Source organism: Brevundimonas sp. KH_060, assembly GCF_057838275.1.
This window is the reverse complement of sequence record NZ_CM174463.1, coordinates 2,127,425-2,185,095: the sequence shown is the minus strand read 5'-3', so window position 1 is coordinate 2,185,095 and position 57,671 is coordinate 2,127,425. Positions and strand designations below refer to the sequence as shown.

The 57,671-nt window shown below is 67.6% G+C and carries 46 protein-coding genes (2 of these 46 running past the window's edge); 22 read left to right on the top strand and 24 right to left on the bottom strand.

Annotated features, from left to right (window positions below):
- Together AC3IPP_RS10695 and AC3IPP_RS10690 are read left to right on the top strand one after the other, a co-directional pair.
- On the top strand, positions 1-381 hold the 3' portion of the coding sequence (locus tag AC3IPP_RS10695) for a hypothetical protein (protein WP_489148988.1). The gene continues 390 nt to the left of window position 1, outside the view; only the last 381 of its 771 coding nucleotides appear in the window; its start codon lies beyond the left edge, outside the window; it ends in the stop codon at positions 379-381.
- A gap of 20 nt (positions 382-401) precedes the next feature.
- Positions 402-3,038: a hypothetical protein gene (locus AC3IPP_RS10690; RefSeq protein ID WP_489148987.1), complete on the top strand. Its 2,637-nt coding sequence runs from the start codon at positions 402-404 to the stop codon at positions 3,036-3,038.
- A 19-nt stretch (positions 3,039-3,057) separates the two neighbouring features.
- Here the strand turns inward: AC3IPP_RS10690 and AC3IPP_RS10685 are convergent, their stop codons facing one another.
- The 4 genes from AC3IPP_RS10685 to AC3IPP_RS10670 all read right to left on the bottom strand — a co-directional run bounded on the left by AC3IPP_RS10685 (position 3,058) and on the right by AC3IPP_RS10670 (position 7,501).
- Positions 3,058-4,566 carry a type IV secretory system conjugative DNA transfer family protein gene (locus tag AC3IPP_RS10685; protein ID WP_489148986.1) on the bottom strand — a complete coding sequence of 503 codons (1,509 nt, stop codon included), beginning with the start codon at positions 4,564-4,566 and terminating at the stop codon, positions 3,058-3,060.
- Positions 4,563-5,993 carry a hypothetical protein gene (locus tag AC3IPP_RS10680; protein ID WP_489148985.1) on the bottom strand — a complete coding sequence of 477 codons (1,431 nt, stop codon included), beginning with the start codon at positions 5,991-5,993 and terminating at the stop codon, positions 4,563-4,565. Before AC3IPP_RS10680 ends, AC3IPP_RS10685 begins: the two co-directional genes overlap by 4 nt.
- Before the next feature lie 253 nt (positions 5,994-6,246).
- Positions 6,247-7,161 carry a hypothetical protein gene (locus tag AC3IPP_RS10675; RefSeq protein ID WP_489148984.1) on the bottom strand — a complete coding sequence of 305 codons (915 nt, stop codon included), beginning with the start codon at positions 7,159-7,161 and terminating at the stop codon, positions 6,247-6,249.
- Positions 7,162-7,189: 28 nt separating this feature from the next.
- Positions 7,190-7,501, bottom strand: coding sequence for a YccF domain-containing protein (locus tag AC3IPP_RS10670; RefSeq protein ID WP_087140033.1), 312 nt, complete (start codon positions 7,499-7,501; stop codon positions 7,190-7,192).
- A gap of 274 nt (positions 7,502-7,775) precedes the next feature.
- Here AC3IPP_RS10670 and AC3IPP_RS10665 point away from each other — a divergent pair, with 274 nt between their 5' ends.
- Positions 7,776-10,415 carry a tetratricopeptide repeat protein gene (locus AC3IPP_RS10665; RefSeq protein WP_179205040.1) on the top strand — a complete coding sequence of 880 codons (2,640 nt, stop codon included), beginning with the start codon at positions 7,776-7,778 and terminating at the stop codon, positions 10,413-10,415.
- 340 nt (positions 10,416-10,755) lie between these two features.
- Here the strand turns inward: AC3IPP_RS10665 and AC3IPP_RS10660 are convergent, their stop codons facing one another.
- Positions 10,756-11,850: an MFS transporter gene (locus AC3IPP_RS10660; RefSeq protein WP_489177398.1), complete on the bottom strand. Its 1,095-nt coding sequence runs from the start codon at positions 11,848-11,850 to the stop codon at positions 10,756-10,758.
- A gap of 167 nt (positions 11,851-12,017) precedes the next feature.
- On the opposite strand from AC3IPP_RS10660, the gene AC3IPP_RS10655 reads away from it, so the two are divergent.
- From AC3IPP_RS10655 to AC3IPP_RS10630, 6 genes are all read left to right on the top strand, one after another.
- Positions 12,018-12,965: a LysR family transcriptional regulator gene (locus AC3IPP_RS10655; protein ID WP_489148982.1), complete on the top strand. Its 948-nt coding sequence runs from the start codon at positions 12,018-12,020 to the stop codon at positions 12,963-12,965.
- A 536-nt stretch (positions 12,966-13,501) separates the two neighbouring features.
- Positions 13,502-15,805 (top strand): TonB-dependent receptor plug domain-containing protein, encoded by a 2,304-nt coding sequence (locus AC3IPP_RS10650; RefSeq protein ID WP_489148981.1) that lies wholly within the window; start codon positions 13,502-13,504, stop codon positions 15,803-15,805.
- A gap of 17 nt (positions 15,806-15,822) precedes the next feature.
- Positions 15,823-17,910 (top strand): alpha/beta hydrolase family protein, encoded by a 2,088-nt coding sequence (locus tag AC3IPP_RS10645; RefSeq protein WP_489177397.1) that lies wholly within the window; start codon positions 15,823-15,825, stop codon positions 17,908-17,910.
- A 102-nt stretch (positions 17,911-18,012) separates the two neighbouring features.
- Positions 18,013-18,600 (top strand): RNA polymerase sigma factor, encoded by a 588-nt coding sequence (locus AC3IPP_RS10640; RefSeq protein ID WP_489148979.1) that lies wholly within the window; start codon positions 18,013-18,015, stop codon positions 18,598-18,600.
- Positions 18,564-19,583, top strand: a complete 1,020-nt coding sequence (locus AC3IPP_RS10635; RefSeq protein WP_489148978.1) for a FecR family protein — start codon at positions 18,564-18,566, stop codon at positions 19,581-19,583. Before AC3IPP_RS10640 ends, AC3IPP_RS10635 begins: the two co-directional genes overlap by 37 nt.
- Positions 19,580-20,719, top strand: coding sequence for a metallophosphoesterase (locus AC3IPP_RS10630; RefSeq protein ID WP_489148977.1), 1,140 nt, complete (start codon positions 19,580-19,582; stop codon positions 20,717-20,719). The genes AC3IPP_RS10635 and AC3IPP_RS10630 overlap by 4 nt, the downstream gene beginning before the upstream one ends.
- Before the next feature lie 121 nt (positions 20,720-20,840).
- Here the strand turns inward: AC3IPP_RS10630 and AC3IPP_RS10625 are convergent, their stop codons facing one another.
- Positions 20,841-21,218, bottom strand: coding sequence for a MerC domain-containing protein (locus tag AC3IPP_RS10625; protein WP_489148976.1), 378 nt, complete (start codon positions 21,216-21,218; stop codon positions 20,841-20,843).
- A 68-nt stretch (positions 21,219-21,286) separates the two neighbouring features.
- A complete protein-coding gene (locus tag AC3IPP_RS10620) occupies positions 21,287-23,356 on the bottom strand; it encodes a TonB-dependent receptor domain-containing protein (RefSeq protein ID WP_489148975.1) in 2,070 nt (689 codons plus the stop codon).
- Positions 23,357-23,435: 79 nt separating this feature from the next.
- Between AC3IPP_RS10620 and AC3IPP_RS10615 the strand changes: the two genes are divergently transcribed.
- From AC3IPP_RS10615 to AC3IPP_RS10575, 9 genes are all read left to right on the top strand, one after another.
- Positions 23,436-23,717: a helix-turn-helix domain-containing protein gene (locus AC3IPP_RS10615; RefSeq protein WP_489148974.1), complete on the top strand. Its 282-nt coding sequence runs from the start codon at positions 23,436-23,438 to the stop codon at positions 23,715-23,717.
- Positions 23,714-24,466: a hypothetical protein gene (locus AC3IPP_RS10610; RefSeq protein ID WP_489148973.1), complete on the top strand. Its 753-nt coding sequence runs from the start codon at positions 23,714-23,716 to the stop codon at positions 24,464-24,466. The genes AC3IPP_RS10615 and AC3IPP_RS10610 overlap by 4 nt, the downstream gene beginning before the upstream one ends.
- 85 nt (positions 24,467-24,551) lie before the next feature.
- Positions 24,552-25,076: an RNA polymerase sigma factor gene (locus AC3IPP_RS10605; RefSeq protein ID WP_087140007.1), complete on the top strand. Its 525-nt coding sequence runs from the start codon at positions 24,552-24,554 to the stop codon at positions 25,074-25,076.
- A 68-nt stretch (positions 25,077-25,144) separates the two neighbouring features.
- Entirely contained in the window at positions 25,145-26,083 is a 939-nt protein-coding gene (locus tag AC3IPP_RS10600) for a FecR family protein (RefSeq protein ID WP_489148972.1), read from the top strand.
- Between the two features lie 100 nt (positions 26,084-26,183).
- The gene (locus tag AC3IPP_RS10595; protein ID WP_489148971.1) at positions 26,184-29,759 is read left to right on the top strand and encodes a TonB-dependent receptor domain-containing protein; all 3,576 of its coding nucleotides are present in this window, start codon (positions 26,184-26,186) and stop codon (positions 29,757-29,759) included.
- Positions 29,760-29,772: 13 nt separating this feature from the next.
- Positions 29,773-30,360 (top strand): biliverdin-producing heme oxygenase, encoded by a 588-nt coding sequence (locus tag AC3IPP_RS10590; protein WP_489148970.1) that lies wholly within the window; start codon positions 29,773-29,775, stop codon positions 30,358-30,360.
- The gene (locus tag AC3IPP_RS10585; RefSeq protein WP_489148969.1) at positions 30,338-31,066 is read left to right on the top strand and encodes an energy transducer TonB family protein; all 729 of its coding nucleotides are present in this window, start codon (positions 30,338-30,340) and stop codon (positions 31,064-31,066) included. The genes AC3IPP_RS10590 and AC3IPP_RS10585 overlap by 23 nt, the downstream gene beginning before the upstream one ends.
- A gap of 427 nt (positions 31,067-31,493) precedes the next feature.
- Complete coding sequence (locus AC3IPP_RS10580) at positions 31,494-34,430, top strand: TonB-dependent receptor domain-containing protein (protein WP_489148968.1); 2,937 nt, start codon at positions 31,494-31,496, stop codon at positions 34,428-34,430.
- A 190-nt stretch (positions 34,431-34,620) separates the two neighbouring features.
- Entirely contained in the window at positions 34,621-35,865 is a 1,245-nt protein-coding gene (locus tag AC3IPP_RS10575) for a metal-dependent hydrolase family protein (RefSeq protein ID WP_087139996.1), read from the top strand.
- Between the two features lie 74 nt (positions 35,866-35,939).
- Here the strand turns inward: AC3IPP_RS10575 and AC3IPP_RS10570 are convergent, their stop codons facing one another.
- From AC3IPP_RS10570 to AC3IPP_RS10540, 7 genes are all read right to left on the bottom strand, one after another.
- Positions 35,940-37,268, bottom strand: a complete 1,329-nt coding sequence (locus tag AC3IPP_RS10570) for an ammonium transporter (RefSeq protein ID WP_489148967.1) — start codon at positions 37,266-37,268, stop codon at positions 35,940-35,942.
- A 41-nt stretch (positions 37,269-37,309) separates the two neighbouring features.
- Complete coding sequence (gene gltB, locus AC3IPP_RS10565) at positions 37,310-41,836, bottom strand: glutamate synthase large subunit (RefSeq protein ID WP_489148966.1); 4,527 nt, start codon at positions 41,834-41,836, stop codon at positions 37,310-37,312.
- On the bottom strand, positions 41,833-43,266 hold the full coding sequence (locus AC3IPP_RS10560) for an NAD(P)-dependent oxidoreductase (protein WP_489148965.1): 1,434 nt from the start codon (positions 43,264-43,266) through the stop codon (positions 41,833-41,835). Before AC3IPP_RS10560 ends, gltB begins: the two co-directional genes overlap by 4 nt.
- A 180-nt stretch (positions 43,267-43,446) precedes the next feature.
- The gene (locus tag AC3IPP_RS10555) at positions 43,447-44,271 is read right to left on the bottom strand and encodes an ankyrin repeat domain-containing protein (RefSeq protein WP_489148964.1); all 825 of its coding nucleotides are present in this window, start codon (positions 44,269-44,271) and stop codon (positions 43,447-43,449) included.
- Between the two features lie 81 nt (positions 44,272-44,352).
- Positions 44,353-45,258, bottom strand: a complete 906-nt coding sequence (locus AC3IPP_RS10550; RefSeq protein WP_489148963.1) for a Tle-like phospholipase domain-containing protein — start codon at positions 45,256-45,258, stop codon at positions 44,353-44,355.
- Positions 45,259-45,339: 81 nt separating this feature from the next.
- Positions 45,340-45,927 (bottom strand): hypothetical protein, encoded by a 588-nt coding sequence (locus tag AC3IPP_RS10545; protein ID WP_489148962.1) that lies wholly within the window; start codon positions 45,925-45,927, stop codon positions 45,340-45,342.
- 41 nt (positions 45,928-45,968) lie between these two features.
- A complete protein-coding gene (locus AC3IPP_RS10540) occupies positions 45,969-47,420 on the bottom strand; it encodes a hypothetical protein (protein ID WP_489148961.1) in 1,452 nt (483 codons plus the stop codon).
- Positions 47,421-47,626: 206 nt separating this feature from the next.
- Between AC3IPP_RS10540 and AC3IPP_RS10535 the strand changes: the two genes are divergently transcribed.
- Entirely contained in the window at positions 47,627-48,736 is a 1,110-nt protein-coding gene (locus AC3IPP_RS10535; RefSeq protein WP_489148960.1) for a LysM peptidoglycan-binding domain-containing protein, read from the top strand.
- Positions 48,737-48,740: 4 nt separating this feature from the next.
- The gene (locus AC3IPP_RS10530) at positions 48,741-49,259 is read left to right on the top strand and encodes a hypothetical protein (protein WP_489148959.1); all 519 of its coding nucleotides are present in this window, start codon (positions 48,741-48,743) and stop codon (positions 49,257-49,259) included.
- Between the two features lie 80 nt (positions 49,260-49,339).
- Here the strand turns inward: AC3IPP_RS10530 and AC3IPP_RS10525 are convergent, their stop codons facing one another.
- From AC3IPP_RS10525 to AC3IPP_RS10495, 7 genes are all read right to left on the bottom strand, one after another.
- Complete coding sequence (locus tag AC3IPP_RS10525) at positions 49,340-50,158, bottom strand: DUF1521 domain-containing protein (protein ID WP_489148958.1); 819 nt, start codon at positions 50,156-50,158, stop codon at positions 49,340-49,342.
- 98 nt (positions 50,159-50,256) lie between these two features.
- Positions 50,257-51,054: a type III secretion system export apparatus subunit SctT gene (sctT, locus tag AC3IPP_RS10520; RefSeq protein ID WP_489148957.1), complete on the bottom strand. Its 798-nt coding sequence runs from the start codon at positions 51,052-51,054 to the stop codon at positions 50,257-50,259.
- Positions 51,055-51,327, bottom strand: a complete 273-nt coding sequence (sctS, locus tag AC3IPP_RS10515; RefSeq protein ID WP_003164547.1) for a type III secretion system export apparatus subunit SctS — start codon at positions 51,325-51,327, stop codon at positions 51,055-51,057.
- Positions 51,328-51,338: 11 nt separating this feature from the next.
- Complete coding sequence (gene sctR / locus AC3IPP_RS10510) at positions 51,339-51,998, bottom strand: type III secretion system export apparatus subunit SctR (RefSeq protein WP_087139973.1); 660 nt, start codon at positions 51,996-51,998, stop codon at positions 51,339-51,341.
- A 1-nt stretch (position 51,999) separates the two neighbouring features.
- Entirely contained in the window at positions 52,000-52,971 is a 972-nt protein-coding gene (locus AC3IPP_RS10505; RefSeq protein WP_489148956.1) for a FliM/FliN family flagellar motor switch protein, read from the bottom strand.
- 2 nt (positions 52,972-52,973) lie between these two features.
- Positions 52,974-53,633, bottom strand: coding sequence for a response regulator transcription factor (locus AC3IPP_RS10500; protein WP_489148955.1), 660 nt, complete (start codon positions 53,631-53,633; stop codon positions 52,974-52,976).
- Positions 53,630-54,730, bottom strand: a complete 1,101-nt coding sequence (locus AC3IPP_RS10495; RefSeq protein WP_489148954.1) for a sensor histidine kinase — start codon at positions 54,728-54,730, stop codon at positions 53,630-53,632. The genes AC3IPP_RS10500 and AC3IPP_RS10495 overlap by 4 nt, the downstream gene beginning before the upstream one ends.
- A 110-nt stretch (positions 54,731-54,840) precedes the next feature.
- On the opposite strand from AC3IPP_RS10495, the gene AC3IPP_RS10490 reads away from it, so the two are divergent.
- Positions 54,841-55,083 carry a hypothetical protein gene (locus AC3IPP_RS10490; protein ID WP_087139965.1) on the top strand — a complete coding sequence of 81 codons (243 nt, stop codon included), beginning with the start codon at positions 54,841-54,843 and terminating at the stop codon, positions 55,081-55,083.
- A gap of 18 nt (positions 55,084-55,101) precedes the next feature.
- Positions 55,102-55,764, top strand: a complete 663-nt coding sequence (locus AC3IPP_RS10485) for a hypothetical protein (protein ID WP_087139963.1) — start codon at positions 55,102-55,104, stop codon at positions 55,762-55,764.
- Positions 55,765-55,773: 9 nt separating this feature from the next.
- Here the strand turns inward: AC3IPP_RS10485 and AC3IPP_RS10480 are convergent, their stop codons facing one another.
- The 3 genes in view from AC3IPP_RS10480 to AC3IPP_RS10470 are tightly spaced (each overlapping or abutting the next) and all read right to left on the bottom strand, a layout consistent with a single transcriptional unit that may run on beyond the window.
- The gene (locus AC3IPP_RS10480; protein WP_489148953.1) at positions 55,774-56,418 is read right to left on the bottom strand and encodes a hypothetical protein; all 645 of its coding nucleotides are present in this window, start codon (positions 56,416-56,418) and stop codon (positions 55,774-55,776) included.
- Entirely contained in the window at positions 56,418-56,915 is a 498-nt protein-coding gene (locus AC3IPP_RS10475; protein WP_489148952.1) for a hypothetical protein, read from the bottom strand. The genes AC3IPP_RS10480 and AC3IPP_RS10475 overlap by 1 nt, the downstream gene beginning before the upstream one ends.
- Positions 56,912-57,671 carry the 3' portion of a FliI/YscN family ATPase gene (locus AC3IPP_RS10470; RefSeq protein ID WP_489148951.1) on the bottom strand. It continues 560 nt past the right edge of the window, so the window shows 760 of its 1,320 coding nt (coding positions 561-1,320); the start codon falls outside the window, past its right edge; the stop codon is at positions 56,912-56,914. The genes AC3IPP_RS10475 and AC3IPP_RS10470 overlap by 4 nt, the downstream gene beginning before the upstream one ends.

The window sequence follows — 57,671 nt, the reverse complement described above, 5'->3', positions numbered from 1 at the left end:
GGCGGCATCTGCACGCTGACGTCCGAGGGCCGCGCCGCAGGCGGCGGGGCCGCGCAGACACAGGGTCGGGTCGGGTTTCCGCCGATCGAGAAGGGCTACTACGCCATCGGCGTCAGTTGCGCCGAAGCCGTCGCCGACTCGACTGGCGTGCTCATGTACCTGGACGAAGGACGCGTGGCCTCGTTCGACGGCGGTCGACGCATCCAAGGCGTGGAGGCGCTGGGCGGCGACCGCTATCGATTCCGGGGTGCGGATCTGGTCATTACCGTCGCTAGCCGCACGAGCTTCACCAACGAGTACGGCGATCGTCACACGCACTGCCCGACCGGGCAGATGCCCCGCAGCGACCGTGAGGACTGGGGCGATCTCTCGCACCGATAGCACATCTCTTCCTGCAGACCGTGAGTGCGCTGATCCAGGCATGTGCGACTGGACGCCGGCAGGAGGCCTCCGCCCTCGCCGCGTCCCCAGGTTCCACGCCCGCCGTTCCTATTTTACCTTGGTTTTGCATTGCAGGGGATTCTATGTCCGAGGTCCGCTTCTCTCTTCTCCAGTTCGGCGTCGCCCTGACCGGCGCATTGCTGTTCCTGGTTGTGGCCGCGATCCTGATCCGAGGACTTCATCCAGCCTTGGAACGCGGGCTGACCTGGTTCAGACCTTGGTTTCTCTGGCTGGATCGCGGCCTAGCGCTCGGCGTCGCCCGATGGATAGGGCTGGACGAAAAGGGACGGGCGCGTCGTTGGGGACGCCTTCTGGCCGTGCTCTTGGGGACAGGCGCGATCGGCGCCCTGCTTCCTCCGTTGTTCGGCGCGCCGGTGCTGGTTCTGGGCCTGGTCGCCGTGCTCGCTGTGTTCCGGCGTTGGGCCTGGGACGAGGAAGATCGGGCCGCCAACCTGAATCCGGGTCGACGTCGTACGCCGGGAAGCGAAGACTACAACAACGAACTCCTGGTCGCCCTGTCGGCGGTCTTCATGCTGGGCAGCCTGCTGGTCTGGAGACTCACTGGTCTGCACTTCTTCAGTGCGACTTCGGGGATCGGCCTCCTGGAGTATGTGGCCTACGTCGCCTCGGAGGCGCTGGAGGCCCTGCCGATTGTCGGCAATATCGAGGTGATGGGCTACGACAACCCGTCCGGTGTCCAGGCCGTGTTGCCGACCGGAGGCGGGGTCGCCGCCTTTGCTCTGCGCATGGGGCTGGACCTTCTGGTCATCGGCGGACTGCTCCAGGCCCTCTCGGTCGCGCGTCGGATCGCGACGGGGCAGGATCTGCGGCGATACGAAGAGACTCTGCGCGACGCGGAAACGGAGGAGCAGGCGGGCGCGGCGCTGCAGGGGCTGGCCGACCTGGCTCGTCGTAACAACGTCGCCGCCCTGGCCCTGCTCGAGACGATCGCGCTTCCGCCGGATGGCGGGACCCGCCACGAGGTCTTCAAACGGCGCGGCGCTGCGGACGTGCTCCTGAACCTCTACGAAGAGGGTTCTGTCGTCGGCGTTTCGGGGCTGAACGCTGCGATCCTGACTTATGATGTCCTGATCACCCCCGAGTTGATGAATGGAGCGCCCCTGCAGTGGGCCAAGTCGGTGGCCGCCAGGGCGCACGCCGCGTATCTGCTGGGCATGCTCCTCGGGGGCGAACAGGGGCGGAGCCGTCTGGTCGAAGCACGCGATGGTTTCAAACTGGCCGCTCAAAGCCTGTCCATTCTCGATGCGCCTCGGCTCGCGGATCGCGCGGAGCTCGGCTTCTGGGCCGTCGAGGGGGAAGGACTTCATCAGGTCGAGGGGATTCCGCCTGAACTTCCGACCTCGTTGATCACGGGAATCCACGGGTTCATCGACCGGATGGGGGCTGACGCGGAAGCAGAGGTCATCGATGAAGCCCACAGACTGATCGCGCGGATCGGAACCTGGATGCTGTCGCACGGCATGACGCCGCCCGCCGGGCCCACGGAGACGCTCAGCACGCCTCTGGCGCAACTGGATCAAGCCGCGGCGACGATCTTGCAGTTCGGCCGCGAACCCTCGGATGACGCCTTGGACCGTCTGGATCGGACCATCCGGGATCTCGAGACGCTTCACGCCCGGACGCAGGCCGCGGCCGTTCGATCTGACGCCGCCCTGCGTCTCGCTCAGGCTTGGATCGCCCGCGCTCGCGCGGTCGCTTCCGCCCGACCAGAGGCGTTTTCGCAGATCGACAGGTGGTGCGAAACGCTTCGACCGACGATGATCACGGCCCCGCGGGTGCGGGCGGTCGTGCGGGAAATCCAGGCCAGCCGCTTCGTGCTGGAGGCCTCGACCACACCCTTCGGGCCGAAGCGAGAGGCTCTCGCGGAACTGGCGATCGAGACCTATCGACAGTTGGTGAACGACCCGGACCTGGACGGAGATCCTCTTTCGGTCGAAGCGCGAGCCAACATGGCGATCGCCCTTCTCAATTTCGCGGAAGGCGCCCGACCCGACCTCGCACGCATCCGGCTGGAAGAGGCGGCTCAGCTCGCTGACAGCTTGCGCGAGACGGCGGATCCGACGGCGCGGGCTTCGGCGGCTCTCACGGGGTCGAACGTTCGGAGAGATCTCGCGCCGCTCAGGCCCGAGGACCAGCGGCGCGACATGCTGGACCTGGCGATCCGCGATGCCAAGGCGGCGGTCGATGGCTATGCCGAGTTGGGCAACGAGGAAGGACGACTGCTCGCCATGCGGGCGCTGGGCCTGTCCCATATGGAGCAGGCCGTGCTGGAAGGCTCCGGTCCTGAGGCAGGTCGGCATGCCCGAGCGGCGTTTTCGGCGTTGGAATTCGCGGTGGCTCGTCTCGATCGGGAGCGCAACCTGGGCCTCTGGTTCAAGGCGGCGCACACCTTCGCAGACTTGGCGGCCTATCTTGGCGCGCAGGACCGCGATCGGGACAAACTGACCATGGCGGCGGCCCTGCTGGCCGAGCTGCGTCAGCTTTGCATCGGCCCGCTGGAGGCCCAGGCCCCCTATGTCGACAAATCGGCGGCGGCCATCGAGCGGGCCTTGCGGGACGGGGACGGACGGCCCTGAGAGCAGGGCCCCCAGGCGATCATGCGGACGTCGATCGGGCCCTGAGCTTCGCCAGAAGCTCCGCCGGCGTGTCGGGTTCGATCACCGGCGGCGCTCGCTCAAACACGCGTAGGACCGGCTTTGATCTCTGAACCGGGCGAGACGGATCGTGGAAGGGATTGACGTCGTACAGGCCCGCAAACATCGGATCGGCACGATAGTTCGGCAGTCGGGCGATCACCGGCATGTCCCCGGACAACTGCAGTAGGATCTCGTCGTCGTCGAGGTCCAGCAACTGCTCGGGCGAGCCGAAGCCGACCAGGCGGGCCATCGCCTCGGCCGCCAGCATGGTGTTCGCTCCGAAGCACTGCACGGCGCGGCAATTGTTGACCATGGTCTGCCAGTCCCGTGCATAGAGGTTCTGCAACTGGCTGGGGTCCTGCCAGAAGCTCCAGGTCTGCAGGCCATAGCCGCGCATCAGGGTGATGGCTCGTCGCAGGTCGTCGAAAGCGCCGAGTTGAGCCGCCTCGTCGAGGATGAACAGGGTCGATTTGGGCGGCCGACCGCTGCGACCCGAGATGAGGGTCATCAGGGTGTGCACCCACAGGCGCAACAACCGGCCGTGGCTCTCGAGCATGTGCGGCGGCAGCACGAGATAGATCGACAGCGGCTCGCCCCGCTGAACCGCGCCGAGGTCGAAGCTTGTGGTTCGCAACGAGGGGGCGATCATGCCCGAGCGCGCGATGTCGACGAGATTTTGGGAGAAGGAGAGAATGCCGCCCAAGGTCGAAACGGCGCCGATCCGCAGCATTCGTCCGATGTTGCGCGCCTCGGCGTTGCGCGAGGCCTCCAGCGCCGCCAACACGGTGCCGGCCAGGCTGCTAGAGGCGTCTTGGCGCTCGGTTGCGGCGCTGTAGAGGCCGATCTCTCCAACGGCCTGGTTGACCAGGGTCCGCACGGTTTCCAGGCAACGACTGGCTGGCGGCAGGTCGCTCATGACATGCAACACCACGCCCAGCACGAAGGTCGCCCCGCGTTCGCGCCAGTAGCCGCCGTCGCTGGCGTCGGTCTCGACATCGGGATTGGCCAAAGCCGAGACCATGGCCATCGCGTCATCGACGAAGGTCGGGCTTTCCGGGTCCAGGATGTCGAGCGGATTGAGCGAGGCTGCGGGCAAGCCTGTCACGCCCATGGGGTCGAGGATGGCGACCTCCTGTCCCAGTTCGCGCCGGCGTCGTTCGGTCATCAGGGCGTTCTCGCCCTTCGGATCGACGACGATGACCGGCCCGTCGAAGCGCAGCAACGCAGGTACGATGCAGCCGGTGCCCTTGCCGGCGCCGGTCGGCGCGATGGTCATCAGATGCCCCTCGCGTTCCATCAGAATAGGGGCGACGACGGCGGTCGCTGGATCGGCGGCGGCAACGGCTCCGAACTTGAAACCCACCGGCCGACGTCGATGCTCGCGTTCCAACGACCAGCCGACGATCAGGCCAGGCTCGTCGACGCTGTCGGGCAAGGCCAGGGCGCTGTCCACAGGGATCAAGGTCATGAGGTCGTTTCCTTCGGCTCCAGAACGACGAAGAGGCCGTCCATGCGTTCGGACCGCACGGGGACATCGTCGGTCAGCATCCTGTCGTCGATCATCTCGATCAGACCGTCCGGGGTGAGGGCCAGGCCAGTCGCGAAGAAGCCTTGGTGGTGGCAGACGACGAGCAGAAACAGCCAGCGGCCCTCGGCGTCGAAACCGGCCGGTTCGATGACGCGGGCATGGCCCGCGCAGAGGTCGCGCAGGGCGTGGGCGTCCGTCGCCCGATCCGCCAGCTCTTCGAAGGACTCCGCCGGCTGGAACCGCTCCCCCTCATGGCGAACGCAGTTCATGAAGAGTCGGATGTAGTCCAGCCGCGCACCCTCGTCCTGAAGGTGCGGGCCGACGGCGTCGTTCAGGTCGTGGATCCAGATCGACGTGCCATCGACGGCCAGAACCTTGTCCTCGGTCAGCACGAATGAGGCGATCCCAATCGCTCCGCCGCTGATCCGGCCTTGGGTTTCGATCAACATGATCCCGCCGTGGCAGCGTAGCGGCAGGGTGCGAACCCGATCGCAGAAGCCGGCTAGGGGGAAGGGGGCGCGCGCCGAACCCACCCGGTGGTGCGCGCCGATCAGGGTCAAGACTTCGGCCGCCGCCTCAGGCTCCAGGTCAGTCCAGTCGCCGGGCACGCCGGGCGCCCGGCTCCATGGCTTGCTCGGGGAGCGCACGGCCTCCACAAGCCGCGCGATCTCGATCGCGGTCAGCGGCCAACCCCTGTCGTGCGTCTGCAGCCACGCGAGAGCCAGCTTGCCGGACCACACCGCGCTGGCCATGCCGGGGAGATCGTCGAGTTCGCGGCCGAGCACGATACGGTAGGCGTCTTGGGCGGCCGCATGGAACACTGGATCTGCGGTCACGCTGTCGATCAACATCGGAGGAAAAGGCTTCTCCCCTTCGATCGGCCGTTCGAGCGCCCGAAGTAGGGGCAAGAGTTCGGTCAGGCGGGCGCCCAGCCGGGCGTTGGGGGCGATGTTCAGAAGCATCCGCACGCGACGCAGCTGCTGGGCGTCCAGAAGCAGCCGGTTCTTCAACGCGCCGTTGACCGCCGGGAGCGCCTGCATCAGGTCCGCCGCATGACCCAGGAGATAGCTGGCGACCTCGGCGTTAGGCCACATGCGCTCCGTCAGAGTGAAGAAACGACCGTCCAGGTCCGTTGGAGCCAGGACTTGGGACGAGTTGCGCAAGGGCGCGCGAGCGACGGCTTCAGCCATGGCTCGGCACACCCGCGCGTCGTCGGCCAGTTTTTTGCGTGCGGCGGCGCCGGCGTCGATCGAATCCAGGAAGTCCGCTGCGAACCGGAGGGCGTCACCGGCGAGTACGCCGACGGTGACGCCCTCGCGGTAGACGGGATTGAGTTCCGGCGCGAAAGGCGCGGCTTGGGCGGACATGTCTCCATCTCCCATTCGGGATGACAGCGAAGACACCTCGCCGGTCCGGTCGCTGTCAACTATCCATCGACGCAGGCAGCGTCTGTGTCCGGGGATCATCGACGGACGCGCTCGTCTGCGCGGCGGCGGGAACTCCGAACGCCGGGTGCTTCAGAGGCGTATTCGTCAGGGCCCCGCCAAAGGCTGATCAGAGGCGCTACAGACGAGGTTCGCAAGGGAGGCGAACGGATGAGCATGGCGGTTACTCCAAAGGTCAGGTTCGTCGAAGGGGGTTGCGGACTAGACCCAGACCCGAGGCGATCAGGCCCGCGCCCGCGATGAGCAGCAGCCAAGGCCCGATCTCGACCGAGATGAGGGTTTCCGCCTGGGAGGCGGCGGCCTCGCCGAGCGGGTTCACGGCCGTGAAAAGGCCCAGGATCGCGGATCGCAGCAGGAAGGTCAGGCCGCCCGCGAGCAGGGCGGCGGCCCCTGCGGCCAGCTCCCACGGACGCAGCGGCGCCCCAGTCCAAGCCTGCCAGATCAGCCACAAGGCAGCGAGGACGGCGGCGAAGCGAAGAATGAGGGCGGTGTCCACGGCCTTCAGGAAGCTGATCGCGCTCAGACCTTTGCGAATCTCGGCGCGCTGTTCTTCCAGCGATGCGATGCGATCGCCGACATTGCCGTAGCCGTAGACGCTGTCCGGAGTGCTGCCTCCGCTCTGCGCGGCCTCCATCTTGAAGCGAGCGAGGTCGCGCTCCAGGTCGGCCAGGCGACGTCTTCCGTGCTCGACCTGCTCCAGGTTCAGCCCGGCGGCGGTCGCGACCTTGTCCAGCTCCAGTTGGGAAGCGGTCAGCGCCGGCGACGACAGGGCCGGCAGGAAGAAGGCGATCAGAACCAGGATCGCCAAGGGCTGCGCCAGGGCGTCCTTGAACAGGCCGATGATTTTCTCGCCCCCAGACGACCGGGCCAGGGCCTCGACCGGGACCGCACCGGCGCCGGTGAAGGCGTCGATGGCTGGATAGACGTCGCGCGCGGTCCCGCCTTCGACGTCGAAATCGACGGCGGTCCCGACCGAGGCGGGTCGTTCGCCGCGCCAATCGGCGGCCTCGTAGCGGTAACGCTTGCCGTCGTCGCCTGTGATGGCTCCGCCCAGTTCGCCGGCGGGGACACCCAGAATCTTGCCCTTCATGGTCGTCCTCCTGTTCGTGGACGCGGCGTCAGGCCGGCTGCGGCGCCGCCGTGAACTCCACCAGGACGTCGTCGACCAGACGGATGTTCTTCTGGGCGCGCCCAATCACCCACCAGCCCATCAGCGCCATGGCTATGCCCGCCGGGATGCCGAGGATGGTCAGACAGACGAGGACACCTGAGATGATCAGCCCCCATCCGCCACGGACCGCCGTTTTCGACGTCTGGATCAGCGACGCCTTCACGGACGCCAGCACGTCCAGGTCCGTGGATCCGGCGCGCTTGAACGCGCCCAGCGCGGCGGATCGTTCGATCCGGTTCGGGAAAAGCGGGTTCTCCATGCCTGTCGGCCTCCGTGACGGAGCGCGCCTGTCGCGCTTCCAGGAGGCCAGCCTGGCCGGTCGGTCCCGCGGAATCCTGACGCCGAGCTAAAGAAGTTCTTAAGTCGTCAGCCGGCGGTCGCTGAGAGTTTCCATCCCGGACCGCGCTCCCTTAGGCTTCGAGATCGCAGACTGCATTCGAGGTGGCTTCATGGCAGAGGGCGGTTCCGGACCGCGCCGGAGACGGCGCAGATGGCGGTTCGCGAACGCGGTGTTCGATGAGGCGGCCTGGACCTTGTCCGTTAACGGCCAGCCGGTGGAGTTGGAGGGCAAGCCGCTTCAAGTTCTGCATGAGCTGTTGCTGAACGCCGGCGAGGCAGTCACCAAGGCGGAGCTGCTCGACGCTGTCTGGCCTGGCATCCACGTGGTGGAGGCTTCTCTGACCACGGCCGTGTCTAAGCTGCGCGGAGCCTTGAGCGAGCAGGGGGCGGACATCGTCCAGACCCTGCCGCGCGTCGGCTACCGCTTGGGGGCCCCGGTCGAGATCGAGCAGTTGTCGACGCCGCTGGCCCCGCGCTTCGCCTTCGCTCCGGGGGACCCGGTTCCTGGTCGCCCTCAGTGGATCCTCCAAGAAGCCCTGGACGACAGCGGCGCCGGCGACGTCTGGCGAGCGCATCATCAGAAGGTCGAAGAGACGCGCATCTTCAAGTTCGCTGACGCGCCCGACCGATTGCGCAGTCTGCGTCGTGAGGTCGCCTTGTTCCGGCTGATGCGTAACGTGCTGGGCGATCGGCGGCCCTGTGTCGACGTTTTGGAATGGAACTTCACGGCGGCGCCCTATTTCATCGAGGCGGCGGACGCCGGGCAGGATATGCACGCTTGGGCCGGAGCCCTGAAGGGGGGACTCGGCGCGTTGTCGCTGGAGAAGCGGATCGCGGTGGTCGCCGATCTGGCGCGCGCCGTGGCGGCCGCGCATAGCGCCGGGGTGCTGCATAAGGATCTGAAGCCCGCCAACGTCTTGATCGAGACGCGGCCGGGCGGCGCCCCCATTGTCCGCCTTGCTGACTTCGGCAGCGGCTGGTTGGTCGATCAGGCGGCGCTGGACCTGCACGGCATTTCGGGCGGCGGCTTTCCGCCAGGAGAGGATGACGCCTCGACCCGCTCCGACACTGCCGCCTATCGCGCGCCCGAGGTGGCGCAGGGCGCCGCGCCGGGCATGGCCGCGGACATCTACGCCTTGGGGCTGATCCTTTATCAGATGACCGTCGGCGATCTGGACCGACCGCTCGCCGCCGGCTGGGAAGGGGAGGTGGATGATCCGCTCCTGCGCGAGGATATCGCCCTGGCGGCCGCCGGCGACCAGACCCGACGGCTGGAGTCCGCTGCGCTGCTGGCTGAACGGCTCGGCACGCTTGAACAGCGGCGAACGGCGCGAGCCGAGGCGGAGGCGGAGACGGAGCGACGCGAGGCGGAACGCCGTCGTGAGGAAGCGCGCGCTGCCCGGCGCCCGTGGATTCGGCTGGCTGTCGGCTTAGGCGCCGTCGGCCTTGTCGCAACCTCGACGGCGGCGCTGGTGGCGGTCAACCAGAGGAACGAGGCCAGGGCCCAGACGGCGGCCGCCGAGGCCAGCTACGCCTTCCTGGTGGACGACCTGCTCGGACAGACCAACCCGCTGTCCGGCTCAGCCGCGGAGGAGACGCTGGCGGCCGCTGCGCTGCGCGCGCGCTCGACCGTCGACGCCCGCTTCGCTCGGCAGCCCGAAGTCGCGGCCGGCCTGCACCTGTCGTTGGCCACCGCCTTCGTCCAGCGCGGCCAGTACGATGAGGCGCGCCGATCTTTCCGCCTGGCCGCCGCGGCGTATGAGCGGGCTGGGTTGCAGGATTCGCCGGCGGCGGCGCGCGCCCGACTGCTGCATGCCCGGGCCGAGGCCTTGTCGGCTCAACCGGGCGGTCTGGCCGCGGCCAAGACACTCGCCGCCGCCGAGCGTCGTCGTCTGGGTTCCGCCGCCGACAAGGGCATGCTGGGGTTCCATCTCGCCCAGGCCGAGGCGGTGATCGGCTTCTTCGAGGACCTAGACGCCTCTAGCACCGCTTTCGCTCGGGCCTTGGCCATCGCTGAGACCCGTCCTGCTGGGTTGTCCGAGCGCGACATTCTGCTGGTTCGTCAGCAGCAGGCCATGGTGCTGATGCGCTTGGGTCGGCCGGGCGAAGCTCTGCCGATGGTGCAAGAGGTGGTGGCGGGCTGGACCCGAATTTCGGGGGTCGGTCACGCCAATACGCTGATCGCGCGACAAAACCTGGCGCAGGCCAGGCTGATGACCGGCGACCTCGAAACTGCGCTCGTCGAAGCCGACGCCCTGTTGCCGACGATGACCGAACGGTTCGGCCCGAACAGCCGCTACACCCTCGGTCTTCAGTCGACCCGCTACGAGGGGCTGACTGCATTGGGCCGGTATGCGGAGGCGGCTGGAGCGGCGGAAGCCGTGTGGAAGGGGGCCGAGACCAGCCAAGGGCCGAATGCGCACCAGACGCTCGTCGGTCTTAACGACTTGGGCGCCGTCCTGTGTCGAGCCAACGAGCGACGCCAGGGCCTGCGTCACCTCGACCAGGCCTATCGGGCCTCTCGCGAGGGGTTCGGTGACGACTATCCCCTGACCCATGTGATCCGCTTTTACCTCGGCGAGTGCCTGGTCTTGGACGGACGGTACGCCGAGGCGAAACAGCTTCTGATCCAAGTCGACCGTGCGCGGGTGGCCGGCCTTGTGGGTGACGCGGACTGGGGTGTGATGCTGGATCTGGCTTTGGCTGAAATCGCTCGAGCGGAAGGCGAGCAGGTCGAACTGCACCGCCTGCGGCCGCGTCTGGAGACTTTGAAGGGAGCCCGAACTCCGCCCTTCGAACGTCGTCGTTATGCAGCGGTCATGGGCGCCGGTTGACCCTGGGCCGCGGCATCTTCGCGGAACCGCGTCGCCAGGACGCCAAAAGAGGAAAGGGGGAGGCGATGACGGGATTTGAGGCGCTGTTCCTGGCGCTTCAGGGCGAATGGCTCCATGGGTCTCTGAGGCTGAACAACACGAAGCCGTGCGCGATGCCGCCCTGGCGGGGGCTGGGACTGGTTCAACGGGGCGGCTTCCTGGTCAGTGAAGACATCCGCCAGGGCCGTCTGACGCCGGTCCTGGCGGACTGCCGTCGCGAAGAACCGCCGGTCAGCGCCGTCTATCCAACACGCCGACATCTCTCATCCAAGGTGCTGCTGGCGATGGGCGGTCGCGCAGGTCACTCCGCAGCGATAGCGAGGGCCCTTCGCTTGCGGGACATCATCAGGACCAGCACCAAGCCCAGGCTGGATGCGGCGGCGCCTGCCAATGAGACCGCAGGATAGCCGAACCCGCCGGCGATCACCGCTCCGCCGAGGGCCGCGCCGATGGCGTTGCCGAGGTTGAAAGCGCCGATGTTGACCGCCGAGGCGAGGTTCGGCGCGTCGGCGGCTGCTGTCATGACGCGCACCTGAAGCGGCGGCACGAGGGCGAAGCTGGCTATCCCCCAAAGAAAGATCAGGACGGCGGTCGGGCCGGCGAACGGCATCGCCGCAGTAAAAGCGACGAGTACGACGGACAAGGAGGCAAGGGTGACGATCAACGTCCGATCGACCGACCTGTCAGCGAACTTCCCGCCGAGCCAGTTGCCGACCGTCAATCCCAGCCCATAGGTGACCAGCATGGCCGTGACGAAGCCGAGGGACGCCTGGGTTTGCTCGCGCAGGATAGGCGCGATGTAGGTGAAGACAGTGAACATGGCGCTTGAGCCGATCACCGTCAGAGCCAGGGCCGCCAGAACCGGGCCGCGCCCCAAAACCCGCAGTTCGGCGAGCATGTTTCCGGCTGCAGGCGCGGGAGTCTTCGGCAGCGTCAGTGCGAGGGCGGCCATGACAGCGACGCCGATTGCGGCAATGCCCCAGAAACTGGCCCGCCAACCCATCACGTCTCCGGCCCAGGTGGCGAGCGGAACGCCCACGACGTTGGCGATGGTCAGCCCCATGAACATGGCGGCTACGGCGCCGGCCTTTCGATTGGGCGGCACAAGTCCGGCGGCTACAATCGCGCCGACGCCGAAGAACGCCCCGTGGTTCAGCGAGGTGATGACCCGCGCGATCATCAGCATCCCGTAGCCGTCCGCGACCGCCGATAGGGCGTTGCCGACCGTGAAGATCGCCGCGAGGCCGATAAGCAGCGTCCGACGCGGCAAACGGCCTGTCGTCAGCGTCATCAAAGGCGCTCCCAGCATGACTCCGAGCGCATAGGCGCTGATCAGCAGGCCGGCGGCAGGGATAGAGACTCCAAGGTCAGCGGCCATGACGGGCAAGAGGCCCATCGGCGCGAATTCGGTTACGCCGATACCGAATGCGCCGGCCGCGAGGGCCAGAAGGGGAGGGTTCAGTTTCATCGAAAGGAAGACTCGCGAGCTAGGGGTGAACGCGCGGACAAATGGACGTTTCACCCGCCAAGCGTTAGGGCTGGCTCAGGCCAAGGATTTTTGAGTTGAACGCAAAGATGCAGATCGGCGGTGTGGATCGCGCCCGTGAGATGGAGGTGTTCGCCGCGGTGGCCGCTCGCGGCAGCTTCTCGGCGGCGGGTCGCATGTTGGGTCTGACGCCCTCTGCGGTCAGCAGAACGATCGACCGGATCGAAGCGCGGCTGGGCGTACGTTTGATGTTGCGCACCACGCGCGTGCTGACATTGACGGCCGAAGGTCAGGCCTACCTGGGCGCGGCGCGGCGGATCATCGCTGACCTTAATGAGGCGGAGCAAGGCATCGCGGACCAGGGCGCTCCGCGCGGACGCCTGCGCGTCAGCGCCTCGCTGGCGCATGGGCGTCAGGTGGTGGTGCCCCTGATCGGGGAGTTCGTAGCGCTCTACCCGCACATTCTGGTCGATATCAACCTGACCGATGTCGTGGTGGATGTGGCGGCGGGTCAGGCCGACGTCGCGATCCGTTTCGGCCCGTTGCCCGACAGTCCTCTGACCACTCGCCGGCTTGGCGAAACGGGCAGGACCATCGTTGCGTCTCCGGATTACCTCGCGCGACGGGGCATGCCCCGCGTGCCGGAGGACCTTCACGATCATGACTGCCTCAACTTCAACTTCCGGAGGCAGGAGCCGGTCTGGCCTTTCCGCAGAGACGGCAGAGATTATGCGCTGACGGTGCGGGGGCCGGTCGAGGCCAACAACGGCGAGACCTTGGCTCAACTGGCGCTGGCGGGCGCAGGGATTACGCGGGTCGGGCATTTCAGCGTCGCCCACGCCATCTCCCGAGGTGATCTCATCCCAATTCTGGAGGCGTTCAACCCGGGCGACCGCGAACCGATCCATGCGGTATTCGTCGGCGGCGCCAACACTCCCGCGCGGGTACGCGTGTTTGTCGACTTCCTGACGGAGCGCTTGCGAGGGGCGGCCGCCCCCGTGCACGCTCCAGCCAACCCAGCTTGAGCCGATGGCGTTCCTATGCGCCGCTAGTCGCGGAAAGTCTCAATCCAAGGCTCGCCTCAATGACCGCAAGCGGCGCAATGCCGACAGTGGAAGCGCATCGCGCAGACTTCCATCGGGATAAAGCTCACGCGGTCATTCAGTTTTTTGAAGCCGTGCATAGCGGATAGCGCCGCCTCGCTCGTCATTACGGCTAAGGCCCGCTCGAGTGGAGCGCGTGGCCGGGGGAGCTGATGGGCATGGACTTCAGGTATCTGCTGCTTGGCACGGTCGCCGTTTTGGCGACGGCGACGTCCGCAGTCGCGCAGACACGCGCCTACAATATACCCGCAGGCGACGCGGCCGCGAGCTTGCAGGCGTTCGCGCGGCAATCCGGCAAACAGGTGTTGTTCCCGTTCGACGCCGCGCATGGACGCCGCGCGCCGGCAATCGTCGGCCGATTAGATGACGCCGACGTCCTTGCACGCCTCGCCCAGGCCGCAGGCCTCGAAGTGGTCACCAGCGATGGACGGACTGTGACGCTCAGACGGGCGACGCACATGCGTTCCGCCAGTCCAGAGGCTGTCGCTGAAAGCGTCACTGAGTTGGACGAAATCGTCGTCGTCGGGTCGCACATTCGCGGCGGCGGCAGCGGCGCTTCGCCGGTTATCCGGTTCAATGATCAAATGATCGCTCAGTCCGGCGCCGCGACGCTTCAGCAGTTTTTCGACAAGCTGCCGCAGAATTTCGGCGGGGGCGCCAATGCCGGGAATAACGCCAACTCCGGGGTGGATCGCGATGTAGGGTCGAACTGGGGAGCTGGCTCGGGTCTGAACCTGCGTGGACTGGGCACCGGCACCACCCTGACCCTCCTCAACGGACGCCGCCTCACCGCCTCGAACCAATTCCAGTATGTCGATATTTCGCTGATTCCCGTGTCGGCGGTCGAGCGGATCGAGGTGCTGACGGATGGGGCGTCGGCTCTGTACGGGTCCGATGCGATCGGCGGCGTCGTTAACATCGTGCTGCGCAAGGACTTCGAGGGCTACGAGACCCGGTTGCGTTACGGCGGCGCGACCTCGGGCGGTCTGGAAGAGTTTCAGGCGGTCCAGACGGGGGGCTGGAACTGGTCGAGCGGTCAGGCTCTTCTGAGCTACGAATTCCTGTCGCAGGACAATCTCGACGTCTCCGAGAGACGCTTCTCCCGCAAGGCGCCGTTCCAACCCTATGATCTCTACCCGGAGACGGAACGACACAGTCTCTATGGCGCGATCTCTCAGACGATCACGCCGGACCTCTCGCTCGAACTGAACGGCCTCTACGCCAAGCGCGACGTCAGATCCGTGCGGGCGACGGCCAGCGATTATCAGATCGGCGCGCCCTCGACAGAACAGTATGATCTTTCGGGCGCCCTGACATACGACCTGTCGGAAGCCTGGCAGGTGCGGCTGAGCGGCGCTGTCGGTCACAGCGATGTCGAACGCACGGGCTTTTCGACGACTCCGGCCGGCGTGGTCAGTCCGGCTTCGAGCTTCAGCATCGCGTCGGATTCCCGGTATGTGGATCTGGCGGCCGACGGCCCCCTCTACGCCCTTCCCGGCGGCGAGATACGGGTCGCCCTGGGCGCGACGTATCGAAGCGAGGAATATCGAAACCGCTTCACCGCAGGCACGAGGCCGCAGCCGACCGTCAGCGGCGCTCGTGACGTCGCTTCGGTATTCGGCGAGGCCATTGTCCCTCTCGTTGGTCCGAACAATCGTTTCGCCGGCGCCGAACGGCTGGAGGCGACGATTGCCACCCGATACGACCACTACAGCGACTTCGGCTCGACCCTGAACCCCAAGCTGGGTCTGCTGTGGGAAGCCGTGCCGGGCGTTCTGTTCCGCGGCACCTATGGCACATCTTTCAGGGCGCCCATCTTTGAGGACCTGCAGTCGCAGAACGCCGTCGTCGTGGTCGTCAATCTGCCGAACGCGGGGGCCCCGACAGGGCGCACGAACCTGATGCTCCTGCAGGGCGGCAATCCTGATCTGGATGCGGAGAAGGCCACGACCTGGACGGGGGGCGTGGAGTTCAAGCCGACCTTCGTCGAAGGCCTGTCCCTGGGGCTGAACTACTATCGCATCGCCTATACCGACCGGATCGATCGCGGCTTTCCTGGGAATTTCACCACCCTGTTCGCGGGGGATACAGCCCCCTATGCGCCGATCCTGACCTATAATCCGAGCCTGGATCTGATCACCCGCTTCAGGGATATGGGTCTGGCCGGGGCTCAGTATGCGCTGACGCGCGCAGGCCCTTTCGCGGTGCCGGCCGGTCAGGATGAAAGCGATGTCCAGGTGATCCTCGACAACCGCCTGCGGAACAACGCGGCGACCTTTCAGGACGGTCTCGATTTCAACATCGGCTATGAGTTTGACGCCGGTCCCAACCGCATCGGTCTGACGGCGGCGGGCCAATATATCCTCTCGGGAACCCGCAAGGTGATCGAGATGTCACCGGAAGCCGACGCGCTCAATCAGGCGTTCCTGCCCGTGGATTTCAAGGCTCGCGCAGGCGCGACCCTGGCTCGCGGCGATTGGTCGGCCGCCGCGTTTCTCAACTATGTCGGCGGATATAGTGATATGGGCAATGTCGCAGACCCTTCTGTCGAAGCCTGGAAGACCGTCGATCTGGACATCCGATATGGCGCGCCGCCGGAAGCGGCGTCCTATCTGCGCGGCGCATCCATCGCGCTCAGTGTTCAGAACCTCTTCAACGAAGATCCGCCGTTCGTCCTGACGCCGTCTGGGAGCGGTTTCGATCCTACCAACGCCAATCCTCTGGGCCGATTCATCTCGCTGACGGTGACAAAGCAATGGTGAAGACCGCCTTCCACACGATGACGTGCGCCCTCCTGCTGGCGTCGTTCACGTCGGCGTCGGCGGCGGATCAGGGCGTGCCGGTCACGCCGGATATCTTGCTGTCCCATATAAGGCGGAACGCCGAGGAGACGCCGGTTCACCCGCGAATGCAGTGGCTGGACAACGGTCGACGCGTTCTCATCAGCACGGTGACGACACAGGCGCAGGCGGGCGCCGGACGCGGCCAATTCGCCGAGTATGTTCCGCTCAGCTACCTGCAGCGGACTGTCGATGTCCGCACCGGGGCGACCACGGATATCGGCGTGGGCTATGATCCCGTCGTGGCGGCGCAGGCCGATGTGATCGCCTATCACCCCGAAGGCTCGGGCGGCGGCCGCCTCGTCGTCGCGCGGTCAGGCGGGACCGCGACCTGCGAGGTTTCCGTTTCTGAACTGATGCCGGATACGACCGGAATTGAAGCCGTGGCCCTTGCCGCGAATGGCGGTCATATCGCTGTGGCGGTCGGCTATGGAGCGGCGCGTTTCGCCGCGCCGGCGGCCGCGCCGACCAATGGAGCGGCCGTAAGAGTGCTTGAGGCCGCGGCGCCTGAAGTCTGGGGTCACAACGTTGCCGTCTGGGTTCTTGATGAGCACTGTGGCGACGCGCGCCGCATCGCTGATCTTCCGGAGACGCGGATCGGGCGGATGACGTGGGCCGATCAGGACCGCAAAATCGTCGCCGCCACGGCGACGCCGGTGCCGGGAAAAGGCTTTCCTCGCAGCGATCTGCATCTCTTCGATCCCGCCACAGGGCAGGAAAGCGTCCTGGCGTCGAATATCGGCGGCCAAGGCGCCGCGTTCCTGCAGGCGGCTCCGGTCGGGCCGTATGTCGCCTTCACCTACGACAAGGAAGGGCTCGGCTATCAACTGCGCAAGCAGTTCGCCATCGCCTCGATCGCCGACGGCCGGATTCACGTCGTGTCCACGGACCCCAGAGAGCGTCCCCGCTGGCTCGACGAACGGACGGTGTTGGCGGACATTTCCGGCGCTCATCCCTTAACGCGGCGTCTCGCTACTGTGGACATCGAGGGGCGTGAGACCGAACTCCCTGGGATTCCGGCCAACGCCCTGCCGTCGCCGGATGGCCGCCGCCTGGCCTGGCTCGATATCGACCTCTACGGCGGCGCGAGCCTTTCGGTCGCCGATTTGCGCAAGGCCAGCGGGGTCTGGAAGGCTTCGCCCCGGCGCCAGATCTGGAAGGCGGAGCCGCCGTTGGCGTCCTACGCGCGGGCTGAACGCAGGTTCGTCCGCTGCGAAAGCACCGACGGCGTGCGTCCCGAAGCGATCCTGGTGCTGCCGCTAAACCATGATCGGCGCCGTCGGTATCCGCTCATCGTCGACCTTCATGGCGGACCGCGCGGCGGGCTGGACGGCGGAAGCCACGGCGCCTACACGCCCGGCACCATCCTGTCCTCCAGCAGCCTCGAACACGACATGTGGGCGGCCAAGGGCTATGCCGTCCTGGTCGCCGACTATCGCGCGAGCGGGCTCTATGGTTTCGACGCGGTGTCGCGGACGGGCGAGGCCTACGCTCAGGACTTCAATGACATCATGTGCAACGTCGATGCGGTGATCCGCGACGGCGTCGCCGACCCCGACAGGATGGCGGTGATCGGCCACAGCTATGGGGGCTATGAGGTCAACTGGATCATCACCCATACCCATCGGTTCAAGGCGGCCATCTCCAAGGAAGGCGGGTTCGCTGATCACATGGCGGGCTGGGGAGCCGGAGCGCGCACGAACCAGCTCGCCACGACGCTCTACGGCACGCCCATCGACAATCCCGATGTCTATCGCCGTATGTCGCCGATCAATTTCACGCGCGGCGTAACGACGCCCACCATGTTCGTCAGCCATCGTGGCGGCGCGCTTCCGGGTGATCTTTACGGGTGGATGTACGCCGCCTGGCGGGAACAGGGCGTCGATGCCCAGTATCGCATTTACGACGATCCCAACCACGTCCTCATCGGTGAGGCCGATCAGAGGGATCAGCTCTACGCCGCGATCAACTGGATCGACCGTTATATCATGCCGGAGCACGCCGAGGTCGTGGATGAAACGCCTTGATATGGGGGGCGCCGGTGGTTCCCGTCGTCGCTACGCAGTTCAGGACGAATTGACCTGCTTGGCGATAGCGACCGTCACAATCGCGGCTATTCTTGAATCGCAATGAGCAATGCCGACGATGCGCGAAGGGCGTGGTTCCGCCGGGAGATTCTCCCGCTGGAGCCTGGCCTGCGTGCGTACGCACGGCGCTTTTCACGCAGCGGCGCCGTCGATGTCGAAGACCTCGTTCACGAGACCTTCGCGCGCCTCATCTCGTATGAGAACTGGGCGACCCTGACCAATGCGCCCGCTTTCGCCAGTCGGGTGCTCAAGAACATCGCTGTCGATCAGCGACGGCGGGAAGGGATCGTGGCGATCGAGAGCGTGGCCGATGTCGAGGCGCTCTCAATCGGCGTCGATCAGCCTGGCCCTGAACTGGACGTCCTGTGGCGCGACGAGTTGCGGTTGCTCGCCGATATCGTCGCCCAGTTGCCCGAACGCCAGCGCCAGGTTTTCACCTTGCGGAAAGTCTACGGACTCTCGCACAAGCAGATAGCGGATCGTCTGGGATTATCCGTCAGTACAGTTGAGAAGCATCTCGCGAAAAGCCTGCGCATCTGCTCTGACGAGCTGGCGCGCCATCCGCGAACAGAAACGGTCAAGACGGGAGCATCATGGCGCGCGCGTCGTCACCTCGACGGGAAGACATAAGGCAGACGGCCGCCGAGTGGGTGATCAGACTCACGGCCAGCGACGCCGCGCCCGAGGATCATGCCGCCTTCGAGGCCTGGCGAGACGCCGATCCCGCGCATGAGGCCGCCTATGAGCGTGAAGCCGCAGCTTGGGTCGAGTTTGATCGACTTCAGGCTCTTTGTGCTGGCAGCGGCCCTCCGGATCCGGACCTGTTGGCTCCCAGACGTTCAGCCCCCAGACGTTCAGCGCCGAGACGCTCCACCACGCGAGCGGCGCCATGGCGAAGGCCGTGGGCCGTTGCAGCAGGATTCGTCCTGATTATCGGTCTGGTCGGGACGCTGGCGGTGTCGACATTAACATCGCCCGCCTACGCCACGGCGCTCGGGGAACGTCGCGTCGTCGTCTTGCCGGACAGAACACGCATGGAGCTCAACACCAACTCGAAGGTCGTCGTGCGCTACCGCCGGGGACAGCGCGAAGTCGAACTGGTTCGTGGAGAGGCGATGTTCGAGGTCGCAGCCGATCGCCGGCCTTTCATCATCGTGACGCCTGACGGACGCCTTGCAGCGCGGGGTGCTGAACTCGCCGTGAGGCTCATGCCGGGAGACGACGCATCGATCATCGTGCATCAAGGCAAGGTCTCCGCGATGAACCCTGCGGGTCGCGAGGTGGCGAGCCTGACGCGCGCTCAGACTGCAGTTCTGAACGATGGACAGGCGCACGTGCGTACGGTTGGCTTGGGCGAGGTGGACCGGCGTCTGGCCTGGCGACAAGGCGCGATCGCGCTTGATGGCCAGTCCCTCGCCGAGGCCAGCGCCGAGTTCAACCGCTACAACGTGCAGAAGATCGTCCTGATGGATGAAGCGACGGCGTCGTTGAAGCTAGGCGGCTATTTCAGAACGTCCGATATCGACGGCTTCGTGCATGCCGTGACCGATGTCTTTCCTGTTGTGGCTGAAACGACGCCGGACGGCGAAATCCGGCTTCGCCAGGCGTCATGACGTTCTGCGCGACCTGTTCGGCGGTCTTCATGCTCGTGGGCGGGCTGCTGGGCGAGGCCGGGTTAACGGCGGCGCAGGACGTTCAGCCCGTCGAGGCTGATGGCCCCTATGTTTCGATCCTACCGGACGGCTGGCGGGCGGATTCGGTGAGGAAGGACGGCGACGTCCGCCGGATCGACGTTGCGGCGGGCGTGGTCACGGTATCCGCCGTAGGCTCTGCACCCGCCTTCGAGGTCGCCTTGCGGCCTCCGCCAGAGGTTGCGGCGTCGATTGAACCGCTGGCGTCCGGAACGCCGCTTCTGGTTCTGGCGGACACCCATGGCGAATACGCCATCCTTGTCGCCTTCCTCAAGGCGCAGGGCGTCATCGACGCGCAGCTTCGCTGGACTTTCGGGAACGGCCATCTTGCAGTCGCCGGGGATATGCTGGATCGCGGCGCGCATCAGATCGAAATCCTGTGGCTGCTGTACAAACTTGAAGCTGAGGCGCGCGCCGCAGGCGGTCGTCTTCATGTGCTGATCGGCAATCACGAGGCGCTCGTGCTGCGTGGCGACCGGCGCTATCTCAATCCGCGCTATCCTGAAGTCGCGAGCCGTCTCGGCGTGACTGACTATGCGCAGTTGCTGGGGCCGGACACGGTGCTCGGCGCCTGGCTGCGGTCCCATCCCGCGATGTTGAAGCTCGGCGATCTCCTGATCGTGCATGGGGGCGTGTCACCCCATCTCACCGAGTCCAGCCTTGACCTCGACGCCGTGAACGCGATCGTCCGGCGTTTCCTGGACGTCCCCTATGCGGTGAAGCCGCCGGACGGATCTCTGGAAGCGCTTGTTCTGGGTGAGAATGGGCCGCTCTGGTACCGCGGCTACTTTCCGATGCGTGAGAGCTCGCCGACCGCGACAGATGCTGCTGTCACGGCGTCTCTCGAACGCTTCGACGTCTCTCGCATCCTGGTCGGCCATACCGTGGTTGAGCGTGTTTCGGCGCTATATGACGGCAAGGTCATCGCTGTGCAGGTTTATCCTCATGAAGACGAAGCTACCGGACAGCCGATCCTCGAAGGCGCGCTGCGTCTGGATGGCGTCTGGTTTCGTGCGACGGCCCAGGGCGAAAGACTACCATTGGACCTCGAAGACTGATCGCCTAGAGAGTCGCCAGGGCGGCGATCCAACTGGTTGCCGCCGTCGCCAAGCATGACCGCATGAGACGCTGCGAACGCTAGGTGGGCGCGTTTGCGTAATTCATCTGGGGTCCGACAGGCTAGTGGGCGTGCGGCCGGCGCTGCCAGTTCATCAGGTGGGCGACGCTCAGCAGAAGGCCGCCGGCGATGGTGATCTGCGTCTCCATCTCGTGCGACGGCCACTCGGCGGCGGCCAGGAACAGCAGGGTGACGCCGAGGGCGCCCAGACCGATCAGTCCCCAGGCCCGGCGGCCGTTCGGCGTCGGACGGGTCAACGTCCAGGCGGCGATAGGCGCGGAGGTCAGGGCGAAAGCCCAGTGCACCCAGGGGGCCTCGGCGAATAGCCCCAGCACCGGCAGCAGTCCTGCGATCAAGGGCAGGGCCAGGCAGTGGACCATGCAGAGGCAGGACAGGCCGATGGCGGCGGCGTCGCCCCAGGTCTGGACACGAGCAGTCATGGCGATTCTTTCAAGACGTCGGTCGCGACGCCCTGGGGACGTCGCGACCGGGGGAAGGGGGAGGAAGGTCAGAAGCGGGCGCGGAAGCCCAGGACGAGGTTACGGCCGCGCAGGGGGGCCAGGTGGCTGATGAAGGAGGCGTGGTTCAGCGCCTTCTCGTCCAGCAGGTTGGTCCCGCGCAGGAAGATCTGGCCGTCAAGGTTGTCGCCCAGGCCCAGACCGCTCAGAGGCACGTCATACGCCAAGGTGGCGTTGATCATGTCGTAGCCGGGCGTCTTGCGCTCGAAGGCGGCGATGCGATCTTGCTCGAAGACGTGGACGTATTCCAGGTTGCCGGACCAGGCGCCCTGATAGAAGTCGCCGCGCGCGCCCAGGCGGCCGGCTGGAATGCGCGGCAGGTCGCCGCCGTCGCCCTTCAGCTCGGCGCGGACGTAGTCGCCGAACACCGTGGCCGACAGGCCGGGCCGGAAGTCGTGAGTGACCTGGCCTTCGATCCCGGTGAAGCTGGCGTCGTCCTGACTGTAGCGGATCAGGCGGAAGTCCTCGAACTGATCCAGGGTCCGCGCATAGACGTAGCCGTCGTAGTCATAGTGATACAGGCTGGCGGCGAAGGTGGTGGCGCCCTCCGTTTTCTTCAGGCCCAGCTCGATCGAGACGGCCGTCTCGACATCCAGATTGGGATCGCCGATCTCATAGGTGTTGGTGGCCAGGTGGACGCCGCGCGCATACAGCTCCTGCGCTGTCGGCGCACGCTGCGACCGGGCCAGGGTCATGCTGGCGACATAGCCCGGCGTGAAGGTCCAACTGGCCGCGCCGGAGATGGAGAAGGGCTTGTGTTCAGCGTCGGGCCGTCCGCGCGCACGGGCGTCCTGCCATTCCTGCCGCAGGGCGCCTTCGAAACGCCAGTCGCCGGCGACATATTCCTCGACCAGGAACAGGGCGTGGTTCTCGGTCCGGCTCTCGGGGATGAAGGACTCGGCGCCGACGGCGGCGAAGTCGCTGCGCGAGGTCTGGGCGCCGATTACGCCGCGCACTCCGCCGATGGCGGCGTGCTGCACCTCGACACGGGCGTCATAGCCTTCGTTGGTGAAGGTGGTGGCGATCTCGCCGTCATCGATCTCGTCGTGGCGATAGTCGGTGAAGCCGCCGCGGAAGCGGATGCGCTCGATCCCGGCGAACGGATCCTCGATCTCGCCGCGCACGTCCACGCGCTTGCTGATCAGGTTGACGATCGGGACATGGTCATGATCGTGGTCGTGATCATGATCGTGGTCATGGTCGTCATCGCCGTGGTCGTGCCCGCCGCAATGCAGACTGGAGCCGTGGGGGTGGCAGGACTCATACTCATGGCTGTGCCCCGGCAGGCCGTATTCGCTGCGCTGTTCGGTATAGGCGGCGCCCAGATAGCCGCGCGAACCGATCCATGACAGACCGAGCGTCGCTGTCGAACTGCGGTTGAACGATCCGTCCAGAGCGGCTTCGTCGAAGTTCGGAACCTCATAGTCGTCGGTGCGGCGGCCGGCGGCCTCGACGCGTATGGCGAACGATCCCGCGCCGGCGGTCAGGCCGACCACGCCCGCCTCTTCATTGTCCGCCGTGCCCAGGCGGAACTCGGCGACGCCCTCGCCGCCGTTCTCAGGAATGCGTGTCGGGATCTTCTTGTCGATCAGGTTGACCGCGCCGCCGATCGCGCCGCCGCCGTAAAGCAGGGCGGACGGCCCGCGCAGGATCTCGACGCCTTCCAGCAGCAGGGGCTCGCCGGACACCGCGTGATCGGGCGACACTTCAGAGGCGTCCATCAGGGCTGAACCGTCGCTGAGGACCTTGACCCTGGGCGCCGTCTGGCCGCGGATCACCGGTCGGCTGGCTCCGCCGCCGAAGGTGTCGGAGTTGACGCCCGGCAGGCCGGTCAGCGTCTCGCCCAGGGTCGATTGCCGCCGCTGGACCAGTTCGTCGCCGCGCAGCACCGCCACATTGGACACCACCTCCTTGCCGGACCGGCCCAGGGCGTCGGCGGTCACCACGACGTCTTCCAGACGTGTCGTCGCCGGACCGGACTGGGGCAGGGCGTCCGCCCAGGCCGCTGTCGAAATTACTGAAAAACTCGCGGCCGCGAGCAGGATCGATCTTGAGTGCATGACGCTCCCCATTCATGAAGAGAGTCGCTATTATGTTATATCATAACATTCATCAAGCGAGCTTGAGCGGAGATCGGAAATGAGGGGCGAGGGCGCGGCGGCAGAGGCCGAGCGGGTGCAGTTCGAGGTCTGGCGAATGATCGGACGCGTTTTCGAGACGTGTCGAGCCAACGGTCTCAGCCAGTCCGATCTGGCGAGAAGGCTTGGCGTCCCACGGGGGCAGGTCTGCCTGTGGCTGAGGGATCGGGAGCGTATGACCCTGAAGGCGGCGGTGCGCCTGGCGGACGCCATGGGCCATGATCTTGACGTGCGGCTGGTTCGTCGAGCGACTCTTCGCGCTGCCCAGGCCGAGGCGCAATGAGCCTGTTCGATCACGTCGAGGCCTTGCAGGGAGACATCCCCTGGGGACGGTTCCTGGACGCCGGAACAGGCGTCAACTCGAGCCTCTGGAGCACGGACCTGACCACGGAGGCCTGGACCGGCGTGACCGCCGCAGCCGGCCATGCAGACCAGGTGCGCGCCTCGGTCGGCGCGCGTTTTCGGACGCAAGACAGGCTGTTGCTCGGCAACTGGACCGACGAGACCTTGTTGGCGGGCGAGGTCCACGACACGGTTCTGGCCGATTATCTGATCGGCGCCGTGGAAGGGTTCGCGCCCTATTTCCAGCAATTGCTGCTGCGCCGATTGAGGCCTCTCACGGGACGACGGCTCTATGTCGTCGGACTTGATCCCTACGTCGTCGGGCCCGCCGATACGGACGAGGCCAGGATGGTGCGGGAGATCGGCAGGCTGCGGGACGCCGTGCTGATGCTGGCGAACGAAACGCCCTATCGGGAGTATCCGGCGGAGTGGATGTTGAACGCGCTCGCCGGCGCCGGATTCAGGGTGCTCTCGGCCCGTCGCTTTCCTAATCGATACAAGGCGAAGTGGGTGAACGGGCAGTTGGATATGACGTTGCGACGGTTGCCTTTTGTGGCTGATCAGTCGCTGGCGTTGCGGCTGCGCGAGACTGTCGAGGAGATGCGGCGACGGGCCCTCGCGCTTTGCGACGAGCGATGCGGCCTCCGGCACGGCGCGGACTATGTCATCGCTTGCGAGCCGATAGATTGACGCGTCCTTGCATCGTTATTTTCATTATTGAGAATCGTTATCAATTAAGTTAGGCGTTTCTCCCCGTCACTGTCGGACCTGCGCCATGTCGTCGCCCATTCCTCTGTCCGAAGATGAGATCGGAGAGACAGACCGGCGTCTGAGGGGCCTAGTCCGCAGCCGGGTTGGCCATCGTGAGGATGGTGAGGATATCGCGCAGGACAGCTGGCTGCGTATGGCGTCAGCCGCGCCGAGCGAAGGGGCGGCTATCGTCAACGTCCGGGCCTATTTGTTCCGCATCGCCTGCAATCTGATTGTGGACCATAGGCGGCGCCATGCAGCGCGGCCGCCGATCGATGGCGATGACGCCCTGCTCTCGGTGGTTGATCCTCGACCCAATCCCGAACGCGTGCTGATCACCCGGATTGAGCTGGCGCGCATGGACCGCATCATCGCCGCCATGCCGGCCCGCCCACGTGAGGTCTTCCGCCTGTCGCGGATCGAAGGTCAGTCCTTCGCCGAGATCGGCCGTCGGTTGGGTGTGTCGCGTCAGACCGTACACGAACACATGGGGCGGGCGCTTCTGGCGCTCCAATTGGCGGCGGATACGGATTTCGACGCAGAGACCTGACAAGGGACGCGGTCTTTCGTCCTACACAGGGAGCGCCTGGATTGGCGCGCGGATCATAAGAGACAGATGTGAGCGCAAGGCGAAGCCAGGCCCAGGCGGCCCCGGTCGTGGAGGCGGCGATCGCCTGGTTCGTGCGTCTGCACGACGACCCGGCCGATTCCAGCCTTCATGCGAGTTTTGAAGCATGGCGCGACGCTGATCCACGCCATGCCCGCGCCTATGAACGTCTGCAACGCCTGTGGGGCGCGTCAGCTCACCTGCCCAGTCTGGCCGACTCCAAGCCGGCGATGGATCGGCGGACGTTGCTGCGTGGCGGGGTCGGCCTCGGCGGGACGGCGGCTGTGGCCCTTGTCTGTGGCCGTCTGGCCCTGGGGCCGCACCCCTTCGCCGACTATGCGACGCGGCCGGGCGAGACGGCGCGCGTCACCCTGGCGGATGGATCGCGTGTCGAGCTTTCGACCGCCACGGCGATCGACGTTGACTTCAGCGCCGGACGACGCCGCCTGCGCCTGCTAGGCGGCGAAGCATGGTTCCAGCCGGCTATGGCGGACATTCGTCCTTTCGTCGTGGAAGCGGCGGGCGGTTGGATCGCGGCGGGCGAGGGGGCTTTCGCCGCAGCGATGGAGGCGGACGGCGCGCGCGTCGCGGTGACGGCGAAGACGGCGCGGGTCGGGTTGGGGCAAGCTGCGGCGACCGTGCAGGAGGGCTATGGTCTTTCCTATGGGCGCGCCGGGCTGCAGCGGCCACGCCTGCTGTCAGAAGAGAGTCTGGCCTGGCGCGACGGGCGTCTGGTCTTCGTCAATGAGCCGTTGCGACGTGTCGCGGCGGCGCTTGATCGGTGGACCGGGGGGCGCACCCTGATCTGGGACGACGCTCTGGCGGCGCGGCCGGTCACCCTGATCACCCAGACAGCCCAGGCCGCGTGGGCCCTGGAGCGACTGGCGCAGGCGGCGCCTATGCGCATTCGACGCGGCGGGACGCTGCTAACGATTGTGACCAGTAATTGAAAATAAATCTCATTTGCACCTGACGCGGGCTGGGCGCCTTCGTCTTCCTCAGCGAGGGCGGGCGCCAAGGGTCTGCCGATTTTATCCCGCGTGAGGGCGTATGAAGACGAGATTGGGCGACGGCCGGGCTTTGATGATGGCCGTCTTGATGGGCACCACCGCACTGGGCGCGATTGGCGTGTCGGGCGCGCCGGCCTGGGCGCAGACGCAGGATACGGCGTTCGACATTCGGCCCCAGCCTCTGGGCGCCGCCCTGGCGGCCTATAGCCGGGCGACAGGCGTGAACCTGGTCTATGGCGCGGCCATGCCTGACGTGCGTTCGCCGGGAGCGGTCGGGCGGATGTCGTCGTCGGAAGGCTTGTCGCGCATCCTGGTCGGCAGCGGTCTGACCTATCGCTTCATGGGAACGGGAACCGCGCGGCTGGAGCCGGCGCCGCAGCGCGCGGGAGGCGAGAGCGTGATCCAGCTCGGCGCCGTGCGGGTGGAGGGGGCGACGACCTCGACCGGCGTTGCTGGAACGGGCGCAGGTCTGAATGACGATGCGATCTACAGCGAACCGGCGCCGGTCGCGCATATCGGCGCGGACCGCATCGAACGCTATCGCGGGTCGAGCCCGGCGGACGTGTTCCGCGGCACGCCTGGCGTCCTGTCGGGCGAGGCCCGCAACGGGGCGGGGGCCATCGACCTGAACATCCGGGGTCTGCAGGGCTTTGGCCGGGTGACGACCAAGATCGACGGCGCCGAGAATGCGGTCACCGTCTATCAGGGTTATCAGGGCGTCTCGAACCGAACCTTCATCGACCCTGACTTCATCGCCGGCGTCGATGTGACCAAGGGCGCTGACGCAGCGGCGTTCGGCAACGCCGGATCGGTCGCTATCCGCACCCTGGACGCGGGCGACATCGTGCGTGAGGGCGAGACCTGGGGCCTACGGGTGCGCGGCGGTCTGCGCGGAAACACCTCGGACCCGACGGCTGGGGACCGCAGCGGCTATGTCTATCGCTCGGTGGTTGGAAAGGCAGACCCGTCCGAGACGGGTATGGACCGTCCGGGCGCGCTGGAGCCGACGAGCGGTTGGGCCAGCGTGGTGGCGGCCTTCTCGGGCGATGCGATCGATCTGCTGGCTGGCTACACCTATCGCGAACAGGGCAATTTCCATGCGGGCGAGCACGGCCCGGTCGCGCGTCCCCTGAACATCGGAGACACCAAGATCTGGAGCGGCGTTCAGCCGAACACCATGATCAACGCTGGTCTCGCCAACTATCGTGCAGGCGAGGAGGTGCTGAACAGTCAGTTGCGGACCGAGTCCTGGCTGGCCAAGGCGACAGCTCGGTTCGGCGACGGTCAGACGGTGCAACTGGGCTATAACGCTTATCGCAGCGAGGCGGGCGATCGCCTGGCCTCGCGCCAGACCAGCCGGGAGGGGCAGGCGCTGCAGCAGGCGGACACCGCCGGCACGCGGCTGGACTCCTACACGGCCCGATATCTGTGGGCGCCGTCCGACAGCGACCTGATCGACTTGAAGGCCAACGCCTACTGGTCCCACCTGGAGCTTCGCAATCCGATCCGCGGCGGGCGGATGGCGACGCCCAAGAGCCTGGGCCTGGCCGAGAACTTCCGGGTCGGTTCCGACAGCGACCTGTGGGGCGTGGATGTCAGCAACCGCTCGCGCTTCTTCCTCGATAGCGGTGATCTGGAGCTGACCTATGGTCTGTCCTATCGCGGCGAAGACACGCGCGGCAGCCGCCACACCGCCGTTCTGGAAGGGTGGAACACGCCCCGCGACGGTTTCCGGCATGAGGTCGCGGGCTTCGCCAAGGGCGCCTATACGCCGCGCGACTGGCTGACGCTCAACGGCGGGCTGCGTTACACTCATTACTGGTCCGAGGACCGCTATGATCCCTATGAGGTGTTTCAGAATACGCCCGAGAAGCAGGATATCCGTACTGACGACGGCGGCTTCAGTCCCTCTCTGGGCCTGATCCTGAGGCCGACGGACGGCGCCCAGATCTACCTCAACTATTCCAGCACTCTGCGCGCTCCGGCCCTGACCGAGACCATTTCGGCCTTCAACAGCTTCGTGGCCAACAGGCAAATTCAGCCCGAACGGTCGAAGAACTGGGAACTGGGCGCCAACCTAGTCCGCAATGATCTTCTGGCTCAGGGCGACCGCGCCCAGTTCAAGCTGGGTTACTTCAACTGGGTCGTGGACGACTATATCGCGCGCAATGTCCGCACCGAGCCGATGATCGCCCTGAACATCGAGAACATCCATCAGGCCCGGTTCGAAGGCTTGGAGTTCAACGGCCGCTATGAGATCGGCGGCCTGACGGCGGACTTCGGCGCCAACTACTATCTCGACATCGCCTATTGCCGCACGGCCGACACCTGCGGTCAGAAGTCGCTTTACGGCGACTACGCCACCAATCACGTCCCGCCGGAGTACACCCTCGAGCTGGGGCTGTCGCAGACGCTGATGCAGGAGCGGCTGACCGTCGGCGGACGGGTGCAGCACACCGGCCCCCGCGCCATCGGCCACGGCGACGTGACGGCCCAGGGAGCCGGCCAGTTCGTCGCCCTGGTGGACTGGAAGCCCTATACGCTGACTGATCTGTTCGCCGACTATCGGGTCACGGACCGGCTGACGGCCAGCCTGCGCGTCGAGAACCTGTTCGATCGCTACTACATGGACCCGCTGGGGCTGGTGACGCAGCCGGGGCCCGGGCGCACGGTTTCGTTCAGCCTGACCCAGCAGTTCGGCGGAGATCGGCCGATCGCCTGGCTGGCGCCCTTCAGCCTGGAGTCCGGCGAGGTCACGCGGGACTGGACCGGCTTCTATGCCGGGGCGCACGGCGGCGGTCAGTATGCGTCCTCGTCAGGAAATGCGACCACGCTGAACGGAGCGGTTAATCCCAATGCGGAGCGCGAGGCGGCGGAATGGAACGCGCCCAGCGGTCTGATGGGGCTGCAGGCGGGCTATAATCGCCAGTTGTCGAACCGGTGGGTGGTCGGCGTCGAGGCTGACTGGAGCCGCACCTATCTGCGTGATCGGGTAAAGACCCTGTCTCTTGACCTGGGCATGGCCGAGAAGGGCTATCTGGAAACCGATCGGGCTTTCGACGTCAGCTGGACGGCGGGCGTGCGCGGCAGATTGGGCTACGCTTTCAGCGACCGCCTCATGGCCTATGGCGCGGGCGGTCTGGCGCTGGCGCACGAGACCCAGTCGCGCGATCAGTACGTCTCCAACTCGGGCCATGTTTCGGCGCCGCTGGGCAGCGAGACCAGCGTCTTCTTCGTCGAGCGCGCCTCGGTGACGCGCAAGGGCGTCTCGGTTGGAGCGGGCGCGGAATACGCCCTTAGCGACCGCTGGTCGCTCCGTGCGGAATACAACTACAGCCGCTTCGGCAAGCAGGACATCGACTTCGCCAGAGCAAGAGCTGGTACCGGCGCGGACTACACCAGCCAGCGTCAGATCGGCGTCGAAATCTATGACCCGTCGAAGGATCCCAGCATGGCCTGGCTGTGCGACATCGACGCCTCGTTCTGCAGGCCGCGCGAACGGCCGGTCTACGAAACGGTCCAGCATGTCGGCACTTCGTCGGTAGAGGAGGGGCGGCGCGCATCCAGCGACCTAGATCTGCACGCCGTCCGTATCGGCCTGAACTTCCGATTCTGAGGCGGAGATGACGATGATCCAAATCGATCCCTCGCGCGCGCGCCGTCTCAAGGCGCACACGGCTTCCGCCCATGATCGGCTGGACCAGTCGGTCATGGCGGCGGCGTCTTTCGAGACCTTGTCCGCCTATGGCCGGTTCGTGGCGGCCCAGGCCCTGTTCCACCACGATATCGGAGCCCTCTATGAGGATGCGGCGCTCCAGGCCCTATTGCCGGGACTGGTCGAGCGACGTCGGCTGATGCTGATCCGCACTGACCTGGCCGACCTGGGTCTTGAAGATCCCGTTGCGTCCGCTGTTGCTGTATTCAGCAAGGACGGAGCGATCGATACGCCGAGCGCCCTGGGGTGGCTCTATGTGGCTGAGGGGTCGAACCTCGGCGCTGCACTGCTGCGCAAGCAAGCGGCGAAGCTCGGGTTGTCCGACGAACGAGGCGCTCGTCACCTGGCTCCGACGGAGGAAGGCCCGGCCGGTCACTGGCGGCGCTTTACCGCGGCTCTGGACGCGGCGGACCTGACCTTGGAGGAGGAGGGTCGCGTGGTTGACGGGGCCGTAGCGGCCTTCACTCGGATGCAGCGGCATGTCGACGACCGTCTTGGTTGAGCCGCAGGCCCGGCGGCCGCGCCGCCAACGCAGCGCCTGGGGGCGCGGGGTGGCGGCGTCGTTGCTCCTGCATGCGGCGCCCCTGGCTATCGCGGGCGGCTTCTGGGCCGCTCATCCCGAGGTGGTTCATATCCCCGATCAAGCCTTCGAGGTCGAACTGGTGCGCATGCAGGCGCCGCCCAGGCCGCCGTCGGAACAGCCGCCTGGTCCGCAACAGACCGAGGCGGCCGCCGCGCCCGCTCAGCCCAAACCGCCGATCCAGCCGCGCCTGCAGGCGGTTGCGCCCGCGAACGTGGAGACCTTGCCGCTGGCGGTGGAGCCTGCGCCGACACCGGCGGTTTCAGCCGCGCCTCCTGCGCCGGCGACGACCGCGCCGCCTGCACGTCCTGCGCCTCCGGCGGCCGTCGCTGCTTCGGCGCAAACGTGGGAAGGAACGCTGCTGGCCCATCTTGAGCGACGCAAGCGCTATCCGGTCGAGGCGCGCGCGCAGCGCCGCGAGGGCGTGGCCCATGTCCGCTTCACCATGACCCGTGAAGGACGAGTCCTGTCGGCGGTGCTGGAGCGTAGTTCCGGTCACCCGGCGCTGGATCGCGAGGCCGTGGCCTTGCTCCGCCGGGCGCAACCCTTGCCCAAGCCGCCGCCGGAAATCCTCGGCGATCCCGTCAGCCTGTCCGTGCCGGTCGAGTTCTTCCTGCGGAGCCGGTGAGGCTTGCTTGTCGTGCGGTAGCAGAGCGGTCGGGTCGACCAATTTCCAGCGACGGCCAGAATCCTCGGGTTAGCGATGCTCTGCTTCTCGGGCGTCGATCATGCCGTCTCGACCGGCGCGCCGAATTGAGTTCTCCCTCAAAACATCACCGTAGCTGTCCTGAGGAGAGGAAAGATTTTGCAATCGGCGCGTAATTTCGAAAATAATTTCGAATTTTAAATAACAACGCCGGTCGAGTGGCGAAATTTTTCGCTTAAAATAAAGTGGCGAAAAGGGGGCGATTTTTGGGGATCAGCCTGCGCTGAGGGGCGCTGGTGGAAGAAACGTCAGCAATAGAGGGGATTTCATGTTTTCTAGTGGTTCTCGGGGCCGTCGCCCCGCGATGTATCGTGTCCTGCTGGCTGGCGGGTGCGCATCAGTAGCCCTGATGAGCGCGGCGAACGTCGCCGTCGCTCAGGAGGCGTCCGAAGATCCGGGCGCCGCCGTCGAAGTCAGTGAAATCGTCGTCACGGGCTCGCGCATCGCCCGCCGCGACTACGTTTCCAATAGCCCGCTTGTCTCCGTGACGACCGAAGCCATCGAGAACACCGGGCAGGTCACGGTCGAAAAGGCCCTGACGCAGATGCCCCAGTTCTCGGGCGCCATGGGGCAGAGCACGGCCGGATCGTCCTCCACTTCGCTAAACGGAGGCCAAGCCTACGCCAGCCTGCGCGGCCTGGGCTCCAAGCGCACCCTGCTGTTGCTGGACGGCAAGCGTCTTCAGCCGTCCAACCCCGACGGCTCGGTTGACCTGAACATCATCCCCGAAGCTCTGATCGGCAATGTCGAGGTCATAACCGGCGGCGCCTCGACCGCCTATGGTTCGGACGCCACTGCGGGCGTGGTCAACTTCATCCTGAAGCGCAACTTCAGCGGCGTGACCATCGCGTCGCAGTACGGCATCAGCGACTACGGCGACGGCGAGACCTTCCGCACGTCGATCACAGCGGGCGACGCCTTCGCCGAGGGGCGCGGCCGGGCGGTGATCTCGCTCGACTACTCCATGCGCGACGTGGCCTATCAGTCCAAGCGCGACTACTATTTCGTGCGCAACCGCCAGTCCAACACGGCCATCATCTCCCAGGGGGCGGCCTGGTTCGGCAGCAACCGACCGACGCTGAGCGCCGTGAACGACGTCTTCGTGGGTCAGTACGGCGTCAATCCCGTGCTGGGAGCGGGTAATTTCTACAACGGCCAGATCGGCTTCAACACCGGCGACCAGACCCTGTTCAACCTGGGCGGCGCCTCGCCCGTGATGAACCTGAAGGATCCCGAAACCGACAACCACTTCCTGAACGCCGCAGGCACCAACATGCTGTGGGGCTGGAACCGTGGGCGTATCCAGAACGAGAACGAACGCTATTCGCTGTTCAGCCGCGTCGATTATCAGGTCACGCCCGAGATCGACTTCTTCCTGCAAGGTTCGCTGACCAGTTATGAATCTGAGGGCACCTTCAACCCGACGCTGGCGGGCCTGGCCTATGCCCTGTCGGCGCCGGTGACCAACCCGTATATCGGGGCCGACTTCGCCCACATCCTGGCCTCCCGGCCGAACCCCACGGCGGATTTCGCCCTGTGGAAGGATCTGGATTTCGCGGGCGAGCGCCTGCAGTCCTACGCCTATAACGTCTATCAGTTCATCGGCGGGCTGTCGGGGCAGGTCGGCTATAAGGACTGGACCTGGGAAGCCTACGCCAGCGCATCCAAGGCCGACTTTGACAACGTCCAGACCGGGGGCGTCAGCCGCTCGGCCATCACGCGCCTGCTCTACAGCCCCACCGGCGGGTCGGAATTCTGCGCCGGCGGCTTCAACCCCTTCGGCAACCATGATCCGTCGGCCGAGTGCGTGGACTATGTGCGACGCAGCACCACCAACACCAATGAGCTGACCCAGCGCATGGCCGAGGCGTCGATGCAGGGCGGGCTGTTCAACCTTCCGGCGGGCGAGGTTCGCTTCGCCGCCGGCCTGGGCTATCGCTACAACCACTTCGACTTCCGTCCCGACGGCGCCCTGGACCAGCCCGACGGCACCAGCGACATCCTGGGCTACAGCGAGCTGCGGGCCTCGTCCGGCGATGTCGATACGACCGAGGTCTTCGCCGAGTTCCTGGTGCCGCTGCTGCGCGACCTGCCGTTCGTCAAGTCGCTGGAGATGGACCTGGGTTACCGCTTTTCCGACTACAGCTCGGTCGGCGGCGTCCATGCCTATAAGGCTGACCTGAACTGGCAGGTGAACGACGTGGTGCGCCTGCGCGGCGGCTACAACCGCGCCGTCCGCGCCCCCAGCGTGGGCGAGCTGTATTCCCCCGTCTCTTCGGCGACGGTCGATATCGGCACCCCCTCCGCCAGCAACACCAACGGCGACCCCTGCGACTACCGCAGTTCGTTCCGCAACGGCCCCGACGCCGAAAAGGTCAAGGCGCTGTGCGTCTCGCTGGGCGTGCCTTCGGCCCTGATCAACGATTTCCAGTTCGGCGCCGCCCAGGTGTTCGCCCTGACCGGCGGCAACCCCGACCTGGAGGAGGAAACGGCCGACACCTATTCGTTCGGCACGGTGCTGCAGTCGACCTTCCAGTCGCCGTGGCTGAGCAACATCAGCGCCTCCATCGACTGGTATCAGATCAAGGTGGCTGACGCGGTCGGCGTCCTGGGCGTCGGCAACGGCATCCGCTATTGCTTCAACGACGGGGGCAATAACCCGACGTTCGATCCGAACAACTACTACTGCACCCTGCAGGATCGCGGGACCAACGACGGCTATATGATCAACCCGCGTCAGCCTCTGCTGAACCTGGGCCAGTTCAATGTCACCGGCGTCGATCTGCAGCTGGACTGGCGCCTGCACCTGGGCGATGTCGGCCTGCCGGACGAGGGGCAGCTCAGCATCAGCTCGGCGATCAGCTATCTGAACAGCTTCGAGATTCAGGCTCTGCCGGGCGCGCCGACGTATGATTACGCCGGCACCTGGGGCACGGCGATCGAGGCCAACGCCGGCCAGGCGCACCCCGAGTGGAAGGCGTCGACCAGCGTCACCTACTCGCGTGAAAGCTGGAACGTCGGCCTGCGCTGGCGCCACATGTCGGAGATGATCAACAGCGCCCGCGTGACCTCGCCGACCAGCACCGCGCGCGGCGTGGACGCCTATGACGTGTTCGATCTGAACGCGCGGGTGACGTTGCCTTACGACACGTCCTTGCGCTTCACCGTGACCAACCTGTTCAATGAAGCGCCGCCGCAGGTGGGGGATGTCCGCGGCACCTACGATGCGCAGAACTACGACACCATCGGCCGCTATTACACGGTCGCGGTCACCAAGACCTTCTAGAGCTCCGCAAGGAGGTCTGAAGTCACAGCGGCGGGGCGACCGTCCCGCCGCACCTGATCCCGGCCTCGCGCCGGTAGTATTTCAAATGGGGCGGCGACCTCTCGCCGCGTGGAGGAGGACAGTGCAGTTGTCATCTAAAAAATCATGGGTCGTCGGCCTTGCGGCCGCTCTTCTCGCTTCAACCCCGGCCATGGCGCAACAGGCCGCCGCCGCTCCGACCGTCTCCTACATTCACGCCGGGCGTCTGCTGGCTGATCCGGCCACTGGCCGCGTGACCCAGAACCAGACCCTGGTGATCGAGAACGGTCGCGTGCGCGAGATCGTCAACGGCTTCGTCGGCCAAGGCGACGTGGTCGATCTGTCGGACAAGTTCGTGCTGCCGGGCCTGATCGACAGCCACGTTCACATCACCAACCAGCAGGGCGAGGGCAACCGCGTCGCTCGCTTCACCAACACCGCCGCCGACTCCGCCGTTCAGGGCGCAGCCTACGCCCTCGTGACGCTGCGCGCCGGCTTCACCACCGTCGCCGATCTGGGCGGCGCCAGCGACGCCGTCGTGGCCCTGCGCAACGGGATCGCGGCGGGCAAGATTCCCGGCCCGCGCCTGCTGGTCTCGGCCGGCACGGTGACGCCGCACGGCGGCCACGGCGACGCCAACGGCGTGAGCAGCGCCCTGGTCCCCGTATTGCGCCAGAACGGCGTCTGCTCGGGCGCCGACGATTGCCGTCGCTCCGTGCGTGAACGCGTGCGCGCGGGCGCCGACATCATCAAGATCACGGCCACGGGCGGCGTGCTGTCGGACACCGGCGCCGGCTTGAACCAGCAGTTCTCCAATGAGGAGCTGCAGGCCATCGTCGAGACCGCGCACTTCATGGGCCGCACGGTGACCGCCCACGCCCACGGTACGGACGGCATCAACAGCTTCCTGCGCGCCGGCGGCGACTCGATCGAACACGGCACCTTCCTGGACGATGAATCCATCCGCATCTTCAAGGCCAACAACGGCTGGCTGGTGCCGACCCTGCTGGCCGGCGATTTCGTCGCCCGCGAGGCCGCGCGTCCGGAAAGCTTCTTCACGCCGAACCAGCGCAAGAAGTCGCTGGAAGCCGGTCCGCAGATGCTGGACATGGCGCGCCGCGCCCATCGCGCCGGCATCCAGATCGCCTTTGGCACCGACTCCGGCGTGTCGCCGCATGGTGAAAACGCCAAGGAGTTCGGCCTGCTGGTCCAGGCGGGGCTGACCCCGCTGGAAGCCGTCCGCGCCGCCACCGTCGGCGCGGCAACCCACTTCCGCCTGCAAAACGAGATCGGTCGCCTGGCGCCCGGCTACGCCGCCGACGTGATCGCCGTCTCGGGCGACCCGTTGAGCGACGTGACGACGCTGGAGAACGTCAAATACGTCATGAAGGGCGGCGTGACCTATCGGAACGACTGAGGTCGGTAGACGACGTCAATCGATGGGGGCGGCGAGAGCCGCCCCCTTTTTTTGCGTTTCTTTCCGGGCGGCTCCTAGTGCAGGGCCTCGCCGTGTTGGCTGAAATCCAGACCCTCGATCTCGGCCTCGGTCTCGACGCGCAGGCCGACGGTGTATTTGCAGATCATCAGCACGACGAAGGTGCCGACGGCGCTCCAGACCATGGCGCCGCCCAGGCCGACAGCCTGTTTCCAGACCGTGGCGCCTTCGGCCAACGGGTTGATGGCGGCGTTGGCGAAAACCCCGGTCAGCAGGGCCCCGGCGATGCCGGCGACGCCATGCACCCCGAAGGCGTCCAGGCTGTCATCGTATTTCAGCTTATGCTTCAGCCAGACTGCGCCGACATAGGCGATCGGGCCCGAGATCAGGCCGATCAGGAAGGCGCCCTTCGGATCGACGAAGCCGGCGGCGGGGGTGATGGCGACTAACCCTGCGACCACGCCGGTCAGCAGGCCCAGCAGGGTCGGCTTCTTCTTCAGCGTCCACTCGACCGCGATCCAGCCGACGGCGGCGGCGGCCGGGGCCAACAGGGTGTTGAAGACGGCGACAGCGGCGATCTCATTGGCGCCCGCCGCCGAGCCGCCGTTGAAGCCCATCCAGCCGACGAACAGCAGACCTGTGCCGATGGCGGTGAAGGCCAGGTTGTGCGGGGCCATGTTGTCCCGGCCCCAGCCGTGACGCGGACCCAGAACGATGGCGCAGACCAGGCCGGCCACGCCCGCATTGACGTGGACCACGGCCCCGCCGGCGAAGTCGAGCACGCCCAGCTCGCCCATCCAGCCGCCGCCCCAGACTTGATGGCAGATCGGCGCATAGACGATCAGGTGCCACAGGGTGAAGAACAGCACGCTGGCCGAGAACTTGATGCGCTCGGCGAAGGCGCCCGCGATCAGGGCCGGGGTGATGATGGCGAAGGTCAGCTGATAGCTGATCCACAGGAACTCGGGCAGGCCGGGGGTCAGGGCATGGGCGGTTTTCACCCCGACGCCATTGAGGAAGAGGGCCTGAAGGCTGCCGATGAAGCCGTTGGCCGGGCCGTCGCTGGTGCCGAACGACAGGGTGTAGCCGGCGACGAACCACAGGACGGTGACGATGGCCATGGCCGCCGTCGAATGGGCGATGGTGGCGATCAGATTCTTCTTGCGCACCATGCCGCCATAGAAGAGCGCCAGACCCGGCAGGGTCATCATGAGCACGAAGGCCGTCGAGGTCAGGATCCAGGCCGCGCCCGGCCCGTCCAGCGCCAGCGGGACCTGATGCGCTAGCAGATCAGGCGGGGCGGCGGCGAAGGCGGGCGCGCAAAGCGCAACGGCGAAAAGGCCGCAACAGAATGCTGCGGCCCTGGTGATCGTCGGTGATGTCATGAAGGTCTCGGGGAGAAGACGCTGCGGAAGGGAAGGCGACGTCAGGCCGGTTGGGCCAGCCTGACGTCGGTGGTTGCGGCCTCGGCGGCGAGGACGGTCTTGGGCGCGATGCGGACGAAGCGCGGCGCGAACGACGGCCAGTCGCTGAGGATGCGGCGGGCCAGGGGCGAGGCGGTGGCGGAGGCGTGGGCCTCGATCAGGGCCTTCAGCCGGGCCTCGGCTTCGGCGTCGAGGACGTCGACTCCGGCCATGTCGCCGTTCAGGGCCTGGGCCGCGCGGCCGTCAGCGTCGAGCACGAACAGCTCGCCGCCGCTCATGCCCGCCGCCAGGTTCCAGCCGACCGGGCCCAGGACGACCACGCGGCCGCCGGTCATGTATTCGCAGCCGTGCGCGCCCAGACCCTCGACCACGGCCTCGGCGCCCGAGTTGCGGACGGCGAAGCGCTCGCCCGCCGCGCCGGCCACGAACAGACGGCCCGAGGTGGCGCCATAGAGGGTGGTGTTGCCGCAGACCTGCTGGTCGGCGCGCCACTCATGGGGGCGGACATGGATGTCGGCGCCGGACAGACCCTTGCCGACGTAGTCGTTGACCTCGCCGGTGACGTCGAGGATCAGGCCCTTGGCCCCGAAGGCGCCGAAGCTCTGACCGGCGATGCCCTCCAGCTTCAGCTTCAGACGACCCTGCGGACCTTGCGGGCCGAACTTGCGAACGATGGCCGACGAGACTCCGGCGCCGGCGGTGCGCTGGGTGTTGTTCAGCGGATAGGACAGCTCCAGCGTCTGGCCGCGCTCCAGGAAGGGGGCGGCGTCCTTCAGTACCTGGGCGTCCAGGCTTTCGGGGACGGGCTTGCGCACCTTGTCGGCCCAGCGGCCGGGACGGTCGACGTCGACCTTCATCAGCAGGGGGTTCAGGTCCAGGTCGTCCAGATGCGAGCCGCCGCGTCGGGTCTGACGCAGCAGGTCGGTGCGGCCGACGATCTCGTCGATCGTGCGGGCGCCGATGGAGGCCAAGATTTCGCGGACCTCCTCGGCGATGAAGGTGAAGAGGTTGACCACCTTCTCCGGCGTGCCGGTGAACTTGGCGCGCAGGCGTTCGTCCTGCGAGCAGACGCCGACCGGGCAGGTGTTGGAATGGCACTGGCGCACCATCAGACAGCCCATGGCGATGAGGCCCGAGGTGCCGATGCCGTACTCCTCGGCCCCCAGCAGGGCGGCCAGGACCACGTCGCGGCCGGTGCGGATGCCGCCGTCGGCGCGCAAGGACACCGAGGAGCGCAGGTGGTTCAGGCTGAGAACCTGATGGGCCTCGGCCAGGCCGATCTCCCACGGCATCCCTGCATGCTTGACCGAGGTCTGGGGCGAGGCGCCCGTGCCGCCGTTGTGGCCGGCGATCAGGATGGCGTCGGCCTTGGCCTTGGCCACGCCGGACGCGATGGCGCCGATGCCGGTGGCCGAGACCAGTTTCACCGTGACCTTGGCGTCGGGATTGATCGCCTTCAGGTCGTAGATCAGCTGGGCCAGATCCTCGATAGAATAGATGTCGTGGTGCGGCGGGGGGCTGATCAGCGTCGTGCCGGGAACGGCGTGGCGCATCCGGCCGATGAACTCGGTGACCTTGAAGCCGGGCAGCTGACCGCCCTCGCCGGGTTTGGCGCCCTGGGCCACCTTGATCTCGATCTCGCGGCACTGGTTCAGGTATTCGGCGGTGACGCCGAAGCGGCCCGAGGCCACCTGCTTGACCGCCGAGTTGGCGTTGTCGCCGTTCGGACGCGGGACGTAGCGCGCCGGGTCCTCGCCGCCCTCGCCGGAGACGGCGCGCGCGCCCATCCGGTTCATGGCGATGTTCAGGGTCTCGTGGGCTTCTGGGCTGAGGGCGCCCAGCGACATAGCCTGGGACAGGAAGCGGCGGCGGATGTCCGAGACGCTCTCGACCTCATGCAGTTGGACCGGGGTCAGGCCGTCCTTGAAGTCCAGCAGGTCGCGCAGGGCCACGTCCGGCTGCTCGCGCACGGCGGCCGAGTACTGCTTGAAGCGCTTGAAGTCGCCGCGGTTCACCGCGTCCTGCAACAGGTGGATGGTCCTGGCGTCGTGGGCGTGGGCCTCGCCGCCCGCACGGATGCGGAAGAAGCCGCCCATGGACGGGGAGGGAACCGCCGCGCCGAAGGCGACGCTGTGACGCTTGAGCGCCGCCTGCTCCAGACCGGCCAGACCGATGCCGGAGATGCGCGAGGGGGCGCCGGGGAAGAACTCGGCGGCCAAGGCCCGCGACAGGCCCAGGACTTCGAACTCGCAGCCGCCGCGATAGGCGGAGATGATGCTGATGCCCTTGCGCGCCAGCACCTTCAGCAGGCCGGCCTCGATGCCGTGCTTGTAGTTGAGGCAGGCGTCGTGAAGCGTCAGGCCCGGATAGGCGCCGCGATCCAGACGTTCCTGGAACAGTTCCTGCGCCAGCCACGGGTTGACGGCGGTGGCGCCGACCCCGACCAGAACGGCGAAGGCGTGCGGGTCCAGGGTCTCGGCGGAGCGCACGACCAGCGAGCAATAGGTCCGCAGACCCGCCGCGATCAGGCGGCCGTGGGTTCCGGCTGTGGCCAGGATCATCGGCGCGGTCAGACGCTCTGCCGAGGCGTGCTCGTCGGTCAGGACGATCAGGGTGGCGCCTTCACGGGCGGCGGTCTCGGCCTCGTCGCGGATGCGGTCCAGGGTCTGACGCAGGCCGGCGCCGGAGCGGTCGCTGTCGGCGGGCAGCGGATAGGTGCAGTCGATCACCGTGGTCGAGCCGTCGGCGATGACGCCCAGCAGGCGCTGGTACATGCCGGTGGTCAGGACCGGGCTGTCCAGCACGAAGACCTCGGTCTGGGCCTCGTCCTGGGCCAAGATGTTGCCCAGGTTCTTGAAGCGGGTCTTCAGGCTCATGGCCCCGGCTTCGCGCAGGGGGTCGATGGGCGGGTTGGTGACCTGCGAGAAGTTCTGGCGGAAGTAGTGGGCCAGGGGGCGGGGCAGGCTGGACAGGACGGCGGGCGGGGCGTCGTCGCCCATGGAGCCGACCGCCTCCTTGCCGTCGCGGACCAGGGCGTCCAGCAGCAGGTCCAGATCCTCGCGGCTGAAACCGGCGGCGATCTGGCGACGGATCAGGGCCTCGCCGGTGGCGGCGCGAGGCTCGGGTCCGGGGCCGATGATGGGCTCCAGATCGACCATGTTGTCCAGCCAGTCCGAATAGGGCTGGGCGGCGGCCAGGGCGTCGACGGCCTCATGCTCGTCGTAGAGGCGGCCGTGCTTCAGATCGACGGCGATCAGCTTGCCGGGGCCGATGTGCAGGCGGCGCTTGATGCGGCCCTCGGGCAGGGGGACCAGACCGGCCTCGGAGCCGGCCAGCAACAGGCCGTCCACGGTCTCGACGGCGCGCAGGGGGCGCAGGCCGTTGCGGTCCTTGCCGGCCACGACCCAGCGGCCGTCGACGGCGCACAGGGCGGCGGGGCCGTCCCACGGCTCCATGACCGCATTGCAGTAGGCGTAGAGGGCGCGGTGCTCGGGCTTCATCACCACGTCGTCTGATGACCAGGCCTCGGGCACCAGCAGGGCCTTGGCCAGGGGCGCGGGACGCCCGGCGCGGACCAGAACCTCGAAGACGTTGTCCAGGGCCGCCGAGTCCGAGCCGCCCGGCTGGACCACCGGCTTGACCTCCTGATCACGGTCGCCGAAGGCCGAGGCCGCCATGCGGATCTCGTGGGCGCGCATCCAGTTCAGGTTGCCCTGAAGCGTGTTGATCTCGCCGTTGTGGGCCAGCATCCGGAAGGGCTGGGCCAGCCTCCACTCGGGGAAGGTGTTGGTCGAGTAGCGCTGGTGGAAGACGGCGTAGCCGGCCTCGACCGTCGGGTCGTTCAGGTCGTGATACAGCTGGCCCAGCAGCTCGGCGCGGACCATGCCCTTGTAGACGATCGAGCGGGCCGACAGGGAGCAGAGGTAGAAGCCGTTCAGGCCCGACGCCTGCACCGCCTTTTCGATGCGGCGGCGACACAGGAAGAGCTCGCGCTCCAGTTCCTCGATCTCCATGCCTTCCGGCGCGGCCAGCATGATCTGCTCGATCTCGGGCCGGGTGGCGTCGGCGCGGACCCCGACCACAGACAGGTCCATCGGCGTCTGGCGCCAGCCGTAGATGTAGAAGCCCGAACGGATGGCCTCGGCCTCGACGATGGCGCGGGCGTGGTCCTGGGCGCCCAGATCGGTGCGCGGCAGGAAGACCTGACCCACGGCGATGGGGCCGGGGCGCAGGGTCTGGCCGACGGCGCGCACCTGGGCCGCGAAGAAGGCCTGGGGCAGTTCGATCATGATGCCGGCGCCGTCCCCGGACAGGCCGTCGGCGTCGACCGCGCCGCGGTGGGCCACGGCCTTCAGCGACTTGATGGCCATCTCGACGATCTCGCGGCGCGGCTTGCCGTCGATGGCGCAGACCAGACCCACGCCGCAGGCGTCGCGTTCCGACGAGGCGTCATAGGCGCCGCCCTCGATCAGGCGGTCGCGGTTTTCTTCATACTGGGCCAGCCAGTTCTGTTGCGATGCGTCGGTCATGCTGCGGCTTCCTCGGTACGCGCGCGCAGGTAACGGTCGATCTCAGCCGCAGCGTCCTGACCGTCGCGCACGGCCCAGACAACCAGAGAGGCGCCGCGCACGGCGTCCCCGGCGGCGAACACGCCGGGCAGGGTGGTGGCGAAACCGCCACGCGCCACCTGCAGGGTGTTCCACTTGGTCAGGCCGAGCCCGGCGTCGAGCTGCTGGGCGAAGGCCTCGGGCTCGAAGCCCAGGGCCTCGATCACCAGGTCGGCGGGCAGGTCGAAGTCCGAGCCGGGCACAGGGGCGATGTCGCGACGGCCGCCAGGAGTGGCTTCGGTTAGGGCCATGCGCTGGGCGCGGACGGCGGTGACAGCCTCGCCCTTGGACATCAGGGCCTTGGGCGCGCCCAGCCATTCGAAGCGGACGCCTTCCTCCTCGGCGTTCTGCACCTCGCGGGCCGAACCCGGCATGTTGTCGCGGTCGCGGCGATAGAGGCAGACGACGCTGTTCGCGCCCTGTCGGACGGCGGTGCGGACGCAGTCCATGGCCGTGTCGCCACCACCGACGACGACCACGTCGCGACCGGCCGCGTGGGGCGCGGAGGCGTCGGCGGCGTCGCCGCAGTCGACGCGGTTCTGGGCGATCAGGAAGTCCAGGGCGGCCACGGTGTCGTTCGGTCCGCGGCCCGGCACGGCGAGGGTGCGGGCCTGATAGACGCCCATGGCCAGCAGGACAGCGTCATGACGCGACCGCAACTCGTCCATCGAGACATCGACGCCGACATTGGTGTTGAGCACGAACTCGACCCCGCCCTCGATCAGACGGTCGATGCGGCGCTGGACGATGCGTTTCTCCAGCTTGAAGCCCGGGATGCCATAGGTCAGCAGGCCGCCGGCGCGGTCGTGGCGGTCGTAGACGACCACAGCGTAGCCTTCGCTGCGCAGGCGGTCGGCGGCGGCCAGACCGGCGGGGCCGGAGCCGACGATGGCGACGCTCTGGCCGCGTTCGGCCAGGGGGCGGATGGGCTCGACCCAGCCATTGTCGAAGGCGGTGTCGGCGATCCAGGCCTCGACCGAGCCGATGGTGACGCCGTCCCAGCCGGACTGTTGCAGGGTGCAGGCGCCTTCGCACAGACGGTCCTGCGGACAGATGCGGCCGCAGATTTCGGGCATGGTCGAGGTGGCCGAGGCGACGCGCCAGGCCTCGCGGACGTCGCCGTCCGCCGACAGGGCCAGCCAGTCAGGGATGTTGTTCTGCAGCGGGCAGGCGTTCTGGCAGAAGGGCACGCCGCAGTCGGTGCAGCGCGACGCCTGGACCGTCCCGCTAGCGGCGGTCGGTTTGAGCGTGATCTCCGTGAAGGCGCGTACGCGCAGCTCAGCGGGCTGTTTCTCCAGCCGACGCTGCTCAATCAGAAAACCACCAGGGTTGGAACGGCCACCTTTTTGCATGTGCACATTAAACGAGGTGGTGGCGTTGTGTGCAAATATTATTCCAATTTAGGCAAGCTGTCGTCGTAACAAAGGAAAATAATAGCTCTTAATGCAAAAATACGGCATTAATTTATCCATCAATAGTGTGCAATGCGATGGTTTTTTCGCGTGCGAAATGGGCGGCGATGCGGTGACGCATTAATTGGACCACAGTTCTCGCATCCGTCGCACCAGTTCGGGCGAGGGCGGACGCCCGCCTTCTGCGCCGACGGGAGGCCAGCGGCCGGCGAGGACGTCGGCGCGCACGGCCTGCGCCGAGGGCGGTGGGAAGCGCCAGCCGGCGGCGGTCATGCGGGCTTTGACGCGCGCTTCCGCCTGGGCCTCGACAGGTTCGACGGGACGGACAGGGGCGTTCAGGGCGGCGGCGATGGTGTCGCCGTTGACGCCGACGGCCCAGGGATCGGCACCCCGTTCCAGCAGCAGTTCGGCGATGCGATAGTTGCGCATGGCCACAGCGGCCTCCAGCGGCGTGCCGCCGGTGCGGTCGGCTCGGTTCACGTCGGCACCGTGATTCAGCAGCAGGCGAACCGCGCCCAGGGAGTTGAGCGCGATGGCCTCGTCCAGCGGCCAGAAGGCGCCGGGCGCGACCGGATCAGGCGAAGCGCCTGCCTGAAGCAGGGCCTGTGCGTGCCAGGGTTCGCGGGCGCGCAGGGCCAGGCTGAGCGAGGTCTCGCCGTTCGGCCCGTCGGGCGGGGCGCCCTTTTCCAGCAGCAGGCTGACCATGGCCCGGTCGTCACGCGCGACGGCCAGGGTCAGCAGGTCCAGATTTTGTCCGTCGCCGATGCGCGCCAGGGCAGGATCGGCGTCCAGCAGGCGGCGAGCTTTCGTCAGGTCGCCGTCGCGGACCGCCTCGACCATGTCGCGGGTGGAATGACCGTCCCGGCCCAGCGCGGCCACGCTGGCCGGGGAGGGCAGGACGGTGCCGACGACAAAACCCTCGGCGCGGGCGTCGCAACCGCTCATCAGAACTCCAGCGAGAAGGATCGGCGTGAAGAGGCGCATCTTGGCGTTGAACGGACTGCGGGTCGAGGCCGTTCCGCCTCCTTATCGCATGGCGTCCAGGCTGGACTGGAACCATTCGACGCCGTGCAGGGCGCCGGGCGTCCAATTCCACCAGGACTGGTCCTCGGGCGGGGTGGGAGACACGGGGATGCGGTCGCCGACAGCCTCGGGCGCGTCGCCCGCCCATCCGGCGGCCACGCCGCCGAGCGGGCCGAGCAGAACCGCTCCCAGGCCGCCGAGGATGATGCGGTCCCCGCCGTCCTGCAGCAGGCTGAGCGGATCGCCCTTGAGGTAGAAGGCGTCGATGTCGGGCGTGGGGCGTCCGCCCGCCTGCGCGCTCTCGATGGTAGAGGCGTGCAGGCCTGAGGCGTTGAAGGTGTCCGCGTCGTGGCCCGACGCCAGGGACGCGGCCGAGGCCATGCCGCCGCCGAGCGAGTGACCGGTCAGGGTGACGTCCGCCTCGACGGCGGCCAGCCGCTGGCCGATGCGCAGGGCCTTGTCATAGTGCTCCGAGGACAGGCCTAGCGCCTGCTGGCCGTTGTTGAGCCAGTCCTCGCCCGCCTGGGAGCCGCGGAAGGCGACGACGTAGCGGGTCTGACCGCCCTCGTCGCTGACATAGACGCGGGCGCGGAATTCGGAATCGGCGCGCTCCAGCAGGTCGGGCGTCAGGCGCAAGCGGTCCAGGTCGTCCGGTCCGGCCACGCGCCAGCCGTCGGGCGGCGAGGGGGTGTCGTTATAAACGTCGGCCGACAGCGCCAGATGCGTCCGCGCGGCGTCCAGATCGACGACATTGTCCGAACGGGCGGGGGCGACGACGGCCTGGGCCTGAACCGGCGCGGCGGGCGGCGGCGCCCAGTCCAGGGCCAAGCGCGGGTCATCGTCGAAGCGCGCCGCTGTGGGCGTCGTCTGAGGTTGGAACGATGTCGCGCCGATCCGGTCGATCTGCATGGTCGCCTCCCGATCCTATGCAGTCACCCTATCGTTGCTCGCCGAACCGCGCTGCTAGGGTCTTCCCTAGACTGTGGGGCCTTAGCGCACGGCGCCCGCGTGCAGAGCCTGGTCGAAGGCGGCGCGGGCGGGGGGAGGCAAGGCGTCGATGCGTGCTGACAGCCATTCGGAGACGTCCTGGCCGGGAGCGGGCGGGGCGACGCCTGCGCCTTGAGCGAAGTCGGGCAGGGCCTTGGGGTTTTGCGACAGCGCGGCGGCGATTCCGCCTGTGAAGAAACCGGCGTCCTCGGCGCGAGGATGCCAGACGCCGCCGTCCCTCTGTTCAGCGGTAGACAGGGCGGTGGGGTCTGCCGTCAGCGCCGCCCATTGCCGCCCCAGACGATCCGCCTGTCCGCTTTCCAGCATGGCGGCGGCGTAGGCCTGCAAGGCCCGACGACCGCCCAGACCACTTTGAAGCTGGTTCGCCACGCCCGCAGGGTCGGCGTCCACGGCGTCCGCCAGGGCGGGCAGAGCGTTCGCGTCGATCCGGGCGGCGGCGGCGATGAAGCTCTCGGTCGTGACGGCGGCGGGCGTCGCTTCGGGCGCGGCGTCAGGGGCGGCGGGGGAGGAGTCGCAGGCGGTCAGCATGGTCAGGGTCGCCAGGATCAGAAGCCAACGGGGGGCAAGCAAGGCCGCGTCCTTTCCGTCCGGGCGCGGCCAGACTCTGAGGATCAGTTCAGCGGAATCCGCGTCACGGACTCCCAACCCTCGTTGTAGCTGACTTCGGCCGGGCCGTCATAGGGGCGGCGGCCGTCCGCGCCGGTCGGGGTGGTCAACGCCACGATGCTCTCGAACAGGTCGGCCTGACCGCTCTGATACTGGCTCAGGGCCGTGTCGAAGACCTGGTCGCTCAGCCAGCCGGTCGCATCGCTGACGCCCGGCCCAGGCAGCTTGCCGGTGGCGAAGCCGAAGATGGTCTTCAGCGTCTCGACGTTCTCGGCCGCGCCCTTGTTCACGCCCTCGAAGGCTTCATGAAGGGCGCCGGAGAAATAGCCCATACGCTCGGCGGCCGGATAGAAGACGCCGCCGTCCTGCTGCGTCGGGGCGGTGAAGCGTTGCAGCATGTCGCCGTTCAGATCATTGCCGCGCGCCAGCTGGTCGACCAGGCCGCGGATCGTGTCGGCGCCGCCGTCCTGACCCAGGGTCTCCTGCAGGAAGGCGGTCATGCCCTTGCCGGCCTGATAGTCCTGCTCCAGCGCGTCGACCACGCCGTTGACGTCGGATTTCAGCAGGCCCTCCATGCTGGCGCGGATTTCGTCGGCGGCGTCGCCGGTCCCTAGCGAGGGCGTCAGCACGCCGTTGGCGTCTGAGACGCTGGCCATCTGGCGGCCCGCCAGCTCGAACACCCGCGCCTTCAGCTCGGCGTCGGGACTGGTGGCGGCGGCGTCAACGACATCGGCCAGCGGCCCGGCGTCATAGCTGTAGGTCGGCGCGCCGCCTTGCATGTTCGTGTACATGGTCTGCTGGGTTCCGGCCTCGAAGACGGCCGACAGCTGGGTGTCGTTCAGCGATCCATAGGCGGTGCTGAGCGCAGAGGCGTTGCCGCCTAGGCTGCCCAGCACATGGGCCACGGCCAGGCCCTCGGCATCGCCCATGTCGGAGATCATCACGCCGCCCATGCCGTCGGCTTCGGTCGTCTGAGGCGCCAGGGAGGCGATGAAGTCGGTCTTTACGTCGGAAGTCGCGTGGGCGGCGACGCCCTGCGCCAGCTCGATCTTCTGCTCGCGGTTGTCGTAGGCGTTGTAGACGCGCTCCAACTGGGTCGCGTCCAGCGAGCCGCCAAGCGTCGTGTGAAGGTCGCGGCGCTCGTCCACGTTCAGCCCGCCGCCCATGCCGAGGAAGCCGGAGTTGTCGAGTTCGTCCGTCCACTTGTTCAACTCGTCATTGGACAGTTCGGAGACGACGGCGTTGCGCTCTTCCGCCGTCAGGCCGTTCAGCGTGGCGTTGATGTCCCTGAGGTCGCCCTGGGAGACGTCGTTGAAGAAGCCTTCGTCCAGGCGATCGCGGATCGTGTCCAGCGCCTGATCGACCCGGCTGGTCGAGGGCGATCCAGCGACAGGACCGCTGACGGGCGAGGCCAGGACGCGAGTGTCGGCGGACGACGAAAGGGACGTGACGGTCATGACCGGCTCCTGCACGATACGGGCGAATACTGGAGCGAGCCTATGACCGTGGCGGCGGCGGCATAAGCTGGGGGCGTCCTTAGCTAGGGACATCCCCTACGCTCGATGAGCCGCGAATGACGCCGCTAGGGAAAGCCCCAGATTTCAGACGCGCGAAGAGACGCCAGAGTGGCCTGACGGATCACCGCGTCTTTTGGAGCCGACCCATGTCTCTCGCCGCTTCCTCCGCCACCAGCCAGTCCGCCGCCGCCGGGGCGCGCGACGCCGCGCCCGCCCACACGGTCCGGGCGGGCGAGACCCTGTCCGGCATTGCCGAACGCTATGGCGTCAGCGTAGGCGACCTGCTGGCGGCGAACCGTCAGATCACCAATCCGAACCTGATCCATCCCGGCCAGACCGTGACGCTGCCGGTCGGCGCGGGGGAGGGGCAAGGCGCGGCGCAGGCCGAGGCCCCCGCCGTTCATACGGTGCGCGGCGGCGACACCCTGTCGGGCATCGCCCAGCAATACGGGATGAGCTGGCGCGAACTGGCGGCGGACAACGGCATCGCCAATCCGGCGCTGATCCAGGTCGGCCAGCAGATCCGCCTGAACGGCGCGGCGCTCGAGACGGCGACGCCGGTCCAGTCGACGCCCGTTTCCGAACTTGCCGCAGAGGCGGCGCCCGCAGCGGGCCAGGAAGGCGTCAATCCGAACCTGGGCGCCCTGTCGGCGCGCTATGAGACGGGCGGGCGCGGCCCCGGCACGGTGTCTTCCGGCTCGGGCGACCCGGGCGGAGTGTCCTACGGCTCCTATCAGCTGGCGGTGAACCGCAACCGGCCGCAGGAGTTCCTGGCCGCCGACGGCGCGCGCTGGGCCGATGAGTTCGGCGGGGCGGCGGCGGGCACGCGCGGATTCTCCGACACCTGGCGCGCCATCGCCGCGCGCGAGCCGGAAGCCTTCCAGGCCGCCCAGCACGCATTCATCGAGCGCACCCACTATGACGTGCAGTCCGCCCGGATCGAGAATGCGGGCCTGGACATCTCCAACCGCTCGCACGCGCTGCAGGATGTGGTGTGGTCGACCTCGGTCCATCACGGCCCGAACACGGCGGTCGTCACCCGCGCCATGGCGGCGGTTGAGCGCCAGGGGGTCGACGCCGCCAGCGCTGACTATGATCGGGCGCTCATCAACGCCGTTTATGACGAGCGCGGCCGTCGCGACGGCAACGGCGAACTGGCCTATTTCTCCAGCTCGCGCGCCGATGTTCAGGCGGGCGTGGCCCAGCGGTTCGAGGACGAGCGTCGCGACGCCCTGAACATGCTGGACGGCCGCTGACCGCATGACTGAATCTAGTGCTGTCACCGGCGCGAACGGCGCCTCGGCGGTTTCCGCCGGGGCGTCTTTCGCCGAGAGCCGCGCATTGGCCGTCGGCGCCGCCGTGCAGGCGATGGTCGAGCTGGCTGGCGCGGTCCTGCCCGATCCGGCGGACAGTCTGGATCGAGGGGTGGCCCTGTCTCAGGCCTGGGCCGAGCAGGGGCAGCAGGGCGGGGCGGTGGTCGGCGGCGATATGCGCGTGCTGTCCGCCCAGACCGGCCAGGCGGTCGCGGCGCGGCTGAGCGCCGCCTCTCCGATCGAAACGGGCCGGATCGACCGCGCCCTGACCGATTTCGTGCGCGCGGTTCAGAGTCACGCCCGCGCCGCGCCGCATCTGACTGCGCCGGCCGTGGTGGAGCCCATGCTGCGCGCCTTGGCGGCGGGCCTGGCGCGCGAGGAAGGCCCCGCCGCCGTCCGCGACAGCGCCGTCGAGCAATTCGCCCGCGTGGTGGACACCGCGACCGCTTCATTGGACAGGCGCTGAGCCAGATCCCTTGCTGTGACACAAAGCAAACCCCGCGGACCGAAGTCCGCGGGGCTTTCACGCTGAACCGCAGGTGAAGTTCAGCGCGTCGGCGTTGGGCCGAGGGCGATGCGCGGGCTGCCGGGCTCGCTGGTTTCAGAGGCGCCGCCCAGGGCTTCAGCCAATCCGCTCAACACGCCGGTCAGCAGCCAGGCGCCCAGGACGCCGCGCAGGGCGTCGCTGAAGGCTTGAAGCGTCTCGGGCAATCCGGCGTTGCCGATCTTGGTCAGGTTGAAGTCTTCCTGGCTGACGGCGTCGCCGGTGATGCCGCTGGTCCAGCCCGATCCAGCGGCGTCATCCTCGCGGATGGTCAGGCCGTCGCGATAGGCGGCGTCGAGGGCGTAGCCGTTGTTGCTCATGCTGATGTTCAGGTCGCCCAGCCGGTTCTGGCTGACGCCGTCGATGATCATGGCCTGGTCGCCGCGCGTGATGACCAGCTGGCTGGTGACGGTGGCGTTGGGATTGTTGCCGAAGGGCTCGGTGTTTACGGTGATCTTGGTCCCGTTCTCAAGCTCCAGAGTCATGGTGTCCCAGAAGTCGCCGACGTGCTGGCCGTTGTAGTTGAAGTGCGGATCGCCCCAGATCTGGGTAACGTTGCCGTCGGCGTCGCGCACCACGAACTCGGAGTTGGCCTCGTTGATCTCCAGCGTATAGCCGTCGCCCAGGTCCACCGTGGCCTTGCCGTCCTGGGGCATGGAGGCCGAGAAGGCGGGGGCGGCGGGCTGGAAGGCGCCGTTGAGCATGACACCCAGCTGGAAGCCCATCTGGGCGAAGTTGGCCGCTGTGGCCATGCGGTCCGCGACCGCGCCGAGCACGAGCGTCCCGACGGCGTTGGAGAAGGCGGTGTTGATGCTGGTCATCGTGCAGCCCCGAGGTTGATCTTGCTGACCGGCATCGGACCATGCAGGGGCCCGGCTTCACAGTCGGGACGGTCCCCATCAGGGACGACCCTAGCTTTCTAGCCGGAGCGCCGTCCCATCGCCTTCAACACCTCCAGAACCGTGTCATGGCGGCCCATGATCTCGTTCAGCAGGGTCTGCACCAGGCCGGTCATCATGATCAGGATGATCAGGGTCGCCAGCCAGGCCTTGATCGACAGCGACAGGGAGAAGACGTTCAACTGCGGCGCATAGCGGTTGACTAGGCCCAGGGCGCCGTCGGTGACGAACAGCACCACCAGAACCGGCGAGGCGAACAGCACGGCCAGGGTCATCAGCCGTGTGAACTCGCCCTCGAACAGGCTGAGGCTGCTCATGGTCAGCACCGGCGTCAGGCTGCCGATGGGCCAGATGACGAAGCTGTCCAAGATGGTGCCGACCAGCAGCAGCAGGCCGCCCGAGAACATGAAGACGAAGTTGGCCAGCCGCCCCAGGAACTCGCCGTTCAGTGAGGTCTGGTGCCCGCTGAGCGGGTCAACCACCTGGGCCATGGTGGCGCCGACCTTGGTGTCGATGATCTGTCCGGCGGCCTCGAACGCCCACAGCATGGTGGCGAAGAAGAAGCCGATGACCAACCCGACCAGGGCCTCCTTGCCGAACAGCAGGATCCACTGGACCGTCGGCAGGGTCATCTGGGCCACCTGCGGCTGCATGGTCAGCACGGCCAGGCCGAACACCAGGAAGATGGAGTTGCGGACCATCGCCGGCACCGTCTGCGGCGACAGCAGCGGCATCAGCAGGAAAGTCGTCGCCACCCGCGTGGTCGACACCGCCACCAGGATAGCGTTGTCGAACAGATTGTCCAGACCCTCGAACACCTAGCGGCGCACCAGGGCCGGGAACTCGGTGAAGATGCGGTCGCTGAACTGATACAGCGAGCCGCCGATCAGCGCCGCCGTGGCGAAGAGGGTCAGCACGATGGCGAAGAATTTGGCCGTGTATTGCAGGGTCTGCTCCTGAAGCTGCGTCGCCGACTGGATCACCGCCACGATCAGGCCGACGATGGAGGCGGCGATGATCGGCGGGGCCGACAGGAACAGGACGAGCCACAGCGCCTGATTGACGAGCTCGATGGCCTGGGCGTTCATCATGGGGCGTTCTCCTAGACGTAACTGAGCACAAGGCCGTGGGACAGCTTCACCCATCCGTCGATCAGCACGAACAACAGCAGTTTGAACGGGAGGGAGACTGTGGTCGGCGACAGCATCATCATCCCCATCGCCAGCAATATGTTGGACACCACCAGGTCTATGATCAGGAAGGGCAGGAAGATCAGGAAGCCGATCTGGAAGGCCGTCGCCAGCTCCGACACGGTGAAGGCGGGCACGACGACCAGGAAGTCCCGCGCGGTGATCTCGGCGCGCTTTTCAGGGGTGGAGATGCGCTGGGCTGTGCGCAGGAAGAAGGCGCGCTCGCGCTCGGACGAGTGCTTGATCAGGAACTCGCGCAGCGGTTCCTTGGCGCTGTCGGCGTAGGCGAACAACTGCTGGGTGTCGCTGAGAGCGGCGGTGGGCGGCATGTGGTTGGTGGCCTCGGCCATGCGCTGGCCGACCGGGAACATGACGTAAAGCGTCAGGATCAGCGCCATGCCGTTCAGCACGATGTTCGGCGGCACCTGCTGCAGGCCCAGGGCGTTGCGCAGCAGGGACAGCACCACCACGATCTTGGTGAAGGACGTCACCATCACCGCCACGAAGGGCGCGAGCGCCAGCAGGATGACGGTGACGAGCGCCGAACCCGGCGAGAACTGGGACAGGTCCATGTCAGACGGTCTCCTTCGGGTCGGCGACGGCGTCGATCAGCACGGCGTAGGCTTCGCCCAGGGACACCAGACGGCCGCGCGCGAAGGCCTGGCCGGCGCTGCGCAGGGTGACGCGCATCTCGGCGTCCAGTCCGGTCAGGGGCAGGACGGCGCCGGGACGCAGTTCGGTCAGCGTCTTCAGCGGCGCGGCGGTCTCGCCCAGATCGACCGTCACGGCTATCGGCGTGTCGGCCCCCGGCGTCAGTCCATGCTCGTTTTCGGCAGGTGGGGCGGCGGCCTCGGTCATGCGGCTTTCCTTGCGTTGATGAGTGAAGCTTCGGGTCGCGGGGTCGAACAGGCCGACGGCCGCCCCGCCGGGAACCGACAGGCGCGCGGACCAGGCTCCGGCCTGAGCGGGGATCAGCAATATGTCGCCTGCGCGCAGGCTCGACAGATCGTCAGGCGACAGGCGCGGCCCCTCGATGAGCAGGCGGACGGGCAGGGGCAGGTTCAGCCCCGGCGCTTGATCGCCGACACGACGCAGGCGCAGGGCCAGGGCGGGCGGCAGGGACAGGCGCGCCTCGTGCAATGGGTGTTCGCCGTCGCTGAGGCGGACCTCGACGTGCGCCGCATCGAACATGTCGGAACGCACGCTGACAGGCGTCAGCGATTCGGCGCCTGAGTCTTCCAGCGCCGCCAGCAGCGGCTCCAGCGTCGAGACGGCGGCCAGCAGGGCGGCATGGTCGCCGTTCTCGAAGGCCGCGCCGTCGATCGTCAGGGGTGCGACGCGGACGGCGCCGTGCGACGTGGCGAAGACGACCTGCTCTCCGACGAAGGTCTCGTCGTGATCGGGGATCAGAACGCTGACGCGCAGTTCGTCCAGCGTCAGACCGTCCAGGGCGGCGACGACGGCGGCGCGGGCGCGTGCGGTCGGCTCGTCCAGCCGGGGCGGGCGCGCGGGCGCGAGCGAGGAGGGCAGGGCGTCCAGGGCCACGCTCACGCCTCCTCGACCTGGCCGGACACGGCCATGCGGACCAGATGGGTCAGGGTCGGCGCCTCCATCTTGGTCATGATGCGGGCGCGGTGCAGTTCGACCGTCTTGGGGCTGATGCCCAGGTCATAGGCGATGACCTTGTTGTAGGAACCGGCCACGACCAGATCCATGACCTCGCGTTCGCGCGCGGTCAGGCGAGATAACCTTTCCTGATAGGCGAGGGACAGCGGAGAAGTAGTTGTTTCAGCTTCTGTTTCTGATGGCGTCGTGCGGAAGGCCAGGGCGATGGCCTCTTCCAGCGCCTTCTCCTGAAAGGGCTTTTCCAGGAAGGTGACGGCGCCGCGCCGCATGGCCTCGACCGCCAGGGGCACGTCGCCGTGGCCGGTCATGAAGATCACCGGCTGATCCAGTCCGCGCTCGCGCGCCGCCTCCATCAGCTCCAGCCCCGACATCCCCGGCATCCGCACGTCCAGCAGGAAGCAGGCGGGTTCGGCCGGGCGCTCCGTCATGGCTTCGAGGAAGGCGGCCGGTTCGTCCCAGCACTCGACCTCATAGCCCAGGCTTTCCAGCCACCAGGCGGCGGACTGGCGGAACTCGGCGTGGTCGTCGACCAGGCAGATGCGGCCGGACGGTCCGCCAGCCGGTGTTGCGACGGCGCTCATGGGCGGGCCTCCTCGGTCGGGGTCTCGGCCGCGGCCAGCGGCAGGGCGATGTGAAAGACGCTGCCGCCCGTCTCGCCCGGCGTGAACCACAGGCGGCCGCGGTGCAGTTCGATGATCGAGCGGCAGATGCCCAGGCCGACGCCCATGCCGCCGCTGCGGGTGCTAAAGAAGGGCGAGAAGACGCGGGCGGTGGCTTCTTCCGGCACGCCCGGCCCGGTGTCGGTCAGGGTCAGTTCGATCTGGCGCGCGTCCAGGCTATGGCGCGCCTCTATGGTCAGTTCGCGCCGGGGCAGATCGACGCCGCGCATGGCGTCCAGGGCGTTACGCGCCAGGTTGACCAGCACCTGCTGGATCATGATCGGATCGCCCAGGACGGCGGGCAGGTCCGGCGGCGTGGCGGCGCGCGCCGTCACCCGGTCGCGGGTGATCTCCCAGTCCAGCAGATCCAGGGTGTTGCGGGCCAGGCGGGCCAGGTCCAGCCGCTGCACCTGGGGCTGGCGCTGATCGACGAAGGTGCGGACGCGCTGGATGACGCCCGAGGCGTAGAGGGCCTGTTCCGTCGCGCGCTCCAGGGCCTCGGCGCCGGTCTCAAGCGTCAGGGCGCCGCGTTGCAGCCGCGCCTTCAGCCCGCGCAGGATGTTGGCAATGGAGCCGATCGGCTGGTTCAGTTCATGGGCGATCATGGTGGCCATCTCGCCCACCGACAGCACGCGTGAGGTGGTCAGCAGCTCCTCGCGGTCGGCCAGGTGGCGCTGCTGGGCCTCCTGCCGCTCGGCGGCGTCGGACAGCTCCAAGAAGACCAGGCCGTCGGACAGGGCCAGGCGAGCGTCATGCACCCGGCGGCCGCCCGGCTGGACGATCAGGGCGTCTGAGGCGCCCTCGCGCCGGGCCGCCGCGATCGCCTCGGACAGGCCGGGCAGGCGAGCTTCGACGACCGGCAGGGCCTCGCCCTCGCGCCATTCGGGGAAGGCGGCGGCGAAGGCGGGGGAGCGCCAGGTCAGGCCGCGCGCGTCAAAGGCGGCGGCGCAGATGTTCAGCGCTGAGAGGGCGGCGTCGGTCCATTGCAGCGCGTCGAGCGGGCGAAGGGCGGCGGTCATCGGCGCGCCTTCGGTCCGCAGGCGGCTAGGGAAGTCCCGCATGGCGAGGGCCCGTCGATGCGCCTAGATTGGCGGCCTAGCGTGGAGCGTTCCACGTCGAGGAGACCGCCATGACCACGATCCGCACCGACAACGCGCCTCTGTCCGGCGTCTGGTCGCGCGATCTGTCGGCCTCGACGCCGCTGGGCGCCGAAGCGCGGGCTCACGGTCGCGGCGGTCAGGCCTTCGGCGACTTCACCGCCTTCGCCGGCGACGATGTGCGCGTGCGGGTGTCGGACCGGCTGGACATGGACGTGGCCGCCCGCGTCATCGCCGATCATCTGACCGAAACCCGCGACAACGGCTTCGGCTGAGGCTATGCCTCGGTCATCGTGACCGATCTCGTTCTCAAGGCTGAACCCGACTGGGCCGGCGCGGCCCAGGCCCTGATCGACGGCTTGCATGGCCAGTCGACGCCCGATGCGCGCGTCACCGTGCTGCAGCGCGTCTGCGACGGTCTGGGCGAGGCGCTCTATCCCGGCTTTGTCAAACTGCTGGCCGCCGTGGCGCGCTTCGGCGACGAGGAGGCGCGGCGTCTGGCCGCCGACGCCCTGGCCCGCGCCCTGACGACCGATCGCCTGCCCGCCACGCGCCTGCCGGCTTGGGGCGCGGCGGCCTTTTCGAGCCTGTCCGGTCCCGGCGGGGGGCTGATGACCAACGCCCGCAGCGTGGGGCCGCTGGAGTTCCTGTGCGTCTGGCTGACCCGCGACGTGGTGGGTCAGCCGCTGGAGGACGAGGCGTTCGAGCGCGCGGCCGCCCTGGTGCTGACCCTGATCCAGACCTCGCCCGAGGCGGCGCGCCTCTATGCTGGAAAGCTGGCGGCGGACGCCGATAGCCCGACCGAAGGACTGCATAATCGCCAGAGTCGCCGTTTGGTGCGGTTGACCGCCGAGGGGCTGGCGGCGGGCCGCGCTCCAGCCGAGACGGCGCGCGCCGTGCTGGACGCCGCCCGCGCCGATCGCGACCAGGGCCGCTGGGATTTCACGCCGCGCTGAGATCATGGCTCACCGCACCCCGTCCGGCGGGCGATGCTCGCTGTCGGGATCGGCGGGGGCGACGCGCACCTCGGACACGACCACGCCGCGCGCCTCCAGCCGACGACGCATCAGCTCCAGCGCGCGCTCCAGCTCGGGCGTCGGCCGTTGGTGCGCGGCCAGTTGCAGCGTCAGGCCGCCGTCGGCCAGCCGCATGACCCCGAACCCGGCCAGGGCCAGGGTCCGGTCGGTGAACTGCACCTGCATCCCCTTGGCGGCGTCGGCCTGAGCGGCCAGCCAGGCCTTCTCCATCATCGACGCCATGGCTTCGACGTCGCCGGTGTAGCCGGCGACGGCGGCGGGGCCGCCCTGGACGCCGTTCAGGCCGGTCGCGCCTGCGACATTCAACTGGCCCTCGGCCTTGTCCGCCTTGTCGTCGGCCTTGGTCTCTTCGCGACGCGCGTCGTCGGGGCGGTCGCGGACGGGTTCGGCATCCTCGTCACGGCGGGCGACGCGTGGCTGGCGCTCGCCCGATTCGAGCGCATGGCGCCGCGCAGCGGCCTGGTCCAGTGCAGCTTCGAAGGCGCCGCCGCTCCAGGCGGAGGAGGCGGGACCGGCGGATCGCGCGGAGGGCGTGGGCCGGGCGGGGGCGGAGTTGTTCACGGCGTTGGCCATCAGGCGCGGCCTCCCATAAGCAGTTGCAGGCGCGGGCGGCCCCGTTCCTCGAAATCGAGCTGTTCCTGGTCCTCTCGACGCCCGGCGCGCTGGGCCACGGCGCGGCGTAGTTGGCCGTCGACGGCGTCGTGGCGAGCCGTGGCGCGCATCAGGACCCGCAGAGCCTGATCCCGTTCGGTCTGGGCGGCCTCGACCGCCCGTTGGTCCTCGGCGTGGGCTTCCGTCTCAGCCTCGCGACGGTCGGCGATCAGGCCGCGTCGCGACAGGGCGCCTTCGATCAGGCGCGCATCGCCGCCCGCGCCCGAGGCGAACCATTCGTCCAGGGTTTCGATGTGGCGGCCCAGGGCGGCGATGGATTCCTCGCGTGCCTGTAACGCCGTCTGCGCCCGCGCCAGGGCGTCCTGGGCGACGGCGACCAGTCGGCGCGCGGCCTCGACCCTTTGCGCCCGCAGTCGGGCCAGGCGCCGCAGCAGGGTGATGCGGTCTCGCCCGCTCATGACGCCGCCTCTACCAACTGGGTCAGGGCTGCTTCGGCCGCGACGCCTTCATGCGCGCCCTGCTGCAACAGGGCGCGAAGGGCGGGCATCCGCTGCACGGCCTCGTCGGCCAGGGGATCGCCGCCGGGCTTGTACTCGCCGATCTGTAGCAGGAACTCGATCTCTGCGTATTTGGCCAGCCAGGCGCGGACCTTGCCCGCCGCCGCTTGATGCTCGGGCGAGGTCACGCGCGGGAAGACGCGGCTCAGGCTCGTCAGTGGATCGATGGCCGGATAGTGGTTCGCCTGCGCCAGCTTGCGCGACAGATAGACGTGGCCGTCCAGGATGGAGCGGACCTCCTCGCCGATCGGGTCGCCGCCTTCCTCGTCCTCGATCAGCACGGTGTAGAAGGCGGTGATGGAGCCGCCCTCGATCGCGCCCGCCCGTTCGAACAGCCGGGGCAGTTCGGCGAAGACCGACGGCGGAAAGCCGCGTCGCACGGCCGGTTCGCCGACCGACAGGCCGATCTCGCGCAGCGCGCGGGCGAAGCGGGTGACGGAGTCCATCTGCAGCATGACGCGCAGGCCCTGGGCGCGGAAGCCTTCGGCGATGGCGGTGGCGGCGTGGGCGGCGCGGACGCGCTCCATCGCCGGGCGGTCGGAGGTGGCGACCACCACGACCGAGCGGGCCAGACCTTCCGGCCCCAGGCTGTCGTCGAGAAACTCGCGCACCTCGCGCCCGCGCTCGCCGATCAGGGCGATGACGTTGACGTCGGCG

Bases quoted from the DNA above. Each gene is read 5' to 3' on its own strand.
- AC3IPP_RS10645 (WP_489177397.1), top strand. From the start codon at position 15,823: ATGACGTGCGCCCTCCTGCTGGCGTCGTTCACGTCGGCGTCGGCGGCG.
- AC3IPP_RS10500 (WP_489148955.1), bottom strand. From the start codon at position 53,633: ATGAGCGCCGTCGCAACACCGGCTGGCGGACCGTCCGGCCGCATCTGC.
- AC3IPP_RS10550 (WP_489148963.1), bottom strand. From the start codon at position 45,258: ATGCAGATCGACCGGATCGGCGCGACATCGTTCCAACCTCAGACGACG.
- sctS (WP_003164547.1), bottom strand. From the start codon at position 51,327: ATGATGAACGCCCAGGCCATCGAGCTCGTCAATCAGGCGCTGTGGCTC.
- AC3IPP_RS10495 (WP_489148954.1), bottom strand. From the start codon at position 54,730: ATGACCGCCGCCCTTCGCCCGCTCGACGCGCTGCAATGGACCGACGCC.
- AC3IPP_RS10530 (WP_489148959.1), top strand. From the start codon at position 48,741: ATGACTGAATCTAGTGCTGTCACCGGCGCGAACGGCGCCTCGGCGGTT.
- AC3IPP_RS10575 (WP_087139996.1), top strand. From the start codon at position 34,621: ATGGCGCAACAGGCCGCCGCCGCTCCGACCGTCTCCTACATTCACGCC.
- AC3IPP_RS10675 (WP_489148984.1), bottom strand. From the start codon at position 7,161: ATGAAGGGCAAGATTCTGGGTGTCCCCGCCGGCGAACTGGGCGGAGCC.
- AC3IPP_RS10670 (WP_087140033.1), bottom strand. From the start codon at position 7,501: ATGGAGAACCCGCTTTTCCCGAACCGGATCGAACGATCCGCCGCGCTG.
- AC3IPP_RS10540 (WP_489148961.1), bottom strand. From the start codon at position 47,420: ATGACCGTCACGTCCCTTTCGTCGTCCGCCGACACTCGCGTCCTGGCC.
- AC3IPP_RS10640 (WP_489148979.1), top strand. From the start codon at position 18,013: ATGAGCAATGCCGACGATGCGCGAAGGGCGTGGTTCCGCCGGGAGATT.
- AC3IPP_RS10555 (WP_489148964.1), bottom strand. From the start codon at position 44,271: ATGAGCGGTTGCGACGCCCGCGCCGAGGGTTTTGTCGTCGGCACCGTC.
- gltB (WP_489148966.1), bottom strand. From the start codon at position 41,836: ATGACCGACGCATCGCAACAGAACTGGCTGGCCCAGTATGAAGAAAAC.
- sctR (WP_087139973.1), bottom strand. From the start codon at position 51,998: ATGGACCTGTCCCAGTTCTCGCCGGGTTCGGCGCTCGTCACCGTCATC.
- AC3IPP_RS10625 (WP_489148976.1), bottom strand. From the start codon at position 21,218: ATGACTGCTCGTGTCCAGACCTGGGGCGACGCCGCCGCCATCGGCCTG.
- AC3IPP_RS10535 (WP_489148960.1), top strand. From the start codon at position 47,627: ATGTCTCTCGCCGCTTCCTCCGCCACCAGCCAGTCCGCCGCCGCCGGG.
- AC3IPP_RS10585 (WP_489148969.1), top strand. From the start codon at position 30,338: ATGTCGACGACCGTCTTGGTTGAGCCGCAGGCCCGGCGGCCGCGCCGC.
- AC3IPP_RS10570 (WP_489148967.1), bottom strand. From the start codon at position 37,268: ATGACATCACCGACGATCACCAGGGCCGCAGCATTCTGTTGCGGCCTT.
- AC3IPP_RS10650 (WP_489148981.1), top strand. From the start codon at position 13,502: ATGCGTTCCGCCAGTCCAGAGGCTGTCGCTGAAAGCGTCACTGAGTTG.
- AC3IPP_RS10560 (WP_489148965.1), bottom strand. From the start codon at position 43,266: ATGCAAAAAGGTGGCCGTTCCAACCCTGGTGGTTTTCTGATTGAGCAG.
- AC3IPP_RS10685 (WP_489148986.1), bottom strand. From the start codon at position 4,566: ATGACCTTGATCCCTGTGGACAGCGCCCTGGCCTTGCCCGACAGCGTC.
- AC3IPP_RS10630 (WP_489148977.1), top strand. From the start codon at position 19,580: ATGACGTTCTGCGCGACCTGTTCGGCGGTCTTCATGCTCGTGGGCGGG.
- AC3IPP_RS10590 (WP_489148970.1), top strand. From the start codon at position 29,773: ATGATCCAAATCGATCCCTCGCGCGCGCGCCGTCTCAAGGCGCACACG.
- AC3IPP_RS10480 (WP_489148953.1), bottom strand. From the start codon at position 56,418: ATGGCCAACGCCGTGAACAACTCCGCCCCCGCCCGGCCCACGCCCTCC.
- AC3IPP_RS10635 (WP_489148978.1), top strand. From the start codon at position 18,564: ATGGCGCGCGCGTCGTCACCTCGACGGGAAGACATAAGGCAGACGGCC.
- AC3IPP_RS10680 (WP_489148985.1), bottom strand. From the start codon at position 5,993: ATGTCCGCCCAAGCCGCGCCTTTCGCGCCGGAACTCAATCCCGTCTAC.
- AC3IPP_RS10660 (WP_489177398.1), bottom strand. From the start codon at position 11,850: ATGGGCCTCTTGCCCGTCATGGCCGCTGACCTTGGAGTCTCTATCCCT.
- AC3IPP_RS10595 (WP_489148971.1), top strand. From the start codon at position 26,184: ATGAAGACGAGATTGGGCGACGGCCGGGCTTTGATGATGGCCGTCTTG.
- AC3IPP_RS10605 (WP_087140007.1), top strand. From the start codon at position 24,552: ATGTCGTCGCCCATTCCTCTGTCCGAAGATGAGATCGGAGAGACAGAC.
- AC3IPP_RS10490 (WP_087139965.1), top strand. From the start codon at position 54,841: ATGACCACGATCCGCACCGACAACGCGCCTCTGTCCGGCGTCTGGTCG.
- AC3IPP_RS10620 (WP_489148975.1), bottom strand. From the start codon at position 23,356: ATGCACTCAAGATCGATCCTGCTCGCGGCCGCGAGTTTTTCAGTAATT.
- AC3IPP_RS10580 (WP_489148968.1), top strand. From the start codon at position 31,494: ATGAGCGCGGCGAACGTCGCCGTCGCTCAGGAGGCGTCCGAAGATCCG.
- AC3IPP_RS10610 (WP_489148973.1), top strand. From the start codon at position 23,714: ATGAGCCTGTTCGATCACGTCGAGGCCTTGCAGGGAGACATCCCCTGG.
- AC3IPP_RS10615 (WP_489148974.1), top strand. From the start codon at position 23,436: ATGAGGGGCGAGGGCGCGGCGGCAGAGGCCGAGCGGGTGCAGTTCGAG.
- AC3IPP_RS10475 (WP_489148952.1), bottom strand. From the start codon at position 56,915: ATGAGCGGGCGAGACCGCATCACCCTGCTGCGGCGCCTGGCCCGACTG.
- AC3IPP_RS10525 (WP_489148958.1), bottom strand. From the start codon at position 50,158: ATGACCAGCATCAACACCGCCTTCTCCAACGCCGTCGGGACGCTCGTG.